We start from the raw sequence: 57,671 nt of genomic DNA, 5'->3' as shown, positions 1-57,671 counted from the left end.
AGCACTTCATGGCAGGTTTCACGCATCACGGTGGCGCGCGGGTCATAGTTTTTGTAAACACGGTGACCAAAGCCCATCAGGCGGAAAGAATCATTCTTGTCTTTCGCGCGGCGAACAAATTCCGGAATGTGTTTAACTGAGCTGATTTCTTCCAGCATTTTCAGCGCAGCTTCGTTGGCGCCGCCGTGTGCCGGTCCCCACAGGGAAGCAATACCAGCCGCGATGCAGGCAAACGGGTTCGCGCCAGAAGAACCTGCGGTACGTACGGTAGAGGTCGAGGCGTTCTGTTCGTGGTCAGCGTGCAGGATCAGGATACGGTCCATGGCGCGTTCCAGGATTGGATTAACTTCGTATTTTTCGCACGGCGTGGAGAACATCATGTTCAGGAAGTTACCGGCGTAGGAGAGATCATTGCGCGGGTAAACGAACGGCTGGCCGATGGAGTATTTGTAACACATCGCTGCCATGGTTGGCATTTTGGACAGCAGGCGGAAGGCGGCGATTTCACGGTGACGCGCATTATTTACGTCCAGAGAATCGTGATAGAACGCAGCCAGCGCCCCGGTGACACCGCACATAACGGCCATCGGGTGAGAGTCGCGGCGGAAACCGTGGAACAGACGCGTGATCTGCTCGTGAATCATGGTATGGCGAGTGACCGTGGTTTTGAACTCGTCGTACTCCTCCTGCGTCGGTTTTTCGCCGTACAGCAGGATATAACACACTTCCAGATAGTTGGACTCGGTCGCCAACTGGTCAATCGGGAAGCCGCGATGCAGCAAAATGCCTTCATCACCATCGATGAACGTAATTTTGGATTCGCAGGATGCGGTAGAGGTGAAACCTGGGTCAAAAGTAAACATCCCCTTTGAGCCAAGGCTACGAATATCAATAACATCTTGACCGAGCGTACCTTTCAGCACATCCAGTTCAATAGCAGCGTCACCATTTAGAGTGATTTTTGCTTTAGTATCAGCCATTTACGGTCTCCTTAGCGCCTTATTACTTAAGACTGCGGAAGTCAGACTTGTTTTCGATACATCAATCAACCGTTACCAGTTTTTTATTCGGCTCGCCGCTCTGCGATAGAGGCGAAAACCAGGGTACAGAGCAATGGGCGCTTGCAGGTAAATCAGTTAACTCATGGTGAAATAGTAACAAATCAACAACTTAGCAATCCGAATTATTTAACCTGTCTATCACTAATAACTGTCCTGAAGGTATTGGTCAATACTTCCACACTGTTACATAACTAAATCTCCGGTGAAAGAGTGACCCCATAACTTTTACGCATTATATGCTTTTTCTGGTGTCGTTTGTAACAACTTTGTTTAATGATTGTCAAATCAGATGATTAAAAATTAAAATAATGTTGTTATCGTGACCTATGTCACTGTTCGGGATAAAACCCGACAAACTATATGTAGGTTAATTGTAATGATTTTGTGAACGTCCTATACTGCCGCCAGGTCTCCGGAATACCCTGCAATCCCGAGCCAACCAGCGTTGTAACGTGTCGTTTTAGCAACTGGAAGCAGTGTTTTATATGACGCGTAGTTATAGTAAGGACGCTGTCTGACCCGCAAGCAGACCGGAGGAAGGAAATCCCGGCGTCTTTCATACTACAGAAGTCTTATCTTCTGTGCCCGAAGTCCAAAGGGAATAATAAGAACAGCATGTGGGCGTTATTCATGATAAGAAATGTGAAAAAACAAAGACCTGTCAATCTGGATCTGCAAACGATCCGGTTCCCAATCACGGCGATAGCGTCCATTCTCCATCGCGTTTCCGGAGTGATCACCTTCGTGGCGGTCGGGATTCTGTTGTGGTTATTGGGTACCAGCCTTTCCTCCCCTGAAGGTTTCCTCACGGCGTCATCCATTATGAATAACTTCTTTGTGGAGTTAATCATGTGGGGGATCCTGATTGCGCTGGCCTATCACGCCGTAATGGGCATTCGCCATCTGTTGATGGATTTTGGCTATATCGAAGAAACCCTCGAAGCAGGGACACGCTCCGCCAAAATTTGTTTCGTTATCATTGTCGTGCTTTCACTTCTCGCAGGAGTCCTCGTATGGTAAGCAACGCCTCCGCATTAGGACGCAACGGCGTACATGACTTCATTCTGGTCCGTGCTACCGCTATCGTTCTGACGTTATACATCATCTATATGGTCGGCTTCTTCGCCACCAGCGGCGAGTTGACCTTTGAAGTCTGGACCGGTTTCTTCTCATCGGCATTCACCAAAGTTTTCACCCTGCTGGCGCTTTTTTCCATCTTGATTCATGCCTGGATTGGCATGTGGCAGGTGTTGACCGACTACGTTAAACCGCTGGCTGTACGCCTGATTCTGCAACTGGTTATCGTCGTTGCGCTGGTGGTTTACGTCATTTATGGATTTGTTGTGGTGTGGGGTGTGTAATGAAACTGCCAGTCAGAGAATTTGATGCTGTTGTGATTGGTGCCGGTGGCGCAGGTATGCGCGCGGCGCTGCAAATTTCCCAGAGCGGACAGACCTGTGCGCTGCTCTCCAAAGTATTTCCAACCCGTTCCCATACCGTATCCGCGCAGGGTGGCATCACCGTGGCGCTCGGTAATACCCATGAAGATAACTGGGAATGGCACATGTACGACACCGTCAAAGGGTCGGACTACATTGGCGATCAGGACGCAATTGAATATATGTGTAAAACCGGCCCGGAAGCGATTCTGGAGCTGGACCATATGGGCCTGCCGTTCTCTCGTCTCGATAATGGCACCATTTATCAACGTCCGTTTGGCGGTCAGTCGAAAAACTTCGGCGGCGAGCAGGCGGCTCGTACCGCCGCAGCGGCAGACCGTACCGGCCACGCGCTGCTGCATACCCTGTATCAGCAGAACCTGAAAAACCACACCACCATCTTTTCTGAGTGGTATGCGTTGGACCTGGTAAAGAACGCTGACGGCGCGATTGTCGGTTGTACCGCACTGTGTATCGAAACCGGTGAAGTGGTTTACTTTAAAGCCCGCGCAACCGTACTGGCCACCGGCGGCGCAGGCCGTATTTATCAATCCACTACTAACGCCCACATCAATACCGGTGACGGCGTCGGTATGGCTATCCGCGCTGGCGTGCCGGTGCAGGATATGGAGATGTGGCAGTTCCACCCCACCGGTATCGCCGGCGCGGGCGTGCTGGTCACAGAAGGCTGCCGCGGTGAAGGCGGCTATCTGCTGAACAAACACGGCGAGCGCTTCATGGAGCGTTATGCCCCGAATGCGAAAGATCTGGCGGGTCGTGACGTGGTGGCGCGTTCCATCATGATCGAAATCCGTGAAGGCCGCGGCTGCGACGGCCCATGGGGGCCGCACGCCAAGCTGAAACTCGATCATCTGGGTAAAGAAGTGCTGGAATCTCGTCTGCCGGGTATCCTCGAACTGTCTCGTACCTTTGCCCATGTTGACCCGGTGAAAGAGCCGATTCCGGTAATTCCTACCTGCCACTACATGATGGGCGGTATCCCGACCAAAGTAACCGGCCAGGCGCTGACCGTAAACGAGCAGGGCGAAGATGTGGTGATTCCGGGGCTGTTTGCGGTAGGCGAAATCGCCTGCGTATCGGTTCACGGCGCCAATCGTCTGGGCGGCAACTCGCTGCTGGATCTGGTGGTCTTTGGTCGTGCGGTGGGTCTGCATCTGCAGGAATCTATCGCGGAACAGGGCGACCTGCTGGATGCGACGGAAGACGAGATCGATGCTTCTCTGGCCCGTCTGAATCGCTGGAACGGCAACCGTAACGGCGAAGATCCGGTGGCCATTCGCAAAGCGCTGCAGGAATGTATGCAGCATAACTTCTCGGTATTCCGCGAAGGCGATGCGATGGCGAAAGGACTGGAAGAGCTGAAAGCGATTCGCGAGCGTCTGAAAAACGCCCGTCTGGATGATACCTCCAGTGAATTTAACACCCAGCGCGTTGAGTGTCTGGAGCTGGATAACCTGATGGAAACCGCTTACGCCACCGCAGTCTCTGCAAACTTCCGTACCGAAAGCCGTGGCGCGCATAGCCGCTTCGACTTCCCGGAACGTGATGATGAAAACTGGCTGTGCCATTCCCTGTATCTGCCAGAGTCGGAAACCATGACGCGACGTCAAGTCAATATGGAACCGAAGCTGCGCCCGGCATTCCCGCCGAAGATTCGTACTTATTAATGCGGAGACAGGACAATGAAACTCGAGTTTTCAGTTTATCGCTATAACCCGGACGTTGACGATGCTCCGCGCATGCAGGATTACACCCTGGAAGCGGAAGAAGGGCGCGACATGATGCTGCTGGATGCATTGATGCAGCTGAAAGAAAAAGATCCGTCGCTATCGTTTCGTCGCTCCTGCCGTGAAGGGGTCTGCGGCTCCGACGGTCTGAACATGAACGGCAAAAATGGACTGGCCTGTATCACACCTGTTTCTGCGCTGAATCAGCCGGGCAAGAAAATTGTCATTCGCCCGCTGCCGGGTTTACCGGTTGTGCGCGATTTGGTGGTAGACATGGGACAATTCTACGCACAGTATGAGAAGATTAAGCCTTACTTGTTGAATAATGGGAAAAATCCACCGGCTCGTGAGCATTTACAAATGCCAGAGCAGCGTGAGAAGCTCGATGGGCTGTATGAATGTATTTTGTGTGCATGCTGCTCAACGTCCTGCCCATCATTCTGGTGGAATCCGGACAAATTCATCGGTCCGGCAGGTCTGCTGGCCGCGTATCGCTTCCTGATTGACAGCCGCGATACCGAGACCGACAGCCGCCTGGAAGGTTTAAGTGATGCTTTCAGCGTATTCCGCTGTCACAGCATCATGAACTGCGTCAGCGTATGTCCTAAGGGGCTGAACCCGACGCGTGCTATCGGCCATATTAAGTCGATGCTGCTCAAGCGTAGTGCGTAAGTTGTTGTAGTGGTTGCCGGATGGCGACGTACCGTCTTATCCGGCCTACGGGTTACGTACCTTGTAGGCCTGAAAGCTACGCGCCATCGGGCAATAGAAGTGCAGGAAACCTCTAAAAACTGCCATATTATTAGACAGTTTTTAAAGGTTCCTTAGCGGACGCAGATGACACGACAGTCCGCAACAAGTGAACCCCGGCACGCACATCGGTGTGCGTGGTAGTATCCACGGCGAAATACTCGTCATAGTTCACGTTGCATGTGCGTTGGCTGCACTTGCTCACCCCGGTCACTTACTGGATGTAAGCGCCCAGGGATTCGCAAGCTTGCCGCCTTCCTGAAACGTGACCTATTTAGAGTATTAAATAAGCAGAAAAGATGCTTAAGGGATCACGATGCAGAACAGCGCTTTGAAAGCCTGGTTGGACTCTTCTTACCTCTCTGGCTCGAACCAGAGCTGGATAGAACAGCTCTATGAAGACTTCTTAACCGACCCTGACTCGGTAGATGCTAACTGGCGTTCGACGTTCCAGCAGTTACCTGGCACCGGAGTCAAACCGGATCAACTCCACTCAAAAACACGTGATTATTTCCGTCGGCAGGCGTTGATTACCCCACGTTACTCTTCTTCTATTTCCGACCCTGATGCCAATGTGAAGCAGGTTAAAGTCCTGCAGCTCATTAACGCCTACCGTTTCCGCGGTCATCAACATGCGAATCTCGATCCGCTGGGACTGTGGCAACAAGAGAAAGTGGCCGATCTGGATCCGTCTTTCCACGATCTGACCGATGCGGATTTCCAGGAAAGCTTTAACGTAGGTTCTTTTGCCGGCGGCAAAGACACCATGAAGCTGAGCGACCTGGTTGTTGCGCTGAAACAAACCTACTGCGGTCCGATTGGCGCCGAGTATATGCACATCACCAGTACCGAAGAAAAACGCTGGCTTCAGCAGCGCATCGAGTCTGGCCGTGCCGCGTTCAGTAGCGAAGAGAAAAAACGCTTCCTCAGCGAACTGACCGCTGCGGAAGGCCTGGAACGCTACCTGGGCGCGAAGTTCCCGGGCGCGAAACGCTTCTCGCTGGAAGGCGGTGATGCCTTAATCCCGATGCTCAAAGAGATGATCCGCCACGCGGGCAACAGCGGTACGCGTGAAGTGGTGCTGGGCATGGCGCACCGTGGTCGTCTGAACGTACTGGTCAACGTGCTGGGTAAAAAGCCGCAGGACCTGTTCGACGAATTCGCGGGCAAACATAAAGAACACCTCGGCACTGGCGACGTGAAGTACCACATGGGCTTCTCATCGGATATCGAAACCGAAGGCGGTCTGGTACACCTGGCGCTGGCGTTTAACCCGTCGCACCTGGAAATTGTTAGCCCGGTGGTAATCGGTTCCGTCCGTGCGCGTCTGGATCGTCTGGATGAGCCGAGCAGCAATAAAGTCCTGCCTATCACCATTCACGGCGATGCGGCAGTCACCGGGCAGGGCGTGGTTCAGGAAACCCTGAACATGTCGAAAGCGCGTGGTTACGAAGTGGGCGGTACCGTTCGCATCGTTATCAACAACCAGGTGGGCTTCACCACCTCTAACCCGTTGGATGCGCGTTCTACCCCATACTGCACCGACATCGGTAAGATGGTTCAGGCGCCGATTTTCCACGTCAACGCGGATGACCCGGAAGCGGTCGCTTTCGTCACGCGTCTGGCGCTGGACTTCCGTAATACCTTCAAACGCGATGTCTTCATCGATCTGGTGTGCTACCGCCGTCACGGCCACAACGAAGCCGACGAGCCGAGCGCAACCCAGCCGCTGATGTATCAGAAAATCAAAAAGCATCCGACGCCGCGCAAAATCTACGCCGACAAGCTGGAAGCGGACAAAGTCGCCACGCTGGAAGATGCGACCGAAATGGTCAACCTGTATCGCGATGCGCTGGATGCTGGCGAGTGTGTAGTGAAAGAGTGGCGTCCAATGAACATGCACTCCTTCACCTGGTCGCCATATCTCAACCACGAATGGGACGAAAGCTACCCGAACAAAGTTGAGATGAAGCGTCTGCAGGAGCTGGCTAAACGCATCAGCACTGTCCCTGAAGCGGTTGAAATGCAGTCGCGCGTTGCCAAAATTTACGGCGATCGTCAGGCCATGGCCGCAGGCGAGAAGCTGTTCGACTGGGGTGGCGCAGAGAATCTGGCTTACGCCACGCTGGTTGACGAAGGCATTCCGGTTCGTCTGTCGGGTGAAGACTCCGGTCGCGGAACCTTCTTCCACCGTCACGCGGTAATTCATAACCAGGCGAACGGTTCAACCTACACGCCGCTGCAGCATGTGCATAACGGCCAGGGCACGTTCCGCGTATGGGACTCCGTACTGTCTGAAGAAGCAGTGCTGGCGTTTGAATACGGCTATGCCACGGCGGAACCGCGCACGCTGACCATCTGGGAAGCGCAGTTCGGTGACTTCGCCAACGGTGCTCAGGTCGTTATCGACCAGTTCATCTCTTCCGGCGAACAGAAATGGGGTCGTATGTGCGGTCTGGTTATGCTGCTGCCACACGGCTACGAAGGTCAGGGTCCGGAGCACTCCTCCGCGCGTCTGGAACGTTATCTGCAACTTTGCGCTGAGCAAAACATGCAGGTTTGCGTCCCGTCTACCCCGGCACAGGTGTACCACATGCTGCGTCGTCAGGCGCTGCGCGGTATGCGCCGTCCACTGGTGGTGATGTCGCCGAAGTCGCTGCTGCGCCATCCGCTGGCGGTCTCAACGCTGGATGAACTGGCAAATGGCACCTTCCTGCCGGCCATTGGCGAAGTCGATGAGCTTGATCCGAAAGGCGTGAAGCGTGTCGTGATGTGTTCTGGTAAGGTTTATTACGACCTGCTGGAGCAACGCCGCAAGAATGATCAAAAAGATGTTGCCATTGTGCGCATCGAACAGCTCTATCCGTTCCCGCATAAAGCGGTACAGGAAGCGCTGAAACCGTTCGCTCACGTACATGATTTTGTCTGGTGCCAGGAAGAGCCGCTCAACCAGGGCGCATGGTATTGCAGTCAGCATCATTTCCGTGAAGTGATTCCATTTGGGTCCGCTCTGCGTTATGCAGGTCGCCCGGCCTCTGCCTCTCCGGCAGTAGGGTATATGTCCGTTCACCAGAAACAGCAACAAGATCTGGTTAATGACGCGCTGAACGTCGATTAAATAAAGGATAAATAATGAGTAGCGTAGATATTCTTGTTCCCGACCTGCCTGAATCCGTAGCGGATGCAACGGTTGCAACCTGGCACAAAAAACCGGGCGATGCAGTACGTCGTGATGAAGTACTGGTAGAAATCGAAACTGACAAAGTGGTACTGGAAGTACCGGCATCAGCGGACGGTATCCTTGATGCGGTTCTGGAAGATGAAGGGACAACCGTCACCTCTCGCCAGATCCTCGGTCGCCTGCGTGAAGGCAACAGCGCGGGTAAAGAGACCAGCGCCAAGTCTGAAGAGAAAGATTCGACTCCGGCACAGCGCCAGCAGGCGTCGCTTACTGAGCAGAACAACGATGCCCTGAGCCCGGCGATCCGTCGCCTGCTCGGTGAACATAACCTCGAAGCCAGCGCCATCAAAGGCACTGGCGTCGGTGGCCGCATCACCCGCGAAGATGTGGAAAAGCATCTGGCCAAAGCGCCGGCAGCAACAGCCGAAGCCAAAGCACCAGCCGCCGCGCCTGCGCCTCAGCCTCAACTGGGTGCGCGTGGCGAAAAACGTGTTCCGATGACTCGTCTGCGCAAACGCGTCGCCGAACGTCTGCTGGAAGCGAAAAACTCCACCGCCATGCTGACGACGTTCAACGAAGTCAACATGAAGCCGATTATGGACCTGCGTAAGCAGTACGGCGACGCGTTCGAGAAACGCCACGGTATCCGTCTGGGCTTTATGTCTTTCTACGTGAAAGCGGTGGTTGAAGCGCTGAAACGCTATCCGGAAGTCAACGCCTCTATCGATGGCGATGACGTGGTGTACCACAACTACTTTGATGTCAGCATGGCGGTCTCCACGCCGCGCGGCCTGGTAACGCCGGTCCTGCGTGATGTGGATCTGCTGGGTATGGCTGACATTGAGAAGAACATTAAAGAGCTGGCAGTAAAAGGTCGCGACGGCAAGTTGACGGTTGAAGATCTGACGGGCGGTAACTTCACCATCACTAATGGCGGTGTGTTCGGTTCCCTGATGTCTACGCCGATTATCAACCCACCGCAGAGCGCCATCCTGGGTATGCATGCCATCAAAGATCGTCCGATGGCGGTAGACGGCAAGGTTGAAATCCTGCCGATGATGTATCTGGCGCTGTCTTACGATCACCGTCTGATCGATGGTCGTGAGTCAGTAGGCTTCCTGGTAACCATTAAAGAGTTGCTGGAAGATCCAACGCGTCTGCTGCTGGACGTGTAACGAAAAAGAGTATCACCTGCCCCGTAGGTCTGGACGCCTTATCAGGCCTACGGGTAAAAGATAACGATTACCTGAAGGATGGACAGAACACATGAACTTACATGAATATCAGGCAAAACAACTTTTTGCCCGCTATGGCTTACCGGCACCGGTGGGTTATGCCTGTAATACTCCGCGTGAAGCTGAAGAAGCCGCATCTAAAATCGGCGCAGGCCCGTGGGTAGTGAAATGTCAGGTTCACGCTGGTGGCCGTGGTAAAGCGGGCGGTGTGAAGGTTGTTAACAGCAAAGAAGACATTCGCGCTTTTGCTGAGCACTGGCTGGGGAAACGTCTGGTGACTTACCAGACAGACGCGAATGGCCAACCGGTAAATCAGATCCTGGTTGAAGCGGCGACCGATATCGGTAAAGAACTTTACCTCGGCGCAGTGGTTGACCGTAGCTCCCGTCGCGTGGTCTTTATGGCCTCTACCGAAGGCGGCGTGGAAATTGAAAAAGTGGCGGAAGAAACCCCACACCTGATCCACAAAGTGGCGCTGGATCCACTGGCAGGCCCGATGCCTTACCAGGGACGCGAGCTGGCGTTCAAACTGGGTCTGGAAGGTAAACAGGTTCAGCAGTTCACCAAGATCTTCATGGGCCTGGCGACTATCTTCCTGGAGCGTGACCTGGCGCTGATCGAAATCAACCCGCTGGTAGTGACCAAACAGGGCGACCTGATCTGCCTCGACGGCAAACTGGGCGCTGACGGCAACGCGCTGTTCCGCCAGGCTGACCTGCGTGAAATGCGCGACCAGTCTCAGGAAGATCCGCGTGAAGCGCAGGCGGCACAGTGGGAACTGAACTACGTTGCGCTGGACGGCAACATCGGCTGTATGGTTAACGGCGCGGGCCTGGCAATGGGCACCATGGATATCGTTAAACTGCACGGCGGCGAACCGGCTAACTTCCTCGACGTGGGCGGCGGCGCGACCAAAGAGCGCGTGACCGAAGCGTTCAAAATCATCCTCTCCGATGACAATGTAAAAGCCGTACTGGTTAATATCTTCGGCGGTATCGTACGTTGCGACCTGATCGCTGACGGTATCATCGGCGCGGTAGCGGAAGTGGGCGTTAACGTTCCGGTTGTCGTTCGTCTGGAAGGCAACAACGCCGAACTCGGCGCGAAAAAACTGGCTGATAGCGGCCTGAATATTATTGCAGCGAAAAGTCTGACGGATGCAGCTCAGCAGGTTGTTGCCGCAGTGGAGGGGAAATAATGTCAGTTTTAATTAATAAAGATACCAAGGTTATCTGCCAAGGCTTCACCGGTAGCCAGGGGACATTCCACTCCGAACAGGCGATTGCTTACGGTACGCAGATGGTTGGCGGCGTAACGCCAGGCAAAGGCGGCACCACTCACCTGGGTCTGCCGGTGTTTAACACCGTGCGTGAAGCGGTAGAAGCGACCGGCGCAACGGCCACTGTGATCTACGTTCCGGCGCCGTTCTGCAAAGACTCCATCCTGGAAGCAATTGATGCAGGCATCAAACTGATTATCACCATCACCGAAGGTATCCCGACGCTGGATATGCTGACCGTGAAGGTGAAGCTGGACGAAGCGGGCGTGCGCATGATCGGCCCGAACTGCCCAGGCGTGATCACCCCGGGCGAATGCAAAATCGGCATCATGCCGGGGCACATTCACAAGCCGGGTAAAGTGGGTATCGTTTCCCGTTCCGGTACGCTGACCTATGAAGCTGTTAAGCAGACCACCGATTACGGTTTCGGCCAGTCCACCTGTGTCGGTATCGGCGGTGACCCGATTCCGGGCTCTAACTTCATCGACATTCTGAAGCTGTTCCAGGAAGATCCGCAGACTGAAGCGATCGTGATGATCGGCGAGATCGGCGGTAGCGCGGAAGAAGAAGCGGCGGCGTACATTAAAGATCACGTCACCAAGCCGGTTGTCGGCTACATCGCGGGCGTCACCGCGCCGAAAGGAAAACGTATGGGCCACGCCGGTGCGATCATCGCCGGTGGTAAAGGTACCGCTGACGAGAAATTCGCGGCTCTGGAAGCTGCTGGCGTGAAAACCGTTCGCAGCCTGGCCGATATCGGCGAAGCGCTGAAAACCGTTATTAAGTAAGAAGTAAAAAAACAGCCCTGACTATCTGCATGGTCAAGGGCTGGTCCCGTTTCGACATGGTTGGCCATCTGATGATGGCCTTTTTTGTTTTCTGCCGTCTATTCTCTTGCGATTCGATCATAATCATATTCATAAATGAGATTATTTTTTGCGGTCAGCATCATTCTTTCTCTTGATTAAATTCTGCATATTACCGGCTTTAATATCATGAGTGCCGGAGGAGAGCGTGCCGCTGAAAATCCAGAATGACTATTTACACGTTTTTTTCTCAATAGCCGAAGTATTCTCTCGCGCGACCGGGTTAGCCGCGGTCGTGATTGATATTCACGGCAAGGCACTGTCGGATTGTCATAATTTTAATTCGTTCTGCACATTAATGCGGGCGGATGAGCGGTATCGTGTAGGTTGCGAAAAATGCGATAAGCAGTGCGCTTTTGAGGGGCTAAAACAGCTTAAACCCAGAATACTCACCTGTCATGCAGGGTTAAGTTTGTTCTCGATGCCAATAATTAATGAAGGGCATCTTTATGGTTTTATTGTTTGCGGGCAGGTCCGGTCAAAGTATCAGGAATATAAAACTATCGTAATTAATAATAAATTTTCATGGATGGATGACCCCAAAATAAAAGCTGAATGGGGTCAGGTTGCGGTAGTGGATAATAATACGCTGGTGGCATCGGCTAATTTGTTAAGTTTTATTGTTGATAACTATGAGCAAGAGCGACAATCCGATCAGATATTCGCCCCACCGATCCGTTACGTTCGTCATTATTTCACTGAACCTTCTCGTCATGAGAAAAAACTTCTGGCGGCGCTGCGTTATATTGATGAAAATTTGTATGGTGAATTATCCCTGGAATCCGTAGCGGCGCATGTGTGCTTAAGCGCGAACTATTTCAGCCGATTTTTTAAGAAGCGGCAGGGCGTTAATTTTAAAACCTGGGTGAATCAGAAAAAAATGCAAAAAGCGGGGGAGTTGTTGCACGATCCCGTGCACTCAATAGACAGTATTGCCCGGAAACTTCAATACGCGCAAACCAGCTACTTTTGCCGCGTTTTCAGGGCGGCGCATCAAACGTCGCCCCAGTCTTTTCGTCATGCCAGACTTTCGCAGTAAAGATCTTCTGCCATGGTGATGGCTTCCGGTATAAAAGAGAGTCGATCGCTCAGGGTCACCACCTCGCCAATAACAATCAGCACAGGCGGAGCAATGTTAGCCTCCTGCGCTTTGCTCAGTAATGAACCGAGCGTACAGGTTAGTCGGCGTTGATTCTCTCGGGTGGCGGACATAATTAGCGCTGCGGGTGTATCTGCTGATTTACCGCCCATCAACAGTTCTTCGCAAATAAACGCCAGATTGGCGATTCCCATGACGATAACCAGCGTACCATTTAGCTTCGCCAGTTGACGCCAGTCCTGCTGCTGGTTGCCTTCCCGCGTATGGCCTGTCACCACGTGAAAACCGGAGGCGAAATCGCGATGCGTCACCGGGATCCCGGCATAGGCCAGGCCGCCGATGGTAGAACTGATACCCGGCACAATTTCAAATGGGATACCCGCTTCAACAAGATCTTCAACTTCTTCGGCCCCACGACCAAACACATAAGGATCGCCCCCTTTCAGGCGTACGATGTTGTTATGTGTTTGGGCATACTGGACCAGTAATGCGTTAATTTCATCCTGGGGAACACAATGAAAGCCGGGATTTTTGCCGACATTGATAAGCAGGCAATCAGGTAATGCCCATTCCAAAATTTTGGGGTTGACCAGCCGATCGTAAATAATGACATCAGCCTGTTTAATGCACATCATCGCTTTGAGGGTGAGCAATGAAATATCACCGGGACCTGCTCCAACGAGCCAGACCTTTCCGAAAGTTTTCACATTGTGTCCTTTATCACGTCTAACAAAAAAAGGCAGAAACTACATCAAGGAATGATTAAAAGCAGTCGTTTGCCCGTAAGTTATAACGTGAAATTATCTAAAATTATCGCATGGATAATATTGATTAATCTCGCAAAGTTTTTTCTGCAATAAACAAGTTAACTTGAAAAATTATTAAGAACTTATTGGCACTATTTGCATAGGTTTAACCTTATTTAAATTGTGTTTATTGTTGTGCTTGAGTATTATTGGTTAATATTTATCCGCCATCTGTATGAGTAAATCATGGATTGGATCAATGACATCAATGGATGAAATAAAATATAACTCTCGATGCTTATCTGGGTGTCTTGAATTATTTTTTATAAATTAAACTATTTTTGTACGCTGCATATGGAAGAGGTTATGAGAGGAAAAATACCGAAGACGGAGTTGCTGGTAACTTTTGAAGTTGTTGCGCGTCACGAAAGTTATACCCGAGCTGCTGAAGAGCTGGCTTTAACACAAAGTGCTGTTTTCCGTCAGGTGAATGCACTGGAGGATTTTCTGAATACCTCGCTATTTAATCATGCCAAGAAACGCATTTTTTTAAATGCGGCGGGCAAACATTATTTAAGTATCGTTAAAGAAACGTTAAATAAACTTGAGCGAGATACGACGACGATAATGACCTGGCAGCCGACGGTGCAGGTTATTGAGCTGGCAGTGAATCCGACCTTCAGCACGCATTGGCTGATCCCGAATCTGCGCGAGTTCAACAAACTCAATCCTGATATTATCGTGAATATCCATTCGCTGGCGAATATTGGTGATTTTCTCAATCGGGAGTATGACGCGGCAATCATGCGTGAAGATTTCTACTCGCCATGGTCGGGCGTTGAGTACCTGTTTGAAGAGGAAATCCTGCCGGTCTGCAGCCGCTGCTTGCTGGCTGAGCCGGAGCGGAAACTGGCGGTCGAGGAGTTGCTGAACGAATTTCCGCTTTTACACCAAAGCACGCGTATCAAAGGCTGGCAGGAATGGTTTGCGCTGTCAGACGTCAGCAGCCCGTTGGTCAATAAAGGTCCAAGATTTGATCTGCTGTCGATGCTGATTGCGGCGGTTCGCTCTAATCTGGGCGTGGCATTGCTTCCTCGTTTTGCCATTCAGCACGATCTGGACAGTGGTGATATGGTCATTCCTTGCGATGTCCCGATGCGAACCGGGAACCGTTTCATCATGACGTGGCGTGAAGAGAAAGCGGAATCTGTGCATTTACAGATCTTCCGGGACTGGCTGTTGAATAAATCTGTGGTATCGCCTGCCTGATGGTACCGTGTGCCTTGTCAGGCCTGCAAAGAACGGTAGGCCGGATAAGACGCCAGGGCGTCGTTATCCGGCAAAAGAATGGCTACCAGTCGATTCCCACCTGCGCCTGAATACCGCTGTCAAACGCGTGCTTGACCGGGCGAATTTCGCTGACCGTATCGGCCAGTTCCAGCAACAGTGCGTGGCATCCGCGCCCGGTGACGATAACACTCTGACCGACAGGGCGATTTTCGATGGCGCTGAGAACCTCCTGGGTATCCAGGTAGTGGTAAGCCAGCATGTAAGTCAGTTCATCCAGCACCACCAGATCGTAATGCGCATCAGCCAGCATGCGCTTACTTTCTTGCCAGACTACCGTTGCCGCGTCGATATCCGCTTGCCGGTTTTGGGTTTCCCAGGTAAATCCGGTGCCCATAATATGGAATTCAACGCCGAGCGGCTGCAGGGTGTTGTACTCGCCATTATCCCACTGACCTTTGATAAACTGCGCGATGCCAACGGTTTTTCCGTGACCAACCGCGCGCGTTGCCGTGCCAAAGGCTGCGGTGGATTTCCCTTTACCGTTACCGGTGAAGACAATCAGGATCCCTTTCTTCTCCGTTGCCGCCGCCACGCGGGTATCAACCTGTTCTTTCAGTTTCTGCTGACGTTGGCGGTGTCTGTCATTATTGGCTCGCGCTTCCATTACGTCTCCTTAATGTCCTGCCGGACAGGTTGCGCAGCGATGTTGCTGCTCAAACTGACTAAAGAAGTTATTACCTTTGTCGTCGACTAACACGAAGGCCGGCATATTTTTAACTTCCATCATCCAGACCGCTTCCATTCCCAGTTCGGGATATTCCAGGCAGTGCAGGCTTTTCACGTACTGTTGGGCAAGCAGGGCCGCGGCGCCACCGATGCTACCGAGGCTAAATCCACCGTGTTTATGGCAGGCATCAGTGACCTGTTGGCTGCGGTTACCTTTGGTGAGCATAATGAGACTACCGCCTTGTGCCTGGAAAGCATCGACATACCCATCCATGCGCCCGCCAGTGGTTGGACCCATTGAACCACAGGCCTGATTCTCCGGCGTTTTGGCGGGACCTGCGTAATAGACGATATGCTTTTTCATGTATTCCGGCATCGGTTCGCCGTTATCCAGGCGTGCTTTGATGTTAGCGTGGGCAATATCACGGGCGACAACAATTGGACCACTTAACGACAAACGAGTACCGATAGGCAGAGCGGACAGGTCGTGCAGAATCTCGCGTAGCGGGCGGTTGAGATCCAACTGTACGGTTTGGGCGCCATTTTCTATCCGTTGGGAATCAGGAATGAATTTGCCCGGGTTATGCTCCAGTTTCTCCAGCCAGATACCGTGTTTGTTAATTTTAGCCTTAATGTTGCGGTCGGCTGAGCAGGAGAGGGCCATGGCGATAGGGCAGGAACCACCGTGACGCGGCAGGCGAATCACGCGGATATCGTGGGCAAAGTACTTGCCGCCAAACTGCGCGCCGATACCAAACTCACGGCTGGCATTGAGCAACTCGGCTTCCAGGGCCGTATCGCGGAACGCCTGACCCAGTTCGTTCCCGCTGGTGGGCAGGTTGTCGTAATACTTGGTTGAAGCCAGCTTGGCGACTTTCAGCGCCTGGTCGGCCGACAAGCCTCCAACGACGAAAGCGATGTGATACGGCGGGCAGGCGGCTGTGCCCAGTGATTTCATTTTTTCGATCAGAAAGGCGGTGAGCTTTTCCGGTTGCAGAATGGATTTTGTTTCCTGGAACAGCGCCGCTTTATTGGCCGAGCCGCCGCCTTTGTTGACGAACAGGAAGCGGTATTCATTGCCAGGCGTGGCGCTGATATCGATTTGTGCCGGCAGGTTAGTCTGAGTATTGACCTCGGTGTACATATCCAGCGGGGCATTTTGCGAATAACGCAGGTTGTTTTCGGTGAAGGTGGTATACACGCCTTTGCTTAACGCTTCTGCGTCATCGCCGCCGGTCCAGACATGCTGACCTTTGCAGGCCACAATCGTTGCCGTTCCGGTATCCTGACAGTTAGGCAGCACGCCTTTGGCCGAAACTTCAGCGTTGCGCAGCAGTTGCAATGCAACATACTTATCGTTACCGCTGGCCTGTGGATCGTGCAGAATGCTGGCGATCTGTTTCAAATGTCCGGCGCGCAGGAAGAATGAAGCCTCATAAAATGCCTGCTGTGCTAATAAGGTTAACGCTTCCGGCGCAACCTTAATCACTTCCTCTCCGTCTAACTCCGAAACTGTAACGTGCTGATTACTCAGTAATTCATATTCGGTACTATCTTTACCCTGAACAAAGAGTTCCTGCCAGACAAATGGTTTAGACATGTTTACTTCTCACCTCTTCGTGTTGTTTGCCGGATAAGCGAAGCGCTATCCGGCATAGAGTTTTATTTTGCTAAAAAGACATTCGCTTCGGTCGCTTCGGCGACATATTCGATCGTTTTCTGGGCACGAACGCTGTTACCGGCTTCATCCAGCGGCGGGGAATAGACGGCTATCGCATATTCGCCTGGCACAACGGCAACCATCCCACCGCCGACGCCGCTTTTCGCCGGGATGCCTACGGTGTACAGCCACTTACCACTACCGTCGTACAAGCCGGCAATGGCCATTTCAGCCAGTACCTGCGGGACATATTTTTCATTCAGCAATTGCTTACCGTTGAACGGTGATTTGCCTTTGTTCGCGAGTACCGCGCCCATTTTGGCCAGTTGCTCAACGGTGATATCGACTGAGCACTGACGGGTATAAATTTCGACAGCGTCGTCTGTGTTGCCATAGAAGCTGTTATAGGATTCCATTAGCTTCGCCAGCGCCTGGTTGTGCTGGTTGGTTTCCATCTCGGATTTGAAAACCGGCTCGTTCACGGTGAGTGTGGCATCAGCCCAGACGTTCAGGTTGTCGAGGATTTTGTTCCAGCGATCGGTTTTATCTTTGGCTTCGATCAGGCTAACGGTGCTCATCGCCCCGGCGTTTACCAGCGGGTTTTCCGGTGCGCCTTTAGTCAGTTCTACGGCCAAACCAGAATTGAATGGCATGCCGGTGGCATTGGCCCCAAGTTTCTCCAGGACGACCTGTGGACCATGTTGTTCCATGGCGAGCGCCAGGGTGAAGACTTTACTCAGGGATTCCATTGGGAAGGGTTTGTTAACATCGCCCACCTGATAGATCTTGCCGTCCACCGTGGCAATGGTGATGGCAAAATTTTTCGGGCTGTAGGTCGCCAGGGCAGGGATGTAGTCGGCGACTTTGCCATCATTGTTACTTTTATATTTCTGATGTGCCTGGTCGATAATCTTTGCGTAATCCGGCGCGGTTTGCGCGAATGAGGTGGCGCAAAACAAGAGGCTGAAAGAAAAGAGACTCACGCCGATAAGGGTTTTATTCATGGTGTAATCCTGTTGGTGTGTTCATCATCTTGCCGGATAAGCGCGAGCGCCATCCGGCAATCGCGTGCTATCAGGACATCGCAACTTCTGACGGTTCGGTCGCCGGACGTTCTTGTTCCGGTGTCTTCACTGGCGCAGTTCCGCGACAGCCCTGGCCGAAGTGTTCACCTTCCCAACGACCTACAATGGCAGCACCCATGGCGTTACTCATGACGTTGGTAGCGGAACGACCCATATCGAGGAATGGATCCACACCCATTAGCAGGATCAGACCAGCTTCCGGAATGTTGAACTGGTTCAGGGTAGCGGCGATAACAACCATTGATGCACGCGGTACGCCCGCCATCCCTTTCGAGGTCAGCATCAGGATCAACAGCATGGTGATTTGCTCGCCCATGCTTAGTTCGATATTGCACGCCTGAGCAATAAATACGGTGGCAAAGGAGCAGTACGCCATCGAGCCGACCAGGTTAAAGGAGTAACCGATAGGCAGAACGAAACTGGCGATTTTTGAGGAAACGCCGAATTTTTCCAGTTTGTCCAGCGTGCCTGGGAAGGCGGCTTCAGAGCTGGAGGTGGTGAAGGCCAACAGTGCTGGTTCGAGGATTGATTTCGTTAAGCGCGCGATGCAAGGCCCGACGATCATGGTGGACAGACCGATCAGGATCGCCCACAGCATACCCAGCGTCAGGTAGAACTCACCCATAAAGATCCCGGCGCTGACCATTACTCCCAGACCACGTTCGGCAATCAGACCCGAGATAGCGGCAAACACGGTCAGTGGCGCAAACAGCATGACGTAGCCCGTCAGCTTCAGCATTACGTGCACCAGTGAGTCCAGAACCTTCACGATCGGCTCGGCTTTTTCACCAATCGCAGCCAGGCTGCAACCGAGGAAAATTGAGAAGACGACGATCTGCAGAATTTCGTTACGTGCCATCGCATCAACAATACTGGTTGGTACCGCGTGCGAGATAAATACTTTCAGCGTGAACGGTTCAGATTTAACGGCGGCAACGGCCCCGGCGTCATGCGGAACAAAGTTGATGCCAGCGCCTGGCTGGAAAATATTAACGATAACCAGGCCCAGCGCGATTGACAGCAGTGAGGCGCAAATAAACAGGAAGAAGGTTTTCGAAAATATACGTCCCAGCGTTTTGGCATCGCCCATTTTGGCAATACCCACAACCAGAGTTGAAATAACCAATGGCGCGATAATCATTTTCACCATGCGTAAGAATATGGTGGTAAAAATGGAAATATCTGCTGCATAAGATTTTGCCGTTTCAGCCGCGACCATATTATTTATGGCCACCCCGGCAATCATGCCGAGTATCAGACCTAATATGATCATCTTCGTTAAACTTATTTTCTTCATGTGTACTCCATCGGATAAAGGTTGGTAATTGGAATTGTGTAGGGCGGCGCGCGCCTGAACCTGGACAGCAGTTCAGACGCACGCCTGTTGTGACCAACCGCATGAATAATTCGAAGCACTGTGATACAGCTGAATTCTGTGCTCCAATGGCTGTTATTGTGTTTTTTACTACAGGTCGAACTCAATACTTAATAATGGCGCGTGTTGCTGCGCACCATAAACATCATTGTCACCAATGTTGCCGGAGATAATATCGCGCGGCATGACAATTTTTACGGCATTTGCTGGGTCAAACCAGACAATATTATGAATAAAGTCAGGTTTGACATTATACAAACCAGCAATAAGTTGTGGCGTTAATTGTTCTGAACGCTTCACTCGCTGATAATCTTCACGGGTTTTAAATAAAATATCTAAAACCAGTTCGTACGGCCCGGCATTTTTGGAACGAATGACTTGCGCCAGCGAACAAATTGAGTGTTTCATGCCTGAACTCCTTCTGGCGTCACCTGTTCAATGTGGAAATCAAAACGCAGCGCATCGCTCGCTTCAATCAGGTGATAGATCGAGAACTCATACACCGGTCCACTCTGAATATCGGATGGTGAGAACGGGAAGGCGAGGTTGCCCGCGGTCGCAATGCGATTTTCATAACCGTAGTGCAGCAGGGTAGAGCGCACCAGCGAGCAAACGCTGTTGGCGATATCCTGCGTCGGCGCGACGACGTCCAGCAAAATCCCCAGTTCATGACCGGCGGTTTTCATCGGCTCATGGTTGCCCATCACACCGTTCTTACCGTACAGGTGGAACGTCATACGGATACTGTCGTCATTCAGCGAGAGGTTACGCTTAACGCTGGCCTGTACCTCTTCGAGAATAGTGTCAATTCCGGCAATCATGATCGGGTCGCGCGTTCCGGCGATGGTCAGGCAGCGGAAGCCAACCTGACGTGCGCCTTCCAGTTTCAACGCATACGGCGTTTCTTCATGACGTGAACCGCTGACATACACTTCGCCCTCGTTAACCTGGGTGAAAGTGCACGCTTTCAGGTTCAGCACGCCGCCTGGCCCCGGCAGGAAGTACGGATCGGACTTCTCATACAGGGTGTGCGCCGCCGCGGAAGTTTCAGTGAACTTACGCTTGGGATTGAACGCTTTCAGCGTAAAGCCGTTGTCGTCAATGATCCCCATCGCACAATCTGAGCCAGAGCCAGGGGTGGCGGCAATGGCGGCACACTCAAGGATCTTACCGCAATGAAGCGCCAGACCTTCATCAAAGCCCTGCATAATCGGCAGCGCGGCGAAGCAGGCCGGATCGTAGGCTCGTCCGCCCAGTACCACCTGCGCACCGGCTTGCAGCGCGCGCTGGAATGGCTCGACGCCCATCTGCGCGACAATGTAGGTGCTGTCTTCAATTGCCTCGTGAGTCAGTTCAGGCACAAAATCGAGCGCGGTGATTTTGCCGTTATCCAGCGCCTGATGAACGATTTCTTTGTCAACATCAGACGGGATGAGCGCCATGGAGAAGGACAGTTTTTCTTCCTGGGCAATCTCATGGATTATCTGGCGACACCACTCCAGATGCGGAGCGGCGCCTGAACCACCGGCCGTGCCAATCACTACCGGGATGTTGTTCTTAACGCCTGCTACGATCATATAGCGCAGATCGCGTTTCACTCCGGCCCTGTCGGTAAAAGGTTTACCCGCCCCCAGGTAGTGAGGGCCAGGATCGGAGGAACCTGCGTCAACAGCAATAAGATCCGGTGACTCTTCCATGGCTTTACGAAAACTCTCTTCCGGGAAGCCATAACCCAGGATAGCCGTAGGCGATAAGATCTTAAATGTGCGTGCCATCTCTTAATCCTTAGTTTGCAACAGCGCGATGGTGCGGTTCATTTCGTTAAACACGATGTTGAGACCTTCATCGAAACCCATACCTGGTTTGACCAGCATGCGCATAGGACGCGCAGCCAGCGCGACGTGTACGCAGGTGCGAGCACTGATTTCCGTTTCGTTACAGGTACCGCCCTGATAGGCTTCCATCGCGTGTTTGTTGCAATACAGCACTGCGTCAACGATGTTGTGAATACCGCCCAGATCCGGGGTTTTGATCTGCACCATGTGGCAGCTGCCCGCATCGGTGAAGTCCACAATGTCCTGATAGGTGTTACACCACTCATCCGCAACGATTTTCACGCCGGAACCCAGACGGGTCAGCTCTTTGGTAATGGCGGTTAACATGCGGATCTGATCCGGCTTGTTACCGGCATCCACCGGACCTTCAATGTAGAGCGGCAGGCCCTGAGCTTCCGCTTCCAGGCTGGCGATGTATTCAGCGCAGCGCACCGGATCCATATCGAAGATCAGACCGATAGTGCCATAGACATCAATGTGCAGCGTCGGGTGATAACGCTCGCTGGTGCGCAGGGTTAAGATGCGATTAGACAACCAGCGCACATACTCACGCAGCTTTTCACCTTTAAAGCCCAGCTTCTCTTCCACGTTGTTGATCAACGCGTGCGGCAGAACGTCCACGCCTTTAAGGATCATCTTGTCGACGGCGATATAACGGTCATCACCACTCTGACCAAATAATGGAATGGCTTCCGGGACGCATGGCAGTTGCCACTCGTCGCACACCACTTCAGTTTTCAGACGGCCGGTCGCCAGCGCCGCCGCGTCGAGCAGTGCCTGAGAAAGACCGTAACGGACGGCGGTATGCAGCAGATGGCCATCGATACGCAACTGATCAAAGAAGCGGGCGTTTGGCAGGAAAGCATCCACGTCACGGCCTTCCAGCAGCGGCTTGATATGATCGTTGAGGAAAGGAATAAAGTTTTCAGCCAGGAACAGCGGGTCGCGACCGCCTGCGCCTGAATATTGCACCGCAGCACAATCGCCTACCGCCACTGCGCCGTTTTCCAGAACCAACTGCACAGAAACGCATTCACCCGCCTGGCGGACAGAGGTAAAGCCAGGCGTTACCGGGGAGCCGGTATAGATAAACCCGTCATGACCGGCACCGTTTTTGATGGCCTGCTGATCGTCAAAATAAAATGAGGAGTAGCCAGCGGTGAAAAGGGCCTGTTTAATTTTCATTATGGTCTTCCTATTAATTTACTGTGGGATACGGCGTTGATGTCATCAATGACCATCTGGAAAGAAGGTTTACGGCCTTCGAAATGCGCGCGCTCTGCGACGTAGTCGTGGTGCAGGGCGAGAATGTCTTTCGGTAGCGGAACAGCGCCGGCTTCGAGAATACGGATGGCGCCTGTGTTGTCGCGTACCGGCAGAATCTTCCCGGCGTTACAGGCGGCAGGGGCGAAAGGCACATCCAGCACGCCTGCTTCAAAGGCCAGCACCGTACCGCGTGCAATATCGCCATTGCCGAGTTCAAAGACTTTTTTCAGCACCGCGCGGACTTCGCTCTTGATCAGCTCGACTTCCTGTTCCACGGCTGCGCACTGCGGGAATTTCTGGTCGCTGACCATGTTGAGCATCTGGCGTGATGCTTTAAGACCCTGAGCGTTAGCGGCCGCTGTTGGGATACCGAACGCTTCGTGCGGGCTTTTGGTGATCACTTTTGTTGCGCCCGACATACCGGCAACCGCTGCGCCCCAGGCGATAACGGAGAAGGCTTTCGCTTCATCTTCCGGGAACCCGCCCATCCACTGGTGGAAAACGGTGCTCAGCTCGTAATCGTCGAAGCCGTGGTTATGGAAGTATTCGTGGGACAGCTCACGCAGCGCCTGAATAGCGGCAATATCCTGCGTCAGGCTACCGACCTGACCGTAGCCGACGGTGATTGACTTCACGCCCTGTTCCAGCGCCAGCAGACCTTCAATAATCGCAACTGAGTGGGACATAAATGGTGGGATCAGGGTGCCGGTCAGCGGACCAAACGGTTCGCGGTTGATGCGAATACCGTTCTCTTCATACAGACCCATCAGACGATCGCAGTACTGCCAGTCGCGGATGGATTTTTCCAGGGTGACGCGTTTGGCATAAGGGATGTTGTAAGAGATACCGCCGCCTTCGTAGCTGGTAAAGCCACTGGCCATGGCGATTTCTGCCAGCAGGCGCGCGTCCGGCGTACCGTGGCGAACCTGGATCGGTTTTTCCAGCGACTCAGTCATACGGCGGCAGGCAGCAACCCCGTGATTGACGACCGGTAAACCATTCAGCTTGGAAGTCCCTGCTTCGATGGATTTCTGGATCCCGACAGCGGCTTCTTCATAGCGGTTCAGACGGGTGTAGGCATCAATAGTACTTGGCAGGAGGTCGCACTCTTCCTGCAACGTTTTGAGCAGCGCAATATGCTCGTCCATTAACGCCACGCCTGCGCGCGGTTGGCTCAGGGTTCTACCTTCCTGATCGGCCTTCAGCAGGGCAAGGGAGAAGCGCTTTTTATCCGGAATTGATTGCTGGTACTTCACGCCATCTTCGAAGTTCTCAACGTCTTTACCGGTTTCCCAGGTTTGCAACACCTGATGCCTTTCGGTCATGAATTCGTCATGGGTCAATTTTTTATTTCGAAGTTCCATTCGTAGCTGCCTTTAGTTTTGTAGGGTTAAACACTGAATGCTGGTGCGAGCAGCGGCTTGCGGGTACAGCCTGGCGACATTTGCCAGTAGAGGGAGCAGGCCATTTGAATCGCGGTAATACTCAAACTGGTTCGGTAACAGAATTCTTTTACCCTGGTCGTCCAGCTCCCGGTATTTGAGCCAGTTATGGATATCGAACTGGCTGGCGCGAGAGAGCCATCCACCTGAACCGACGACTTTGCGTACGGTGGTGAGATCGCGACCCATCTGTAAATCCACGTTACCCACGCAGGTGCAAACCTGCTTTTTAGTGCCCGCGTGGCGCTCAGCGGCATAGCCCACGCATAAACCTGCCAGCAGAGTGTCGAAATATTTCTCCTCCTCGCTGAGTGGCAGGTAATCCGGCTGCCCAACCAAATGACGCAGGTAGCGGTAAAACGCTTCCTCGCGCTGCGGCTGTTGGGCGAAGATGACTTTCACCATTTCCTGTGTGCTTTCTCCCACCACGACGGCGGAAACGCGCATTCCCAGGTCGCCTTCAACGGTACGTTTGACGAAAGGTTCTGGAACGCCATGCAGGACGGTATCGGGGGAGAGGGTATTCGCGCTGGCCGAATAGACATCCGTGGTGGCTCCGCCCATATCAATCAGCATGAATTCCTTCCATGCGCTGTCGTAATCGCTAATGGCTTTGACTAACTCATATACCGTCCATGGCGTCGGCATTGGCTCTTCGCCTGTTTCACCGACAATGACATCCAGACCTTTGCCTTTCACAATGCGCGACAAAAACACATCACAAATCGCCTGGCGTGCGGCAAACGGATTCGGGTGATCGAGATCGGGCAGAATGTTGTCTACCGTGGTCAGATCCTTGTGTCCGAGAATCGTTTGTATTTCATCCTGAATGTCTCGGTTTCCTGCGTAGATAATGGCGCAGTCCAGCTTCGAGTCTGCCAATGCACGCGCATTCGCCAGACCATAGCTTTCTTCTCCACCGTCTGTACCGCCGGTAAATAACAGGATGTCCGGTGGTGATGATTCCAGCTCCTGTATGTCATGACGGTTCAGCTTGTACGAATAATATTGCGCGATTTTCGCTCCTGCCGAATGGGCGGTAACTTTTGCCGATTCCAGCGTAATGGAAGGCACCAGCCCCATCGCTGCAACGGCGAGCCCACCTTTAGCCGAGGAGGAGTATTTCAACTGCACTTCACCACTTTTCAGTAACGGGCGAGCATCGGCAACATTCAGCACCTGATTCAGGCTGGCAAAAAAACCGTCTGCCAGATGATGTGTGGTGGTTGGGGTCAGGACATGGTTTACCAGGGTTAACTCCTCGCCTTCATGGGCGAAGAGGGCTGCCTTGGTCCAGGTCGAGCCGATATCGACAGAAACTGTTTGCATCAGATAGCCTCTTCCAGGCAACGCTGTTCGAGGCCATTGTGTTGGTGAATATCATTGGCGATAAGCGCGCAGACATCTTCCAGATCGTGGCTGGGGGCGAAGACGCGGTTAAATCCCATCTCTTTAAACTTCACTTCCACATCGGCGAAGTCATGTTTGCCTACAACCAGGTTGCCGCCGACGTAGAGCAGAATGTCACCGAGTCCGCGTTCGATGCAGCGTTCACGTAACCCGAGGCAGTCGATGTCACCATGTCCGTAAATAGAGGACACCACGATGGCATCGGCGCCTGTTTCGATCGCGGCATCGATATATTCATCCTGACTCACCATCACCCCGAGGTTGATTACGTGAAAATCATGCGCAGTAAAAACGCGATCCAGAACTTTATTGCCTACTGCATGGCAGTCAGCACCGATAACGCCAATAACAAGTGTAGATTTTTTCATGGGTAATCCTCTGTAGGGCTGATGGTCAATAAGTGAAAATACTTTTCTAATATTCAGAGCTTGGATTGTGACAACCTTTTAATAGGGTTGGAGTTTCTGTGGAAGAGAAAAAGGAAGCAATTGATCTATTTTCAAAATATCCTGACAAAAATGATTGTTATATTTATTACCATAAAAATGTGTTTTTAATCATGTGGTTACTATGTGTTTTTTGTTCTGGTTTTAATTTTTTAGAAAATCGAGTAATAAATAACTTGCCATGTTTGTGATCAAAATCTTATTTTGTTGGGCGCGTCATTCAGGTAACAATTTTAATAATTTCAAAAATTCCCTTCACTAAATAACTTGTGAACAACCTAACGGTTTTTTATTTATTAATCTTATATGTCACAATTATTCCTTTGTTAAATTTAGGATAAAAATGATAATGAATTGTTTGTGGCATATTTAATCTTTGCCATAGAAGCAAAGACGCGACGTGAACGATAACTTATGGTGATGACAAAAGTGACAGGCGGACTTTCTGCGCCAGAACGCTCAATGCAATGCGTTGGCCAATGGGGAGCGTTTCCGCTTCCAGTTGAGATAGTTACATCACGGTGTTAATTATAAGTAAAAATAAAATGAATAATTTGTATTAAATAACTATTCCACGCCTTGCTAAACAAAAAACTGTGAGCTACCCAGCAATAGTGACTCTTTATCTGCTGGCAATTTTATTTGCCTGGTCGGTTAAAAGACCGTGTAGATTTAAATAAATATCCTATCATTTATAGTAACGACAAATACTCATTGAAAAACATGTTGTTAACATGGTGTTCACTAGTCATCGTAGTGTTAAACACCATTAACAACAAATTTGAAAATTGATTTAAATCAAAGTTTAAAACTTGGAAAACATCGTCAAAAGAGGTTAAATTGCTGCAGATCAAATTGGTCTGAAAGTGGTAAATTAGCTATAAATTGATCACTATCGAAAAATGCAAATTTGTCTCGATAAAAACCTGTTTATTGTAAGGATTTTACGGCGTAATATAATTGCGGGATCAATTTGAGTGTTTTATTAACATGTTTGTAACCTTTCATCATTGTCTTTTCTTCAAATGAGAAGAATGAACGGCGGCGGAAGGAAGCAGATAAATTTGTATTGGGGCATGCGTGTGACCCTTTCTAACGGGGTTCACTCTCGGAGTCTTCATGCGATGAGCAAGGAGTCATGATGTTAGATATAGTCGAACTGTCGCGCTTACAGTTTGCCTTGACCGCGATGTACCACTTCCTGTTTGTGCCACTGACGCTCGGTATGGCGTTCTTGCTGGCCATTATGGAAACGGTCTACGTCCTTTCCGGCAAACAGATTTATAAAGATATGACCAAGTTCTGGGGCAAGTTGTTTGGTATCAACTTCGCTCTGGGTGTGGCTACCGGTCTGACCATGGAGTTCCAGTTCGGGACTAACTGGTCTTACTATTCCCACTATGTAGGGGATATTTTCGGTGCGCCGCTGGCTATCGAAGGTTTGATGGCCTTCTTCCTCGAATCCACCTTTGTAGGTCTGTTCTTCTTCGGTTGGGACCGTTTGGGTAAAGTCCAGCATATGTGCGTCACCTGGCTGGTGGCACTGGGTTCTAACCTGTCCGCATTGTGGATTCTGGTAGCGAACGGCTGGATGCAAAACCCAATCGCCGCGGATTTCAACTTCGAAACCATGCGTATGGAGATGCTGAGCTTCTCCGAACTGGTGCTCAACCCGGTTGCCCAGGTGAAATTTGTTCACACGGTGGCATCAGGGTATGTCACTGGCGCGATGTTCATTCTTGGCATCAGTGCTTATTACATGCTGAAAGGCCGTGACTTTGCGTTCGCAAAACGCTCCTTCGCGATTGCTGCCAGCTTTGGTATGGCGGCTGTGCTGTCTGTTATCGTGCTGGGTGATGAATCCGGTTACGAAATGGGCGACGTACAGAAAACTAAACTCGCCGCTATTGAAGCTGAGTGGGAAACTCAACCTGCTCCTGCTGCGTTTACCTTGTTCGGTATTCCCGACCAAGATAAACAAGAAAACAAATTTGCGATTCAAATTCCTTATGCGCTGGGCATCATTGCCACCCGTTCTGTTGATACACCGGTCATTGGTCTGAAAGACCTGATGGCGCAGCATGAAGAGCGTATCCGTAACGGGATGAAGGCGTATCAGCTGCTGGAAGAATTGCGTGCGGGGTCGACCGATCAGGCTGTTCGTGACCAGTTCAACAGCATGAAGAAAGATTTGGGTTATGGTCTGCTGCTGAAACGCTATACGGACAACGTCACCGACGCAACCGAAGCGCAAATTCAACAGGCAACGAAAGATTCTATCCCTCGCGTTGCGCCGCTGTATTTCGCTTTCCGTATCATGGTGGCGTGTGGCTTCTTGCTGCTGGCCATTATTGCGCTTTCCTTCTGGAGCGTCATTCGTAACCGTATCGGTGAGAAAAAATGGCTGCTGCGTGCCGCGCTGTACGGTATTCCACTGCCGTGGATTGCTGTAGAAGCAGGTTGGTTCGTCGCCGAATATGGCCGACAACCATGGGCAATCGGCGAAGTATTACCAACGGCGGTGGCAAACTCATCGTTGACAGTAGGCGATCTGCTGTTCTCCATGATCCTGATTTGTGGCCTGTATACCCTGTTCCTGGTGGCAGAATTGTTCTTAATGTTCAAGTTTGCACGCCTCGGCCCGAGCAGCCTGAAAACCGGTCGCTATCACTTTGAGCAGTCCAATGTGACTTCTCAGCCGGCACGCTAAGACAGGAGTCGTCAAATGATCGATTATGAAGTATTGCGTTTTGTCTGGTGGCTGTTGGTCGGCATTCTGCTGATTGGTTTTGCGGTCACTGATGGCTTCGACATGGGGGTGGGCATGCTCACCCGTTTCCTCGGTCGTAATGATACCGAGCGTCGAATTATGATTAACTCCATCGCCCCGCACTGGGACGGTAACCAGGTTTGGCTCATCACCGCGGGTGGCGCTCTGTTCGCTGCCTGGCCGATGGTGTATGCCGCTGCGTTCTCTGGTTTCTATGTGGCGATGGTTCTGGTACTGGCGTCTTTATTCTTCCGTCCGGTCGGTTTTGATTACCGTTCCAAGATTGAAGACACTCGTTGGCGTAACATGTGGGACTGGGGCATTTTCATTGGTAGCTTTGTTCCGCCGTTGGTCATTGGCGTGGCGTTCGGTAACCTGTTGCAGGGCGTACCGTTCCATATCGATGAGTACCTGCGTCTGTACTACACCGGTAACTTCTTCCAGTTGCTGAATCCGTTTGGTCTGCTGGCAGGTATCGTGAGCGTTGGAATGATCATCACCCAGGGCGCGACCTACCTGCAGATGCGTACGGTTGGTGAACTGCACCTGCGTACGCGTACCACCGCGCAGGTAGCGGCGCTGGTGACTCTGGTCTGCTTCGCGCTGGCCGGCGTGTGGGTGATTTACGGTATTGACGGTTATGTTGTGACCTCTGCAGTGGATCATCATGCCGCCTCTAACCCGCTGACCAAAGAAGTGGCGCGTGTTGCTGGCGCATGGATGGTGAACTTTAATAATGCACCTATTCTGTGGCTGGTTCCTGCACTGGGCGTGGTTCTGCCGCTGTTGACCATCCTGACTTCTCGTATGGAGAAAGGGGCATGGGCGTTCGTCTTCTCCTCACTGACGTTAGCCTGCATCATCCTGACTGCCGGTATCGCAATGTTCCCGTTTGTGATGCCATCCAGCACCATGATGAACGCGAGTCTGACCATGTGGGATGCGACTTCCAGTCAGCTGACGCTGAACGTGATGACTTATGTGGCACTGGTGTTTGTACCGATCATTCTCATCTACACCACCTGGTGTTACTGGAAAATGTTTGGTCGCATCACCAAAGAAGATATTGAACGTAACACCCATTCTCTGTACTAAGTAAGGAGCTAAATATGTGGTATTTCGCATGGATTCTGGGAACGCTTCTTGCCTGTGCATTTGGGATAATCACAGCCCTGGCGCTTGAGCACGTTGAATCAGGCAAAGCCGGACAAGAAGAAAGCTGATGATCAACCTTATCGCGATGGTTTATGCGGTAATGGACAAGCGCCCCTTGCGGGCGCTTTCCTTTGTGCTGGCAATCGTGTTGGCTGGCTGCATATTCTGGGACCCGTCACGTTTCGCGGCCAAAACCAGTGAGCTTGAAATCTGGCATGGTTTTCTGCTGATGTGGGCTGTCTGCGCTGGCATCATTCACGGCGTTGGCTTTCGTCCTCGCGCGGTGCACTGGCAGGGCATCTTCTGCCCGCTGATCGCGGATATCGTCCTCGTTGTTGGTCTGATTTTCTTCTTCTTTTGAATAAGAAACATCCTTAAATATTTATGGGCTTGCATAAGCCCATAATTTTTTACTCTCCGTTTACTTTCCCCCATTCCAAAGCACCATTCCCGCGCGTATAGTAGCGAAGTTTGAAAGCACTAACCTTTTGTTGCATTACCGGGATGTACAGTGAAGACAGCGCGATATACAACGACATTCTTGATGCATCGCGGCGGCAAAAACGCGAGTCACCAGGCGCTTACCAGGGTAAGCAACGGGTGTGAGTGGACGAAGCCAACAAAGAGGCAGTAAGAATGAATAAGTATATGTTTCGATGGCCGGTTCGTGTCTACTATGAAGACACTGATGCCGGTGGGGTGGTTTACCACGCCAGCTACGTCGCTTTTTATGAAAGAGCACGCACAGAGATGCTGCGTCATCATCACTTCAGTCAGCAGGTGCTGCTGGCAGAGCGCGTAGCCTTTGTGGTGCGCAAGATGACTCTTGAGTATTTTGCGCCTGCGCGGCTCGACGATATGCTCGAAGTCCAAACCGAAATTACGTCAATGCGTGGCACCTCATTGGTTTTCACGCAACGCATTGTCAACGCAGAGAACACCGTGCTGAATGAAGCCGAAGTTCTGATTGTTTGCGTTGATCCACTCAAAATGAAGCCTCGTGCGCTTCCCAAGTCTATTGTCGCGGAGTTTAAGCAGTGACTGACATGAATATCCTTGATTTGTTCCTGAAGGCAAGCCTTCTGGTTAAACTTATCATGTTGATTTTGATTGGTTTCTCAATCGCATCCTGGGCCATTATTATCCAGCGGACCCGTATTCTGAATGCCGCTTCACGTGAAGCAGAAGCATTTGAAGACAAGTTCTGGTCTGGTATTGAGTTGTCACGCCTGTATCAGGAAAGTCAGGGGCGTCGTGATAATTTGGCGGGATCGGAACAAATTTTTTATAGCGGATTCAAAGAATTTGCGCGTTTGCACAGGGCAAATAGCCATGCGCCGGAAGCGGTCGTTGAGGGGGCATCCCGTGCGATGCGAATCTCTATGAACCGTGAACTGGAAACGCTGGAAACGCATATTCCATTCCTCGGCACCGTCGGCTCCATCAGTCCGTATATCGGTCTGTTCGGTACCGTTTGGGGGATCATGCACGCGTTTATCGCGCTGGGCGCGGTAAAACAGGCAACGCTGCAAATGGTCGCACCGGGTATCGCGGAAGCGTTGATTGCGACGGCTATCGGTCTGTTTGCGGCAATCCCGGCGGTTATGGCTTACAACCGACTGAATCAGCGCGTGAACAAGCTGGAACTGAATTACGACAACTTTATGGAAGAGTTTACCGCGATTCTGCACCGCCAGGCGTTTACCGTTAGCGAGAGCAACAAGGGGTAAGCCATGGCCAGAACGCGTGGACGAGGTCGTCGCGAACTTAAGTCCGAAATCAATATTGTACCGCTGCTCGACGTACTGCTGGTGCTGCTGCTGATCTTTATGGCAACCGCGCCGATCATTACCCAGAGTGTGGAAGTCGATCTGCCGGATGCGACCGAATCGCAAGCCGTCAGCAGTAACGACGAACCTCCGGTCATTATTGAAGTTTCCGGTATTGGGCAATACAGCGTGGTGGTTGAAAAAGATCGTATGGATCAACTGCCGCCGGAGCAGGTTATTGCGGAAGCGAAAAGCCGCCTGCAGACCAATCCGAAAACGGTCTTTTTAATCGGTGGTGCGAAAGACGTGCCTTATGATGAAATAATTAAAGCGCTGAACTTGTTACACAGTGCAGGCGTGAAATCGGTTGGCTTGATGACGCAGCCAATCTGATGTCTGCGTATTGCTGGCTTGAAAGATAGCGCGTAACAGGCGAACAGTTTTTTGGGAACCGAGAGTGTCAAAGGCAACCGAACAAAACGACAAGCTCAAAAGGGCGATAATTATTTCAGCGGTGCTGCATGTCATTTTATTTGCAGCGCTTATCTGGAGTTCGTTCGATGAGCACATTGATGCTTCAGCCGGCGGCGGTGGCGGTTCGTCCATCGACGCCGTTATGGTTGATCCTGGCGCCGTTGTGCAACAGTACGACAGGCAGCAGCAACAGCAGGCAAGTGCGAAACGTGCAGAAGAGCAGCGTGAAAAACAGGCGCAGCAACAGGCTGAAGAACTTCGCGAGAAACAGGCCGCTGAGCAAGAGCGCCTGAAGCAGCTGGAAAAAGAACGTTTAGCCGCGCAGGAAAAAGTGCGCGAACAAGCGGAACAGCAGAAACAGGCTGAAGCTGCCGCCGCGAAAGCGCAAGAGCAGCAGAAACAGGCTGAAGAAGCTGCGGCGAAGGCTGCTGCAGACGCGAAGGCCAAGGCGGATGCACAGGCGAAACAAGCGGCAGATGCCGCGAAGAAAGCCGCTGCGGACGCACAGAAAAAAGCTGAGGCTGAAGCCGCTAAAGCCGCCGCTGATGCGAAGAAAGTTGCCGAAGCACAAGCCGCTAAGGCTGCCGCAGACGCCGCGAAGAAAGCCCAGGCTGAAGCCGCTAAGCAAGCTGCAGCAGAAAAAGCTGCCGCCGAAAAAGCAGAAAAAGCCGCTGCCGCAAAAGCAGCTGCTGCTGAAAAAGCGGCGGCTGAAAAGAAAGCCGCTGCGGAAAAAGCCGCTGCAGACAAGAAAGCTGCCGCTGACAAAGCTGCTGCTGACAAGAAAGCTGCGGCAGATAAAGCCGCTGCAGCGAAAAAAGCGGCTGCTGAGAAGGCCGCTGCGGCCTCGGGCGTTGACGACCTGTTGGGTGACTTAAGCTCTGGTAAGAATGCGCCGAAATCAGGTGGTGGAGCGAAAGGAAACGGTCAGCCGGCGAAAGATAGTGGTACAAGTGGTGCAAATGGCGGCGCATCTGGCGCTGATATCAGTGCTTACGCCTCTCAAATTCGTAATGCGATCCAGAGCCGTCTGTATGGTGCTGATTTGTATGCGGGCAAATCTTGCGTACTACATATCAAGTTAGCACCTGATGGTCTGTTACTGGATGTGACCGAAGAGGGCGGCGATCCGGCATTGTGCCAGGCTGCGCTGACGGCTGCGAAAACAGCCAGAATTCCTAAACCGCCTAGCCAGGCTGTTTATGAAAAAGTAAAAGATGCCAAACTGGACTTTAAACTGTAATAACAACCCCTGAGAAATCGGGGGAAACAGTCTAAGGTTGAGACAGAGTTCTGGTAGTTTTGTGTATTTGAGTTTGTTAACATTCTGCTAAATTATCGTGGGCGTTCCGTCCAGATAAGGGAGATATGATGAAGCAGGCATTACGAGTAGCATTTGGTTTTCTGATGCTGTGGGCAGCAGTGCTGCATGCAGAAGTACGTATCGAGATCACCCAGGGGGTGGACTCGGCACGCCCGATTGGCGTTGTCCCATTCCAGTGGGCAGGGCCGGGTGCTGCACCTGAAGATATCGGTGGTATCGTAGGCGCTGACCTGCGTAACAGCGGTAAATTTAACCCATTAGACCGTTCTCGTCTGCCGCAGCAGCCGGGCACCGCGGCGGAAGTTCAACCTGCTGCATGGTCTGCGCTGGGTATTGATGCCGTCGTGGTCGGGCAGGTAACGCCGAATCCGGATGGCTCCTACAGCGTGGCTTATCAACTGGTAGATACCGGCGGCGCGCCGGGTACCGTACTGGCGCAGAACACCTATAAAGTGAACAAGCAATGGCTGCGTTACGCGGGCCATACTGCCAGTGACGAAGTATTTGAAAAACTGACCGGTATTAAGGGCGCATTCCGTACCCGTATCGCGTATGTTGTCCAGACCAACGGCGGTCAGTTCCCGTACGAATTACGCGTGTCCGACTACGATGGTTACAATCAGTTCGTGGTTCACCGTTCTCCGCAGCCGCTGATGTCTCCGGCGTGGTCTCCGGACGGTTCAAAACTGGCTTACGTAACCTTCGAGAGCGGTCGTTCTGCGCTGGTTATTCAGACGTTGTCTAACGGCGCTGTTCGTCAGGTCGCTTCTTTCCCGCGTCACAACGGCGCACCTGCGTTTTCTCCGGATGGCAGCAAACTGGCGTTTGCCCTGTCTAAAACCGGTAGCCTGAACCTGTATGTCATGGACATTGGTTCTGGTCAAATCCGTCAGGTGACGGATGGTCGCAGCAACAACACTGAACCTACCTGGTTCCCGGACAGCCAGAATCTGGCCTTTACTTCTGACCAGGCCGGTCGTCCGCAGGTATACAAAGTTAACGTCAACGGCGGTGCTCCGCAGCGTATTACCTGGGAAGGTTCGCAAAACCAGGATGCGGATGTGAGCAGCGACGGTAAATTTATGGTAATGGTAAGCTCGGCTAACGGTCAGCAACACATTGCCAAACAAGATCTGGTAGCGGGTGGCGTACAAGTTCTGTCGTCAACGTTCCTGGATGAAACGCCAAGTCTGGCACCTAACGGCACTATGGTAATCTACAGCTCTTCTCAGGGGATGGGATCCGTGCTGAATTTGGTTTCTACAGATGGGCGTTTCAAAGCGCGTCTTCCGGCAACTGATGGTCAGGTTAAATTCCCTGCCTGGTCGCCGTATCTGTGATAATAAATAATTGATTAATAAAGGAATCATTGAAATGCAACTGAACAAAGTGCTGAAAGGGCTGATGATTGCTCTGCCTGTTATGGCTATTGCGGCATGTTCTTCTAACAAGAACGCCAGCAATGACGGCAGCGAAGGCATGCTGGGTGCCGGCACTGGTATGGATGCAAACGGCAGCGGCAACATGTCTTCTGAAGAGCAAGCGCGTCTTCAGATGCAGCAGCTGCAGCAGAACAACATCGTTTACTTCGATCTGGACAAGTACGATATCCGTTCTGACTTCGCTGCAATGCTGGATGCGCACGCTAACTTCCTGCGTAGCAACCCGTCTTACAAAGTCACCGTAGAAGGTCATGCAGACGAACGTGGTACTCCTGAGTACAACATTTCCCTGGGTGAGCGTCGTGCAAACGCCGTTAAGATGTACCTGCAGGGTAAAGGCGTTTCTGCTGACCAGATCTCCATCGTTTCTTACGGTAAAGAAAAACCTGCAGTACTGGGTCATGACGAAGCGGCTTACTCCAAAAACCGTCGTGCCGTACTGGTTTACTAAGAGAATTGCATGAGCAGTAACTTCAGACATCATCTGTTGAGTCTGTCGTTACTGGTTGGCATAGCGGCCCCCTGGGCCGCTTTTGCACAGGCGCCAATCAGTAGTGTCGGCTCAGGCTCGGTCGAAGACCGTGTCACTCAACTCGAGCGTATTTCTAACGCTCACAGTCAGCTTTTAACCCAACTCCAGCAACAACTCTCCGATAATCAGTCCGATATTGACTCTCTGCGTGGTCAAATTCAGGAAAATCAGTATCAACTGAATCAGGTTGTTGAACGTCAGAAACAGATATTGCTGCAGATGAATAATCTTGGCAGCGGTAGCGCGCCTGCGGCGCAGTCTGCGGGTGGGGATCAGAGCGGGGCGGCGACCCCTGCGCCTGATGCGGGGGCTGCGGCAACGTCAGGGGCTCCGGCACAAACTGGCGATGCGAATACCGATTACAATGCAGCAATCGCCCTGGTACAGGATAAATCCCGTCAGGATGACGCGATTGAAGCATTTCAGAACTTCATCAAAAAGTACCCGGACTCTACTTACCTGCCAAATGCCAATTATTGGCTGGGTCAGTTGAATTACAACAAGGGTAAAAAAGATGATGCCGCGTTCTATTTCGCTTCGGTAGTTAAAAACTTCCCAAAATCACCTAAGGCTGCAGACGCGATGTATAAAGTCGGCGTCATCATGCAGGACAAAGGCGACACAGCAAAAGCTAAAGCGGTTTATCAGCAGGTTATCACCAAATATCCTGGCACTGATGGCGCGAAACAAGCGCAAAAACGCCTTAACGCGATGTAATGACCACCATGCGACCAGAAATCGTGTTATTTCTGGTCGCGTCGTGTGATTCCTAAGCAGTTGAGTTATTTACCTCGAAATTTTTGTTGCGCTAAAATCTGAAATCAGTAATATATGCCGCCGTTGCCAAGGGATATCAAACAGCCTGAAAGCGGCGAAAAAAGTGGGTCGTTAGCTCAGTTGGTAGAGCAGTTGACTTTTAATCAATTGGTCGCAGGTTCGAATCCTGCACGACCCACCAATCGTTCTGGTGGAACGCGATAGTAAAACGTGAAGGATAACGTTGCGTAAGCAACGGCCCGTAGGGCGAGACGAAGTCGAGTCATCCTGCACGACCCACCACTAGCTCAGTTAGTAAGTAGTATCCAGCGTAGTATCGGGTGATTAGCTCAGCTGGGAGAGCACCTCCCTTACAAGGAGGGGGTCGGCGGTTCGATCCCGTCATCACCCACCACTCGGGGCGTTAGCTCAGTTGGTAGAGCAGTTGACTTTTAATCAATTGGTCGCAGGTTCGAATCCTGCACGCCCCACCAACTTTAACATCGTACTCAGATGTTAAACGTGAAGGATAACGTTGCTTTAGCAACGGCCCGCCAGGGCGAGACGAAGTCGAGTCATCCTGCACGCCCCACCAATTCCTGGTGGTTCCGAGTAAAATTTTTTCAGGTGACATCCGAGCGGGTCGTTAGCTCAGTTGGTAGAGCAGTTGACTTTTAATCAATTGGTCGCAGGTTCGAATCCTGCACGACCCACCAATGTTTCTGGTGAAAGCGATAGTAAGCCGTGAAGGATAACGTTGCGTAAGCGACGGCCCGTAGGGCGAGGCGAAGCCGAGTCATCCTGCACGACCCACCATCCTGAAAGTATAAAGAAGTAAACCCCATAAGGGGGCGTTAGCTCAGTTGGTAGAGCAGTTGACTTTTAATCAATTGGTCGCAGGTTCGAATCCTGCACGCCCCACCAGTGTAAAAAGGCGCCCTAAAGGCGCCTTTTTGCTATCTGCAATATGAAAGATTCGAACCTGCTTGCCTGATGCGCTTCGCTTATCAGGCTTACGGGTACCAAATGTAGGCCGGATAAGACGCCAGTCACCATCCGGTACTCATCACACGCAATTATTGTGACTTTTCTGCACTAATCCGCTATCTTGTTTAGCATATAAAACAAACTAAACCGAATATGGCGTGTGTCACGCTTTTAATCGGTTATTTCGTTAAGCCAGTAAAACGAGAAAGCAAGATGAGCGTGATGTTTGATCCTGAAGCTGCAATTTATCCATTTCCGCCGAAGCCAGCACCGCTGAGTGCGGACGAAAAACAATTTTACCGTGAAAAAATCAAGCGCCTGCTGAAAGAGCGTGATGCCGTTATGGTCGCGCACTATTACACCGATCCTGAAATCCAACAGTTGGCCGAAGAGACCGGCGGCTGTATTTCTGATTCTCTGGAGATGGCGCGGTTCGGCTCAAAACATCCCGCTTCTACGCTCTTGGTTGCGGGCGTGAGATTTATGGGAGAAACCGCCAAAATTCTCAGCCCGGAAAAGACCATCCTGATGCCAACCCTGCAGGCAGAATGTTCATTAGATCTGGGTTGTCCGATTGATGCGTTCAGCGCGTTTTGCGACGCGCATCCGGATCGCACCGTAGTGGTTTACGCCAATACCTCAGCAGCAGTTAAAGCACGTGCCGACTGGGTCGTGACCTCCAGTATTGCGGTTGAACTTATTGAGCACCTTGATAGTTTGGGTGAAAAAATCATCTGGGCCCCGGACAGACATCTGGGCAACTACGTGCAAAAACAGACCGGTGCAGACGTTCTTTGTTGGCAGGGGGCGTGTATCGTCCACGACGAGTTTAAAACTCAGGCTTTAACACGCATGAAAGCGCTTTACCCCAATGCCGCCGTGCTGGTGCATCCGGAGTCCCCTCAGTCCATCGTTGATATGGCCGATGCGGTCGGGTCAACCAGCCAGTTAATCAACGCAGCAAAATCGTTACCGCACCAGCAACTGATACTGGCGACAGACCGGGGTATTTTTTACAAAATGCAGCAAGCTGTTCCCGATAAAGAGTTGCTTGAAGCGCCAACGGCTGGCGAAGGGGCAACCTGTCGCAGTTGCGCGCATTGTCCGTGGATGGCGATGAACGGCCTCAAGGCGATTGCTGAGGGTCTGGAGCAAGGGGGGACTGCTCACGAGATACGTGTAGATGCAGCGCTGCGAGAAGGTGCATTGCTGCCGTTAAACCGCATGTTGGAATTTGCGGCTACACTTCGGGCTTAAGTAATTTATTTGCTCTGGGGGAAAAGATGGACTTTTTTAGCACGCAGAACATTCTGGTACATATTCCGATCGGTGCGGGCGGTTACGATCTGTCGTGGATCGAAGCCGTGGGGACGATCGCCGGGTTATTGTGTATTGGCCTGGCGAGCCTTGAGAAAATCAGTAATTACGTCTTCGGACTGATAAACGTCACGCTGTTTGCGATTATCTTCTTTCAGATCCAGCTCTATGCCAGCCTGTTGCTGCAGGTTTTCTTTTTTGCCGCGAATATCTACGGCTGGTATGCCTGGTCCCGGCAAACCAACCAGCATGAGGCAGAGTTGAAAATACGCTGGTTGCCGTTACCGAAAGCGATCGGTTGGCTGGCTGCTTGCGTGGTGGCGATTGGCCTGATGTCGGTCTATATCGATCCGGTGTTTGCCTTTTTGACGCGTATTGCCGTGAACATTATGCAGGGGCTGGGATTACAGGTAGCGGCTCCAGAGTTGCAACCCGATGCATTCCCGTTCTGGGATTCCTGCATGATGGTGTTGTCGATTGTGGCGATGATCCTGATGACGCGCAAATACGTTGAAAACTGGCTGTTGTGGGTGATCATTAACGTCATTAGCGTAGTGATCTTTGCCCTGCAAGGCGTATATGCCATGTCACTGGAATATATGATCCTGACGGTTATCGCCCTGAACGGAAGCAGGTTGTGGATTAACAGCGCGCGTGAGCGGGGTTCCCACGCGCTGTCCCATTAATGGTGATGATGTGCATGGCCGGACACGCCCTGATACAGGTGGCAGTCCGGCCCATTACACGGCTGATATTCCATCTGGATCGTGGCGTGTTCAATCTGGTAGTGATGAATCAGGAAATGTTGAATACGCTCCAGCAGCGCGTCGTGATCGTGCGGCGGGACCACCTGCACATGCAGCGTCATGACCGGTTTTTCACCTACCATCCAGACGTGTACATGATGCACATTGCGAACTTCGGGGATATCCCGGCTGAGATGGCGCTGCAAGGCGGCAATATCCAATGTAAGCGGAGCGCCTTCCAGTAATTCATTGACGCTATCTTTCAATAACCGCCAGGCGCTACGCAGTACCAGCACGGAAACCAGAATCGAGAGAATTGGGTCCGCTGGCGTCCAGCCCGTCCAGATAATAATCAGCGCAGCGATGATTGCTCCAACCGAGCCGAGTAAATCGCCCATTACATGTAGCGCTGCGGCGCGGACGTTAAGGTTTTTCTCTTCACTGCCGCGATGTAAAACCCAAAAAGCGAGCACGTTCGCCAGTAAACCCGCGACAGCAATGATCATCATCATGCCGCCCGCTACGGGACGTGGCGTATGGAAGCGATCAATGGCCTCCCAGACGATTAAAATGGTGATCACAACCAATGCGATGGCGTTAACAAACGCGGCTAATGTTGTGAGTCTCAACCAGCCGAAAGTGTGCCGTATAGTGGGCGGGCGTCTGGAGAACTGGACCGCCAGCAGGGCAAATAGAAGCGCGGCGGCATCTGTGAGCATATGTCCGGCATCAGCCAGTAACGCCAGCGAGCCTGAAATAATTCCACCCACCACTTCAACCAGCATAAATCCGGCTGTAATGCAGAATGCGAAAAGCAATCTGCGGGCATTATTGTCCTTAGGTTGCTCAGGGGAAGTATGAGTATGTGAGTGCACCATTATGCCATCCCTTTGTTATTCTCACCTTTACTGTATGTCATGATACCGTTTTTGGGATGATAAAATTAAAAAGGAGAGCTATTGCTCTCCCGTTATTAGCTTTATTTTCAGCGTTACTGGGTAGTACCGTCAGTTTTGGTGTCGGCATCATTATTGATGCCGTTTCCGGTCTCAACTTTTTTATTCACATCCGGGCAGCGTCCGTCCTTACACATGGTGTTTTTATGCACCTCGTCTTTGGTCATTCCTTCATGGTTCATTGATGAACCGTCCGGATGCAGCATTGTGCCACCCGAATTCACGTTGTTGTTATCGACATTATTTGGCGCAACGTTTTCGCGCGCGTCTGGCGCGACTTGACCGGCATCTGCCGCGGAATTTGCCTGGCCGTTATTCGACTGCGTGTTGGTGTCAGCTGCGAGCGCCGCGCCGCTGGCGAGGCTGAGTGTGGCCGTCAAAAAGAGTGAAGTCAGCTTTGTCATATGCATATTATGCTCCTGTTATGATTGAGATGTCGGATAACGTCTTCCAACAGTGCATGTGCCAGTACATCAGCAGGACATGGTTAATAGTTTTGCTATGCAAATTAAAACCAGCATAGAATCTTGAAATTTATGAGAATTTAAGCTGTTACAGTTATAAATTGTAGTCTGGATCTCTTTTTTCGCTACTTTATTGCGTTTTTTGGGCCTATTCCAGGATTAATCCGTCCAAAGTGTAAAACCCCGTTTACACTTTATGACTGAAGATATAGATTGGAGGGATTGCATTCATTTATATAAGTATGGCAACGCTGGAATAATCATGAATTATCAGAACGACGATTTACGCATTAAAGAGATCAACGAATTATTACCCCCGGTCGCACTGCTGGAAAAATTCCCCGCTACTGAAAATGCCGCCAATACGGTGGCGCATGCCCGTAAGGCGATTCATAAAATTCTCAAAGGCAGTGACGATCGTCTGCTGGTGGTGATTGGGCCGTGTTCTATTCATGATCCGGCAGCGGCTAAAGAGTATGCCGCTCGCTTGCTGGCGCTACGTGAAGAGTTAAAAGGCGAACTTGAAATCGTCATGCGCGTCTATTTTGAAAAACCGCGTACTACCGTAGGCTGGAAAGGACTTATCAACGATCCGCACATGGATAACAGCTTCCAGATCAACGACGGTCTGCGCATTGCCCGTAAACTGCTGCTGGATATCAACGACAGTGGTTTGCCGGCCGCAGGCGAGTTCCTGGATATGATTACCCCACAATATCTTGCCGATCTTATGAGCTGGGGCGCAATTGGCGCACGTACCACAGAATCTCAGGTACACCGTGAATTGGCGTCAGGTTTGTCCTGCCCGGTTGGTTTTAAAAATGGTACTGATGGCACCATCAAAGTCGCCATTGATGCAATCAATGCTGCCGGGGCGCCGCATTGCTTCCTGTCTGTAACCAAATGGGGCCATTCGGCGATTGTGAATACCAGCGGTAATGGCGATTGCCATATCATTCTGCGCGGCGGCAAAGAGCCGAACTACAGCGCTCAGCACGTTGCCGACGTGAAAGAAGGTTTGGTCAAAGCGGGGCTTTCTCCGCAGGTGATGATCGACTTTAGCCATGCCAACTCCAGCAAGCAGTTCAAAAAACAGATGGATGTTGCGAAAGACGTTTGCGGGCAGGTTGCCGGTGGCGAGAAAGCAATTATTGGCGTGATGATTGAAAGCCATCTGGTTGAAGGTAATCAGAACCCGGATAGCGGTGAACCCCTGACCTACGGCAAGAGCATCACCGATGCCTGCATTGGCTGGGAAGATACCGATGCGGTGTTACGCCAGTTGGCGGAAGCGGTAAAAGCGCGCCGCGGGTAAAAAACTCATCCGGGTTAGCCTCGGTAGGCCGGATAAGGCAACGCCGCCATCCGGCAATAAAAAAAGCGTGGAGCATCCCACGCTTTTTTTATTGGGAGCGAAAAAATTACTTCGCTTTACCCTGGTTAGCAACGGCTGCGGCTTTTGCCGCGATCTCGTCAGCGTTACCCAGATAGTAGTGTTTAATCGGCTTAAAGTTTTCGTCAAACTCATACACCAGCGGTACGCCGGTCGGGATGTTCAGTTCGAGGATTTCATCTTCGCTCATGTTATCCAGGTACTTCACCAGCGCGCGCAGGGAGTTACCGTGAGCAGCGATAATTACGCGCTCACCGCTTTTCATACGCGGCAGAATGGTTTCGTTCCAGTAAGGAATCACGCGATCGATGGTCAGCGCCAGGCTTTCGGTGAGCGGCAGTTCTTTGTCAGTCAGTTTGGCATAACGCGGGTCGTGACCCGGATAACGCTCGTCATCTTTGGTCAGTTCCGGCGGGGTGACCGCAAAGCCGCGACGCCATTGCTTAACCTGCTCGTCACCGTATTTTTCAGCGGTTTCTGCTTTGTTCAGACCCTGTAGCGCGCCGTAATGACGCTCGTTCAGTTTCCAGGATTTCTCAACTGGCAGCCAGGCCTGATCCAGTTCGTCCAGGACGTTCCATAGGGTATGGATGGCACGTTTCAGCACAGAGGTATAGGCAAAATCAAAGCTATAGCCTTCCTCTTTCAGCAGCTTACCGGCCGCTTTTGCTTCACCTACGCCTTTCTCTGACAGATCAACGTCATACCAACCGGTAAAACGGTTTTCGTTGTTCCACTGACTTTCACCGTGTCGTACCAGAACCAGCTTAGTTACAGCCATACACTCACTCCTATCAATCATATTTAATGATAATAATTCTCATTATATTGCCGTAATGAGTCAGCGGCAATGCTTACGCATAACCATAGCGAAAATAGCGCCACAGTGTAAGGTTCTTGTGAACTCAAGGTTGCGATTTTGTCTTTGGATGATGGGGGGGTGAGCGGGTTTACTGCGGAAAACAAACAACAGGCCCGATAAATTTATGCTATCGGGCCTGTCAGGATGAACTGTCAGGCAGGAATAAACTGATATTCCGTCACGCTGGCATACTCTTCACCCGGATGCAGGAAGCAGTCCGGCTGTGGCCATTCTGGATGGTTCGGGCTGTCTGGCAGAAACTCACTTTCCAGCGCCAGACCTTGCCAGTCTTCATAGGCCTCCGGCCCACGTGAAGGCGTACCGCCAAGGAAGTTTCCTGAGTAAAACTGCAATGCCGGGGCTGAGGTGTAAACCACCATCTGCAGTTTTTCATCCTGAGACCAAACCTGAGCCGCCGGAGTACGCGCATTGCCTTGTGCCTGGAGCAGGAAGGCGTGATCGTAACCTTTTACCTTGCGCTGATCGTCATCGGCCAGAAATTCGCTGGCGATGATTTTCGGGGAACGGAAATCAAAAGTGCTTCCGGCGACGGATTTCAGCCCGTCATGCGGGATGCCCATTTCGTCTACGGGTAAATACTCGTCCGCCAGAATTTGCAGCTTGTGCTGGCGCACATCCGTTTTGTCACCGTCGAGATTAAAATAGACATGATTCGTCAGATTTACCGGGCAGGGCTTATCAACCGTGGCACGGTAGGTTATCGAAATCCGATTATCGTCAGTCAGGCGATACTGCGCGGTGGCGCAAAGATTACCAGGGAAACCCTGGTCGCCATCGTCAGACGTTAAGGCAAACAGCACCTGACGGTCATTCTGATTCACTATCTGCCAGCGACGTTTGTCAAAACCGTTCGGTCCGCCGTGCAGTTGGTTATCACCCTGACTTGGCAGCAATTCAAAGGTTTCGCCGTCAAAGGTATAGCGGCTGTTGGCGATACGGTTAGCGTAGCGGCCAATGGAAGCCCCCAGAAACGCAGCCTGTTCCGGGTACTGCTCCGGGCTGGCGCAACCGAGCAGGGCTTCGCGCACACTACCATCGCTAAGTGGAATACGCGCAGAGAGCAGCGTTGCGCCCCAGTCCATGAGCGTGACCACCATCCCCGCGTCGTTACGCAGGGTAAGCAGGCGGAACGGCTGACCGTCGGGCGCCATTACGGGAATTTCGTTTAACATTGTCCGGCTCCTTGTGAAGGTTTACAGACGTAAAATGTTTCTTTAATACCGGTTTTAGCTTCGTACTGTTCGGCGACAGCCTGCTGCACGGCAGGCACCAGATCTTGCGGGATCAGCGCCACAATACAGCCCCCGAAGCCGCCGCCTGTCATACGAACACCACCTTTATCGCCGATGGTTGCTTTGACAATCTCAACCAGCGTATCAATTTGCGGCACGGTAATTTCAAAGTCATCGCGCATTGAAGCGTGAGATTCCGCCATCAGCTGACCCATGCGTAACAGGTCGCCTTTTTCCAGCGCATTCGCAGCTTCCACGGTACGCGCGTTTTCCGTGATCACGTGACGAACGCGTTTGGCGACAATCGGATCCAGTTCGTGAGCAACTGCGCTAAAGGTTTCAAAGCTGACATCACGCAGGGCAGGTTGCTGGAAGAAACGCGCCCCGGTTTCACACTGTTCGCGACGGGTGTTGTACTCGCTACCCACCAACGTACGTTTAAAATTGCTGTTGATGATTACCACCGCCACGCCTTCAGGCATGGAAACGGCTTTGGTGCCCAGCGTACGGCAGTCGATCAGCAGCGCATGATCTTTCTTGCCAAGCGCGGAGATCAACTGATCCATAATGCCGCAGTTGCAGCCGACAAACTGGTTTTCAGCTTCCTGGCCGTTCAGAGCAATCTGCGCCCCGTCGAGCGGCAGATGATAAAGCTGCTGGAACACGGTGCCTACCGCCACTTCCAGCGAAGCCGAAGAGCTTAAGCCTGCGCCCTGAGGCACATTACCGCTGATCACCAGATCCGCGCCGCCAAAGGCGTTATTACGCTTTTGCAGATGCTTCACCACGCCACGCACGTAGTTTGACCACTGCTGGCTGTCATGAGCGATAATTGGCGCGTCCAGAGAGAACTCGTCCATTTGATTATCGTAGTCAGCCGCGATAACGCGAACTTTTCTGTCATCGCGTGTCGCACAGCTAATCACGGTTTGATAGTCGATAGCGCAGGGCAGAACGAATCCGTCGTTATAATCGGTATGTTCGCCAATCAGGTTTACACGGCCCGGTGCCTGAATAGTATGGGTGGCAGGGTAGCCAAATGTTTCAGCAAACAGAGATTGTGTTTTTTCTTTCAGACTCATTATTTAAACTCCGGATTCGCGAAAATGGATGTCGCTGACCGCACGCAGTCGTTCAGCCGCTTGTTCTGCTGTCAGGTCGCGCTGGGTTTCCGCCAGCATTTCGTAACCGACCATAAATTTGCGCACGGTTGCCGAACGCAGCAGCGGCGGATAAAAGTGTGCGTGCAACTGCCAGTGTTGGTTTTCTTCACCGTTAAACGGTGCGCCGTGCCAGCCCATGGAGTAGGGGAATGAGCACTGGAACAGGTTGTCGTAACGACTGGTCAGTTTTTTCAACGCCAGCGCCAGATCAGCGCGCTGTTCGTCGGTCAAATCGGTGATACGCAGGACATGCGCTTTTGGCAGCAGCAGCGTTTCGAACGGCCATGCCGCCCAGTAGGGCACGACTGCCAGCCAGTGTTCTGTTTCAACGACCGTCCGGCTACCATCCGCCAGTTCACGCTGGACGTAATCAAGGAGCATTGGCGCGCCCTGTTCGGCGAAGTACGCTTTTTGCAGGCGATCTTCACGTTCGGCTTCGTTGGGCAGAAAGCTATTGGCCCATATCTGCCCGTGCGGATGGGGGTTCGAACACCCCATTGCCGCGCCTTTATTCTCAAAGACCTGCACCCAGGGATAGGTTTTGCCTAAATCTGCCGTCTGTTCCTGCCACGTTTTCACGATTTCTGTTAGCGCAGGCACGCTGAGTTCCGGCAGCGTTTTGCTGTGATCGGGCGAAAAGCAAATCACGCGGCTGGTACCGCGCGCGCTCTGACAGCGCATTAACGGATCGTGGCTGTCCGGCGCGTCCGGGGTATCGGACATCAGCGCGGCAAAGTCGTTAGTAAAAACATAGGTCCCGGTGTAATCCGGGTTTTTATCGCCGGTAACACGTGTATTGCCTGCACACAGGAAGCAGTCCGGGTCATGTGCGGGTAGAACCTGCTTAGATGGTGTTTCCTGCGCCCCTTGCCAGGGGCGTTTTGCACGATGTGGTGAGACGAGGATCCACTGCCCGGTGAGCGGGTTAAAACGGCGGTGTGGATGATCGACAGGATTGAATTGCGTCATGATTGATCCTTAATCCGTATATCCCTGCGGATGGCGTGATTGCCAGTGCCAGGTGTCTTGCGCCATTTCATCCAGGGTGCGAGTTACGCGCCAGTTGAGCTCGCGATCGGCTTTACTGGCATCTGCCCAGTAGGCCGGAAGATCGCCATCACGACGTGGGGCAAAATGGTAATTCACCGGTTTACCGCAGGCTTTACTGAAGGCGTTGACCACATCCAGCACGCTGCTGCCGATGCCCGCCCCGAGGTTGTAAATATGCACGCCCTGTTTGCCCGCCAGTTTTTCCATCGCGGCGACGTGGCCATCTGCGAGATCCATGACGTGGATATAGTCGCGAACGCCGGTGCCATCTTCGGTAGGGTAGTCGTTGCCAAATATGGCAAGGGACTCGCGGCGGCCAACGGCAACCTGTGCGATGTAAGGCATCAGGTTGTTTGGAATACCTTGCGGGTCTTCACCCATATCGCCTGACGGATGCGCGCCAACCGGGTTGAAGTAGCGCAGTAAGGCGATACTCCAGTCGGGCTGTGCTTTTTGCAGATCGGTCAGGATCTGTTCAACCATCAGCTTACTTTTGCCATACGGGCTTTGTGGTGTGCCGGTGGGGAAACTTTCAACGTAAGGAATTTGCGGTTGATCGCCATAGACGGTCGCGGAGGAGCTGAAAATGAAGTTTTTCACGTTGGCGGCGCGCATGGCATTTACCAGACGCAGCGTCCCGTTGACGTTGTTGTCATAGTATTCCAGCGGCTTGGCAACGGACTCGCCAACGGCTTTTAAACCGGCAAAATGGATGACCGTGTCAATGGCATGATCGTGCAGAATTTCGGTTATCAGCGCTTCGTTACGAATATCCCCTTCCACGAAAGTCGGGTGCTTGCCGCCTAAGCGCTCGATGACGGGCAGAACGCTGCGCTTGCTGTTGCAGAGGTTATCCAGGATCACCACCTCGTGACCGTTTTTCAGCAACTGCACGCAAGTGTGGCTTCCTATGTAACCGCTACCACCTGTAACCAATACTCTCATAATTCGCTCCGTTAAGCCTATGGTATGCAATAACCATAGCATAACAAAGATGCGAAAAGTGTGACATGGAATAAATTAGTGGAATCGTTTACACAGTAATGTTTTCACTCGTTTGCATTGGTTATTTTATTTTAAATCATAAGGTTAAGTTGTTATCTCGGCGTTTATCTGAAAAAAATGCAGAAAAAAGGGCGTGTTAAACGCCCTCAAATGAAAATTAACGCAGAGAGGTTTGTTGATAGGCGTAGACATCGCCCTCGGGCACAAACTCCAGTCGATGGGTAATGCAGGCCGGGGCGTCTTCAGCATGGTGGGAGACAAACAGCAGCTGGGTTTCGCCTTCACCGATCAGTACATCCACAAACCGACGAATCAGTTGGCGATTGAGCGGGTCCAGGCCTTGCAAAGGCTCGTCGAGGATTAACAAAGTCGGGTGTTTAACCAGCGCACGCACAATCAACGCCAGCCGTTGCTGCCCCCAGGAAAGACTGTGGAACGGCGCATCCGCGGTACGTTTATCCATGCCCAGAATATCCAGCCACTGCTGGACCAGTTTGTGCTGTCTGTCAGAGACGGCCTGATAGATGCCGATTGAGTCAAAGTAGCCGGAGAGAATCACATTGCGTACCGTCGTACTGACCCGGTAATCGAGATGCAGGCTACTGCTGACGTAGCCGATGTGTTTTTTAATATCCCAGATAGTTTCACCACTACCCCGGCGGCGGCCAAACAGCGTTAAATCGTTGCTGTAACCCTGGGGGTGATCGCCGGTGATTAAACTCAGTAGGGTTGATTTTCCCGCCCCGTTGGGGCCGACGATTTGCCAGTGTTCCCCCGGATTTACCTGCCAGCTCAGATGATGCAGGATAGGGCGATCGTTATACGAGACGGTGCCATCGTTAAGCACAATACGTGGCTCGTTATCGGACAGCGTGCGACGGACCGAAGGCTCGTCCGGCTCGGGTAATTGGATGCCTTCCAGGCGTTCACTATGGGCAAGTTGAGCGATTAATGCCTGTTGCAGAAGGTCTGCTTTTGCGCCGGTTTCAGTCAACGTGCAATCGGCAAGTACGCCGGCAAATTGCACGAACTCGGGAATCTCATCAAAGCGGTTAAGCACCAGTACCAGCATAAAACCGGTCTGGTGCAGTTCAGCGAGCAGTTCTGCTAACTGGCGACGGGACGCCACGTCCAGCCCGTCAAAAGGCTCATCAAGGATCAGTAAATCCGGTGCGGACATTAACGCCTGACAGAGCAGGGTTTTGCGTGTTTCACCGGTGGAAAGGTATTTGAAACGCCTGTTGAGCAGGGAAGAAATACCAAACTGCTGCGCCAGCGCAGCGCAGCGAGTGGGGTCGTTGACCTCATCCTGAATGATTTCTGCGGTGGTACGCCCGGTGTCATCTTCACCGGGGCTGAGAAGATCGGTGTTGTTTCGCTGCCACTCGTCGCTGACCAGCTTTTGTAGCTGCTCGAAGGAGAGACGGGTAATACGTGTAAACTGACAGTGCCGCTCACCTTTCAGTAGCGGCAATTCTCCTGCCAGCGCACGGGCCAGCGCGGATTTCCCGCTGCCGTTAGAGCCCACAAACGCCCAGCTATCACCCGCGTGTAATGTCAACGCATCTAACTGGAGCGTTTTTGTGTCGCTAAGACGAAACGTGCCTTGCGAAATTTGCAATGATGACATTTTGTATCCCATTATTTGCAGCAATTAATGACAGGGATACGTGTTCTTCAGGCTAATGTCAATTAACTCAGCACAGCGTCGCAATAATCACTTTGTCAGCATTAAAATATGCTGTTGCGTTAGCACCTTCCGCTAAAGCGTGAGTCTGCTCCACTGGCAGCGTCGCACACAGCGTCTGGCCGTCTGGCAACGTCATTAACACCTCACATTGTTCTGCGCCACGTTCGATATGACTGATCATTCCATGCAACTGATTATCAGCGGCCTGAGCGATAGCCTCGTCCTGGGTAATGCCTACCCACGGTGCTTTCAACAGAATTAATACTTCTTTACCTTCCTCAAGACCCAAACGCTCACCGCTTTGCGCAGTAATCGCGACTTTCAGACGCGTTTCGCCATCGGCCAACAGGACGTCGACATGCTGCTGAACCTGATCGTGGTCGCGAGCGGTAATCGTGCCAAACCATTGGTTACGGGCGCTGGTTTGCAGTGAAAAGCGGGAAATGGCTGCCAGCAGGCTATTGAGCGGCAGCGCATCGTCATCGCTCAATACATCAAACGCTTTTTGTTGAATTTGAGCGAGCAAATCATACAGTTGGATCAGACGCTGGCCGTAACGCGTCAACACCGCGCCGCCGCCGCCTTTACCGCCGGTGGCGCGCTCAACCAGCGTCTGCTCACTGAGCTGGTTCATTTCGTTAATCGCGTCCCAGGCGCTTTTATAACTGATACCCGCATCCTTCGCGCCCTGACTGATGGAGCCGGAAAGCGCAATGTGCTTGAGCAGAGAAATGCGACGGGGATCGGCAAACAGTTTTTGCTGAAGTTTCAGCGTAAGAAGGATTTCGGCCTGCATCACAAGCTCCTGGCAAAAAAGGGTATTGTGACGGAAAACCGTGTGTGCGCAAAGCCAACCGCACAAAAGGGGAGTGCTTTTCTGCGTGATGTGGTTAGAATACAACTAAGGACTATATCTGGAGTTGACCATGTTAGAGTTATTGAAAAGTCTGGTATTCGCCGTAATCATGGTACCTGTGGTGATGGCCATCATTCTGGGTCTGATTTACGGATTGGGTGAAGTGTTCAACATTTTTTCCGGTATCGGTCAGAAAGACCAGTCCAGACAGAATCATTGATTCCCCAAACGCCCGCTCAGTCGGGCGTTTATATTTTTGCCTTTCAGCTCGTTTTCACAGACAACAGTTTATCAAGATCCTGCTTCTCGTGCCGATATTTTCATGGCGTAACCTCTAATTGGTATCAATAACCGCTGGGAAAATTCTGGCTTAACCGTTATATTTGCGCGTACATAACGAAACTCAAAGGAGCTACAGATGGCACGCACATGGTTACGCTTGTTTGCAGGGGCGACGCTTTCTCTTTCTGTCGCAGGACATGCATTGGCGGATGAAGGGAAAATCACGGTATTCGCAGCGGCTTCGCTCACCAACGCGATGCAGGATATTGCGACGCAATACAAAAAAGAGAAGAACGTTGGCGTCGTCTCCTCTTTTGCCTCTTCTTCTACGCTGGCGCGTCAGATTGAAGCAGGCGCGCCTGCTGACCTGTTTATTTCTGCCGATCAGAAATGGATGGATTATGCGGTCGATAAAAAATCGATGGATACCGCCACGCGTGCAACGCTGTTAGGCAACAGTCTGGTGGTGGTGGCGCCGAAAGCCAGCGCCCAGCAAGACTTTACTATCGACAGTAAAACCAACTGGACCCGTTTGCTGAATGGTGGACGCCTGGCTGTCGGCGATCCGGAACATGTTCCGGCGGGCATTTATGCCAAGGAAGCACTGCAAAAATTGGGCGCATGGGATACTCTGGCGCCGAAACTGGCACCTGCGGAAGACGTTCGCGGTGCGCTGGCGCTGGTAGAACGTAACGAAGCGCCGCTGGGGATCGTCTATGGTTCCGATGCTGTCGCCAGCAAAGGCGTCAAGGTTGTCGCGACCTTCCCGGAAGATTCACACAAAAAAGTGGAATACCCTATCGCGATTGTTGATGGGCACAAAAACGCAACGGTCAGCGCGTTCTATGATTACCTGAAAGGACCGCAGGCTGCTGAAATTTTTAAACGTTATGGATTTACGACCAAGTAATGATACTGACCGATCCTGAATGGCAGGCCGTCATACTGAGCCTGAAAGTTTCTTCCCTGGCCGTGCTGTTTAGTTTGCCGTTTGGGATCTTCTTTGCCTGGCTGCTTGTGCGATGCACCTTCCCGGGCAAAGCGCTGCTCGACAGTGTTTTGCATTTGCCATTGGTGCTGCCGCCGGTGGTGGTGGGGTATCTGTTGTTAGTCGCCATGGGGCGGCGCGGGTTTATCGGTGAGCGGCTGTATGACTGGTTTGGCATCACCTTTGCCTTTAGCTGGCGCGGTGCGGTGCTGGCTGCGGCGGTGATGTCTTTCCCTCTTATGGTGCGGGCAATTCGTCTGGCACTTGAAGGCGTCGACGTCAAGCTGGAGCAGGCGGCGCGTACGCTCGGGGCCGGACGCTGGCGCGTATTCATGACCATTACCTTACCGCTGATGTTGCCCGGCATTATTGTCGGGACGGTGCTGGCGTTCGCGCGTTCCCTCGGGGAATTCGGCGCAACGATTACCTTTGTCTCCAATATTCCTGGCGAAACCCGCACTATCCCCTCGGCGATGTATACCCTGATCCAAACGCCTGGCGGCGAAAGCGCAGCGGCAAGGTTATGCATTATTTCTATTGTATTGGCGCTGATTTCACTGCTGATTTCTGAATGGCTGGCGCGTATTAGCCGTGAGCGGACGGGGCGATAATCATGCTGGAACTTAACTTCTCCCAGACGTTGGGAACCCATTGCCTGACGCTCAACGAAACGCTGCCTGCCAGTGGGATTACCGCTATTTTTGGTGTTTCCGGCGCAGGGAAAACGTCGCTGATTAACGCTATCAGCGGCCTGACGCAGCCGCAGTCCGGACGTATTGTGCTTAACGGTCGGGTGTTAAACGATGTTGAAAACGGAATCTGCTTAACGCCTGAAAAGCGTCGGGTGGGCTATGTATTCCAGGATGCGCGTCTGTTTCCCCATTATAAGGTGCGCGGTAACCTGCGTTACGGTATGGCGAAAAGCATGGCCGGGCAGTTTGATAAGCTGGTGGCGCTGCTGGGCATTGAACCGCTGCTCGATCGCCTACCGGGAAGTCTTTCCGGCGGCGAAAAACAGCGCGTTGCCATTGGTCGGGCGCTGCTTACCGCGCCAGAGTTATTGCTGCTTGATGAACCGTTAGCCTCACTGGATATTCCGCGCAAACGCGAACTGCTACCTTATCTGCAACGTCTGGCGCGTGAAATTAATATTCCGATGCTGTATGTCAGCCACTCGCTTGATGAAATTTTGCACCTGGCAGACAAAGTGATGGTGCTGGAAAACGGGCAGGTTAAAGCATTTGGTTCGCTGGAGGACGTCTGGGGGAGTAGCGTAATGCATCCCTGGCTGCCGAAAGAACAGCAGAGCAGCATTCTGAAAGTCAGCGTGCTGGAGCATCATCCTCACTATGCGATGACCGCGCTGGCGCTGGGCGATCAGCATCTGTGGGTCAACAAGCTTGAGCAGCCGCTGCAATCCGTGCTGCGCATTCGCATTCAGGCGTCTGATGTTTCGCTGGTACTCCAGCCGCCGCAGCAGACCAGTATTCGTAACATACTGCGTGCGAAGGTCGCCCAGTGCTATGACGATAACGGTCAGGTGGAAGTGCAGCTTGAGGTGGGCGGGAAAACGCTGTGGGCGAGGATCAGCCCGTGGGCCAGGGATGAGCTTGGCATCAAACCTGGCCTGTGGCTGTACGCGCAAATTAAGAGTGTGTCGATCACCGCCTGATTACAGCAGGTGGGTGTAGATAAACTTCGCGATGCTGTCGGTGGTGTTGTCACCAATCACGATGTTGGCGCGGGCTTTGACCGCGTCATCAGCGTTACCCATCGCCACGCCGGTGCCTGCGGCTTCCAGCATGCTGATATCGTTAAAGTTGTCGCCAAAGGCGATCACATTTTCCATTGACCCACCCTGCGCTTCGATCCACTGAGTAAGACGTCGCCCTTTGCTGTTACCTTTACGGGCAATGTCGACTTGATCATGCCAGGACCATTCACACTCCAGCCCCAGTTGTTGTTCAACGTTTTTACCAAACTGCTGCAGTTTTGGAATATCTTCGTCGGTCAGGGCAAATTTCCACACGGCGTTGACATCATGCGCGGCCTGCGCCAGCGAAGGAACCTGGGTGAAGGTTGGGCGCTGTTCCGGCGGTAGCGTTTGCGCCCAGTTAGCGGTACGCACCACATGCCCGGTCGGACGCTCATACAGCATGGCCTCGTCAACATACATCAGTCCATGAATTTGATGTTCATCCAGCATTTCGATCAGCTGCAATGCCTGGTCAACCGGGAGAGGATCGGATTCCAGTACCTTTTTTGCATGATAATCATACAAGTAAGTGCCGTTGCAGCAAATTGCAGGTGTATCCAGCGCCAGTGCCTGATAAAAAGGATGAATAGCAACGTGATGGCGACCTGTGACAATGATAAGTTGGTAGCCTGCTTCTCTGGCGCGTGAGAGCGCTTCAAGAGAGGATGGCAACAAGGTCTTTTTCGGGGTCAGTAAGGTACCGTCTAAATCCAGGGCAATCACGCGTGCGGTCATAGGTTTTTCCAGATTAAGGTTGAGAATTGTGTCTGCTGGAATGGTACACCGAGACGGGAGCCGGACAAAATTCTGAGTCTTGATTAAGCATTCACCGTTAAAAGCGTCTACCTTAGGCGTGTGTCAGGCAATTGCAGCCACCTGCCAACAAGCAAAGGAGTATTCATGAAACAAACCGTTTATACCGCCAGTCCTGAGAGTCAGCAAATTCATGTCTGGAGCCTGAATCACGATGGGTCTTTGACGCTGACCCAGGTGGTTGATGTACCGGGTCAGGTACAGCCGATGGTCGTCAGCCCGGATAAGCGCTATCTCTATGTCGGTGTGCGTCCGGAGTTTCGTGTTCTGGCATATCGTATTGCGCCTGATGACGGTGCGCTGACCTTCGTTGCGGAGTCTGCGCTGCCGGGTAGTCCGACGCATATTTCTACCGATCATCAGGGGCGCTTCGTGTTTGTCGGTTCCTATAATGCGGGCAGCGTCAGCGTCACGCGTCTGGAAAATGGTCTGCCGGTGGAGCTCCTGGATGTGGTTGACGGTCTGGATGGTTGCCACTCGGCCAACATCTCTCCGGATAACCGTACTCTGTGGGTTCCGGCATTGAAACAGGATCGTATCTGTCTGTTTGACGTCAGTGATGATGGTCATCTGGTCGCGCAGGAGCCGGCAGAAGTGACCACCGTGGAAGGCGCGGGTCCGCGTCATATGGTGTTCCATCCGAATAAGCAATACGCCTATTGCGTGAATGAGCTGAACAGCTCTGTTGACGTCTGGGAACTGAAAGATCCGCACGGCAAAATTGAATGCGTACAGACGCTGGATATGATGCCTGCTGATTTCTCCGATACCCGATGGGCGGCAGATATTCATATTACGCCGGATGGTCGTCATTTGTATGCCTGCGATCGTACCGCCAGTCTGATTACGGTGTTTAGCGTCTCAGAAGACGGAAGCGTGCTGACTAAAGAAGGCTTCCAGCCGACCGAAACGCAACCACGCGGTTTTAATATCGACCACAGCGGTAAATACCTGATTGCCGCCGGGCAAAAATCTCATCACATCGCGGTGTACGAGATTGCTGGCGAACAAGGATTGCTGACGGAGAAAGGTCGTTACGCGGTAGGACAAGGCCCGATGTGGGTGGTGGTTAACGCGTACTAATATTGCGTCTAATGCCGGATGAGTATCCGGCACATTGCCCGGCAGAGCATGAGTCTGCCGGGTTTACATTAGAGAATGGCAATTACTGCTTAGGCTCTGCAACCACTTTGCTACCAATACCGCGGTTGTTGTATTCCCACATGCGGTTGAAGTTAGTGTCGTTCAGGTTACGCTGGATTTCGCCTTTATCATCTTCCGTGCCGGTATTACCGGTAAAGGGATGTTTTGAGATAACGCTGTCAGCCCACGGTTTCGCCATGTTAAAGCCTTCGTTAATCACGCTGTCGCGAATAACCACCTGTCCATTGGTGTTAGAATCAACATCCAGCGAGCGGCCCAGTTGCGCCACGCCATCACCACTTGCCGTGAAGCGGCTATTGATAGCCAGGAAACCGTAGTAGATGTTTGACAGGGTAGCCGGTGCAAACACGTACGCTTCCTGCTGGGTACGGGAGTTCACAACGCGGAAATCGGTGTTATCGAATACCACCGCGCCACGACCAGACACGATATCCACATCGCCTTCAATGTAGCTGTTCGTCACCAGCGTACGCGGCTGACGATCGTTTTCCAGACGGTTTTGTACGCCGCTATTGGTCACGAAGAAGGTGTTCTGGCGACCCAGGATGTTGACGTTGTTGATCTGTACTTTATCGCCATCGGTACGCAGTGCGACTGCCGGATGGTTCCCTGCATCAACGCTATCACCGAGGTTGTTTTCAATGGTCAGGTTCTGCAATTGCAGACCGTTATTTTGCGACCAAACGACCGCAGAACACATCACGCCAATATTGGTGCCGCGCTTGCTCTGGCAATTATCAAACATATACCACGCTGGTTTGCCCGGCATATATTTACCGCCCGGGTTCACCGTACGACGCCAGTCAGCGGTGCTCATATCACCGTCAATGGCCTGGCCAATTTTCACATCCAGCGGTTTTTCGCCAGTACCGTAAAGCGTCAGGCTACCTGTCGCTGCCGGGATATAGACAGTGCCCTGATATTCGCCCGGCATGATCGCGATGTACTGACGTTTGTTGGTACGTTTGATGATTGCCGCATCAACCGCGGCCTGAATGCTGGTATGCGTCACGCCCTGGGTACCTGCCGGGCCAACGACAAAGTCAGGCTGCGCGGGCAAAGTAATAGCAGAAGGGCTCCACGGCGCGGTGTTTGGCGTCAGCGCGGAAAAATAGTGCGCGGCGACGAAGTTTTTCGCTTCATTGGCCGACAGAATCGGGCGCGAAGCGGTGCCAGGCGCGGTCTGATCGGAAGGAATTTGATCGGGCGGTGTAGAGCTACAGGCGGTCAGCGTCACGCCAAAAGCCATTGCCAGCGCCAGACGGGAAACTGATGATATGTTCACAGGTTGCTCCGGGCTTTGAAAGTTATCCATTGAAGCCTGCTTTTTTATACTAAGTTGAGCGAAACGGGAAGGTTAAAAGGTAAAAAGTTCTTTTTTATCGCCGTAATGCCCGGCGCGGAGAGACCTTATATCACAAATAGATAACAATTATGCTCATCCAGGTTGACAACATCCGCTGAATCAAAAATAAATGTCTATACAACCTATGACAAGTGGTGAGTCAAATGCAGCAATTCTTCCCTGATGATGTTATCTGGCGCAATGTTCGCCTGGCGACCATGGATCCTGAACGTGATAACCCGTATGGGCTGGTGGATGGACATGCGTTGATCGTCCGCCAGGGTAAGATTCGCGCTATTGTGCCGGAGTCTTCGTTATACCTCACACATGACAATACTTTTGATATGCAGGGCCGGCTGGTGACGCCTGGCCTGATCGACTGCCATACGCACCTGGTCTTTGGCGGGAATCGCGCAGGTGAATGGGAGCAGCGGCTTAACGGTGTTTCTTATCAGCAGATAAGTGCCCAGGGGGGCGGTATTAATGCCACCGTGTCGGCGACCCGTAGCGCCACTGATGAACAACTTCTTCATATAGCGCATCAGAGAATGGAGCGGTTAATCAAAGAAGGCGTTACGCTACTGGAAATAAAGTCTGGTTATGGTCTGGATTTGCAGACAGAAGAGAAAATTTTACGTGTGGTGGCAGCGCTGGCGGCGGAGGATGTGATTGAAATAAGCCCGACGCTGTTGGCCGCCCATGCTACCCCTGCGGAATACCGGGGCGATCCTGACGGCTATATTACGCTGGTATGCGAGACTATTTTGCCGCAGTTGTGGGAGCAAGGGCTGTTCGAGACCGTCGATCTGTTCTGCGAAAGCGTCGGTTTTACGCTGGCGCAAAGTGAGCGGGTGTTTCAGGCCGCTCAGGCGCTGGGCATCCCGATCAAAGCGCATGTTGAACAACTGTCATTGCTCGGCGGCGCTCAACTGGTGAGCCGCTACCACGGTTTATCCGCCGATCATATTGAATATCTCGATGAAGCGGGCGTGGCGGCGATGAGCCAAAGCGGTACGGTTGGGGTGTTGTTGCCCGGCGCTTTCTATTTCCTCAATGAGCAACAGCGTCCGCCGGTAGAGCTGTTACGGCAATATCAGGTGCCGATGGCGGTGGCGACCGACTTCAACCCTGGCACCAGTCCGTTTATCAGTCTGCACTGGGCGATGAATATGGCTTGCGTCCAGTTTGGCTTAACGCCGGAAGAAGCGTGGGCTGGCGTCACCCGTCATGCGGCCCGGGCGCTGGGACGTCATGCCTCTCACGGTCAATTGAAGGCCGGGTTTGTGGCTGATTTTGTGGTGTGGGATGCCGAACTCCCGGTCGAGATCCTCTATGAGCCCGGGCGTAACCCGCTCTACCAACGTGTATTCAAAGGACAACCTGCATGACTAACTGGCAACCTGCGTCTCCTGCGCTATGGCAG

54 protein-coding genes, 5 tRNA genes and 1 pseudogene (2 of these 60 only partly in view) are annotated in these 57,671 nt (G+C 52.2%); 36 read left to right on the top strand and 24 right to left on the bottom strand.

What is annotated here, in order from left to right; translation table 11 throughout:
• A protein-coding gene (locus tag ICA20_RS16920) for a citrate synthase (RefSeq protein ID WP_006685463.1) crosses the window boundary here: on the bottom strand, positions 1-980 show its 5' portion. 304 nt of this gene lie to the left of the window's left edge; only the first 980 of its 1,284 coding nucleotides appear in the window; the start codon lies at positions 978-980; the stop codon falls past the left edge of the window.
• Between the two features lie 203 nt (positions 981-1,183).
• A pseudogene (locus ICA20_RS16915) lies at positions 1,184-1,294 on the bottom strand (hypothetical protein).
• Positions 1,295-1,676: 382 nt separating this feature from the next.
• On the opposite strand from ICA20_RS16915, the gene sdhC reads away from it, so the two are divergent.
• The 9 genes from sdhC to ICA20_RS16870 all read left to right on the top strand — a co-directional run bounded on the left by sdhC (position 1,677) and on the right by ICA20_RS16870 (position 12,598).
• Positions 1,677-2,081: a succinate dehydrogenase cytochrome b556 subunit gene (gene sdhC, locus ICA20_RS16910; RefSeq protein WP_042309715.1), complete on the top strand. Its 405-nt coding sequence runs from the start codon at positions 1,677-1,679 to the stop codon at positions 2,079-2,081.
• On the top strand, positions 2,075-2,422 hold the full coding sequence (sdhD, locus tag ICA20_RS16905) for a succinate dehydrogenase membrane anchor subunit (protein WP_079789067.1): 348 nt from the start codon (positions 2,075-2,077) through the stop codon (positions 2,420-2,422). The genes sdhC and sdhD overlap by 7 nt, the downstream gene beginning before the upstream one ends.
• Complete coding sequence (sdhA, locus tag ICA20_RS16900) at positions 2,422-4,188, top strand: succinate dehydrogenase flavoprotein subunit (RefSeq protein WP_038638885.1); 1,767 nt, start codon at positions 2,422-2,424, stop codon at positions 4,186-4,188. The genes sdhD and sdhA overlap by 1 nt, the downstream gene beginning before the upstream one ends.
• A gap of 15 nt (positions 4,189-4,203) precedes the next feature.
• On the top strand, positions 4,204-4,920 hold the full coding sequence (gene sdhB, locus ICA20_RS16895; protein WP_038638888.1) for a succinate dehydrogenase iron-sulfur subunit SdhB: 717 nt from the start codon (positions 4,204-4,206) through the stop codon (positions 4,918-4,920).
• A gap of 394 nt (positions 4,921-5,314) precedes the next feature.
• On the top strand, positions 5,315-8,116 hold the full coding sequence (gene sucA, locus ICA20_RS16890; protein WP_038638891.1) for a 2-oxoglutarate dehydrogenase E1 component: 2,802 nt from the start codon (positions 5,315-5,317) through the stop codon (positions 8,114-8,116).
• Between the two features lie 14 nt (positions 8,117-8,130).
• Positions 8,131-9,354 carry a 2-oxoglutarate dehydrogenase complex dihydrolipoyllysine-residue succinyltransferase gene (odhB, locus tag ICA20_RS16885; protein WP_038638894.1) on the top strand — a complete coding sequence of 408 codons (1,224 nt, stop codon included), beginning with the start codon at positions 8,131-8,133 and terminating at the stop codon, positions 9,352-9,354.
• A gap of 91 nt (positions 9,355-9,445) precedes the next feature.
• Positions 9,446-10,612, top strand: a complete 1,167-nt coding sequence (gene sucC / locus ICA20_RS16880) for an ADP-forming succinate--CoA ligase subunit beta (RefSeq protein ID WP_038638897.1) — start codon at positions 9,446-9,448, stop codon at positions 10,610-10,612.
• Positions 10,612-11,481, top strand: coding sequence for a succinate--CoA ligase subunit alpha (gene sucD / locus ICA20_RS16875; RefSeq protein WP_003022929.1), 870 nt, complete (start codon positions 10,612-10,614; stop codon positions 11,479-11,481). Before sucC ends, sucD begins: the two co-directional genes overlap by 1 nt.
• 226 nt (positions 11,482-11,707) lie before the next feature.
• Positions 11,708-12,598 (top strand): PocR ligand-binding domain-containing protein, encoded by an 891-nt coding sequence (locus ICA20_RS16870; protein WP_038638901.1) that lies wholly within the window; start codon positions 11,708-11,710, stop codon positions 12,596-12,598.
• Here ICA20_RS16870 and cobA read toward each other — a convergent pair.
• Complete coding sequence (gene cobA, locus ICA20_RS16865; protein WP_038638904.1) at positions 12,577-13,365, bottom strand: uroporphyrinogen-III C-methyltransferase; 789 nt, start codon at positions 13,363-13,365, stop codon at positions 12,577-12,579. The genes ICA20_RS16870 and cobA overlap by 22 nt on opposite strands.
• A 405-nt stretch (positions 13,366-13,770) precedes the next feature.
• Here cobA and ICA20_RS16860 point away from each other — a divergent pair, with 405 nt between their 5' ends.
• Positions 13,771-14,673, top strand: coding sequence for a LysR family transcriptional regulator (locus ICA20_RS16860; protein WP_038638907.1), 903 nt, complete (start codon positions 13,771-13,773; stop codon positions 14,671-14,673).
• Between the two features lie 82 nt (positions 14,674-14,755).
• Here ICA20_RS16860 and cobO read toward each other — a convergent pair whose 3' ends face one another.
• The 10 genes from cobO to glmS form a co-directional block, all read right to left on the bottom strand.
• A complete protein-coding gene (cobO, locus tag ICA20_RS16855) occupies positions 14,756-15,358 on the bottom strand; it encodes a cob(I)yrinic acid a,c-diamide adenosyltransferase (RefSeq protein ID WP_038638910.1) in 603 nt (200 codons plus the stop codon).
• A gap of 9 nt (positions 15,359-15,367) precedes the next feature.
• Entirely contained in the window at positions 15,368-17,020 is a 1,653-nt protein-coding gene (locus ICA20_RS16850; protein WP_038638913.1) for a class I fumarate hydratase, read from the bottom strand.
• Positions 17,021-17,082: 62 nt separating this feature from the next.
• Positions 17,083-18,084: a glutaminase A gene (gene glsA, locus ICA20_RS16845; RefSeq protein ID WP_038638918.1), complete on the bottom strand. Its 1,002-nt coding sequence runs from the start codon at positions 18,082-18,084 to the stop codon at positions 17,083-17,085.
• A gap of 70 nt (positions 18,085-18,154) precedes the next feature.
• Complete coding sequence (locus ICA20_RS16840) at positions 18,155-19,462, bottom strand: dicarboxylate/amino acid:cation symporter (protein ID WP_038638921.1); 1,308 nt, start codon at positions 19,460-19,462, stop codon at positions 18,155-18,157.
• A gap of 168 nt (positions 19,463-19,630) precedes the next feature.
• Entirely contained in the window at positions 19,631-19,948 is a 318-nt protein-coding gene (locus ICA20_RS16835; protein ID WP_006685446.1) for a DUF4387 domain-containing protein, read from the bottom strand.
• The gene (locus tag ICA20_RS16830; protein ID WP_038638923.1) at positions 19,945-21,315 is read right to left on the bottom strand and encodes an acyclic terpene utilization AtuA family protein; all 1,371 of its coding nucleotides are present in this window, start codon (positions 21,313-21,315) and stop codon (positions 19,945-19,947) included. The genes ICA20_RS16835 and ICA20_RS16830 overlap by 4 nt, the downstream gene beginning before the upstream one ends.
• Before the next feature lie 3 nt (positions 21,316-21,318).
• The gene (locus ICA20_RS16825; protein WP_038638925.1) at positions 21,319-22,560 is read right to left on the bottom strand and encodes a methylaspartate ammonia-lyase; all 1,242 of its coding nucleotides are present in this window, start codon (positions 22,558-22,560) and stop codon (positions 21,319-21,321) included.
• Positions 22,560-24,005, bottom strand: coding sequence for a methylaspartate mutase subunit E (locus tag ICA20_RS16820; RefSeq protein WP_038638927.1), 1,446 nt, complete (start codon positions 24,003-24,005; stop codon positions 22,560-22,562). The genes ICA20_RS16825 and ICA20_RS16820 overlap by 1 nt, the downstream gene beginning before the upstream one ends.
• Before the next feature lie 12 nt (positions 24,006-24,017).
• Positions 24,018-25,412, bottom strand: a complete 1,395-nt coding sequence (glmL, locus tag ICA20_RS16815) for a methylaspartate mutase accessory protein GlmL (RefSeq protein WP_038638930.1) — start codon at positions 25,410-25,412, stop codon at positions 24,018-24,020.
• Positions 25,412-25,861 carry a methylaspartate mutase subunit S gene (gene glmS, locus ICA20_RS16810; RefSeq protein WP_038638933.1) on the bottom strand — a complete coding sequence of 150 codons (450 nt, stop codon included), beginning with the start codon at positions 25,859-25,861 and terminating at the stop codon, positions 25,412-25,414. The genes glmL and glmS overlap by 1 nt, the downstream gene beginning before the upstream one ends.
• Positions 25,862-27,080: 1,219 nt before the next feature.
• On the opposite strand from glmS, the gene cydA reads away from it, so the two are divergent.
• The 18 genes from cydA to pnuC all read left to right on the top strand — a co-directional run bounded on the left by cydA (position 27,081) and on the right by pnuC (position 39,148).
• On the top strand, positions 27,081-28,649 hold the full coding sequence (cydA, locus tag ICA20_RS16805; RefSeq protein ID WP_038638936.1) for a cytochrome ubiquinol oxidase subunit I: 1,569 nt from the start codon (positions 27,081-27,083) through the stop codon (positions 28,647-28,649).
• Positions 28,650-28,664: 15 nt separating this feature from the next.
• The gene (gene cydB / locus ICA20_RS16800; protein ID WP_038638939.1) at positions 28,665-29,804 is read left to right on the top strand and encodes a cytochrome d ubiquinol oxidase subunit II; all 1,140 of its coding nucleotides are present in this window, start codon (positions 28,665-28,667) and stop codon (positions 29,802-29,804) included.
• Positions 29,805-29,818: 14 nt separating this feature from the next.
• Positions 29,819-29,932, top strand: a complete 114-nt coding sequence (cydX, locus tag ICA20_RS16795; protein WP_061381940.1) for a cytochrome bd-I oxidase subunit CydX — start codon at positions 29,819-29,821, stop codon at positions 29,930-29,932.
• Between the two features lie 2 nt (positions 29,933-29,934).
• Positions 29,935-30,225, top strand: coding sequence for a cyd operon protein YbgE (gene ybgE, locus ICA20_RS16790; protein ID WP_160956255.1), 291 nt, complete (start codon positions 29,935-29,937; stop codon positions 30,223-30,225).
• A gap of 275 nt (positions 30,226-30,500) precedes the next feature.
• A complete protein-coding gene (gene ybgC, locus ICA20_RS16785) occupies positions 30,501-30,905 on the top strand; it encodes a tol-pal system-associated acyl-CoA thioesterase (RefSeq protein WP_003831439.1) in 405 nt (134 codons plus the stop codon).
• Positions 30,902-31,594 (top strand): Tol-Pal system protein TolQ, encoded by a 693-nt coding sequence (gene tolQ / locus ICA20_RS16780; protein ID WP_003022976.1) that lies wholly within the window; start codon positions 30,902-30,904, stop codon positions 31,592-31,594. The genes ybgC and tolQ overlap by 4 nt, the downstream gene beginning before the upstream one ends.
• Positions 31,595-31,597: 3 nt before the next feature.
• A complete protein-coding gene (gene tolR / locus ICA20_RS16775) occupies positions 31,598-32,026 on the top strand; it encodes a colicin uptake protein TolR (protein ID WP_003022978.1) in 429 nt (142 codons plus the stop codon).
• 64 nt (positions 32,027-32,090) lie between these two features.
• On the top strand, positions 32,091-33,347 hold the full coding sequence (gene tolA / locus ICA20_RS16770) for a cell envelope integrity protein TolA (protein ID WP_038638946.1): 1,257 nt from the start codon (positions 32,091-32,093) through the stop codon (positions 33,345-33,347).
• Positions 33,348-33,475: 128 nt separating this feature from the next.
• Complete coding sequence (tolB, locus tag ICA20_RS16765) at positions 33,476-34,768, top strand: Tol-Pal system beta propeller repeat protein TolB (RefSeq protein ID WP_038638949.1); 1,293 nt, start codon at positions 33,476-33,478, stop codon at positions 34,766-34,768.
• 34 nt (positions 34,769-34,802) lie between these two features.
• Complete coding sequence (gene pal, locus ICA20_RS16760) at positions 34,803-35,321, top strand: peptidoglycan-associated lipoprotein Pal (RefSeq protein ID WP_006685431.1); 519 nt, start codon at positions 34,803-34,805, stop codon at positions 35,319-35,321.
• 9 nt (positions 35,322-35,330) lie between these two features.
• On the top strand, positions 35,331-36,119 hold the full coding sequence (gene cpoB, locus ICA20_RS16755; RefSeq protein WP_038638952.1) for a cell division protein CpoB: 789 nt from the start codon (positions 35,331-35,333) through the stop codon (positions 36,117-36,119).
• Positions 36,120-36,284: 165 nt separating this feature from the next.
• A tRNA-Lys gene (locus ICA20_RS16750) sits at positions 36,285-36,360 on the top strand.
• Between the two features lie 137 nt (positions 36,361-36,497).
• Positions 36,498-36,573 (top strand) — tRNA-Val (locus ICA20_RS16745).
• Positions 36,574-36,576: 3 nt separating this feature from the next.
• Positions 36,577-36,652: transfer RNA gene (locus ICA20_RS16740), tRNA-Lys, on the top strand.
• 146 nt (positions 36,653-36,798) lie between these two features.
• Positions 36,799-36,874, top strand: a tRNA-Lys gene (locus tag ICA20_RS16735).
• A gap of 132 nt (positions 36,875-37,006) precedes the next feature.
• Positions 37,007-37,082 (top strand) — tRNA-Lys (locus ICA20_RS16730).
• Positions 37,083-37,358: 276 nt separating this feature from the next.
• Positions 37,359-38,402 carry a quinolinate synthase NadA gene (nadA, locus tag ICA20_RS16725; RefSeq protein WP_038638955.1) on the top strand — a complete coding sequence of 348 codons (1,044 nt, stop codon included), beginning with the start codon at positions 37,359-37,361 and terminating at the stop codon, positions 38,400-38,402.
• Positions 38,403-38,428: 26 nt separating this feature from the next.
• The gene (pnuC, locus tag ICA20_RS16720; protein ID WP_038638959.1) at positions 38,429-39,148 is read left to right on the top strand and encodes a nicotinamide riboside transporter PnuC; all 720 of its coding nucleotides are present in this window, start codon (positions 38,429-38,431) and stop codon (positions 39,146-39,148) included.
• On the opposite strand, the gene zitB is transcribed toward pnuC, so the two are convergent.
• On the bottom strand, positions 39,145-40,086 hold the full coding sequence (zitB, locus tag ICA20_RS16715; RefSeq protein WP_038638962.1) for a CDF family zinc transporter ZitB: 942 nt from the start codon (positions 40,084-40,086) through the stop codon (positions 39,145-39,147). The genes pnuC and zitB overlap by 4 nt on opposite strands.
• A gap of 113 nt (positions 40,087-40,199) precedes the next feature.
• Entirely contained in the window at positions 40,200-40,574 is a 375-nt protein-coding gene (locus ICA20_RS16710) for a YbgS-like family protein (protein WP_038638965.1), read from the bottom strand.
• A 316-nt stretch (positions 40,575-40,890) separates the two neighbouring features.
• Here ICA20_RS16710 and aroG point away from each other — a divergent pair, with 316 nt between their 5' ends.
• Entirely contained in the window at positions 40,891-41,943 is a 1,053-nt protein-coding gene (aroG, locus tag ICA20_RS16705) for a 3-deoxy-7-phosphoheptulonate synthase AroG (RefSeq protein WP_038638968.1), read from the top strand.
• Positions 41,944-42,049: 106 nt separating this feature from the next.
• Here aroG and gpmA read toward each other — a convergent pair whose 3' ends face one another.
• From gpmA to modE, 7 genes are all read right to left on the bottom strand, one after another.
• Complete coding sequence (gene gpmA, locus ICA20_RS16700) at positions 42,050-42,802, bottom strand: 2,3-diphosphoglycerate-dependent phosphoglycerate mutase (protein ID WP_038638971.1); 753 nt, start codon at positions 42,800-42,802, stop codon at positions 42,050-42,052.
• Between the two features lie 233 nt (positions 42,803-43,035).
• A complete protein-coding gene (gene galM / locus ICA20_RS16695) occupies positions 43,036-44,076 on the bottom strand; it encodes a galactose-1-epimerase (RefSeq protein WP_038638973.1) in 1,041 nt (346 codons plus the stop codon).
• Positions 44,070-45,218: a galactokinase gene (gene galK, locus ICA20_RS16690; RefSeq protein ID WP_038638977.1), complete on the bottom strand. Its 1,149-nt coding sequence runs from the start codon at positions 45,216-45,218 to the stop codon at positions 44,070-44,072. Before galK ends, galM begins: the two co-directional genes overlap by 7 nt.
• Before the next feature lie 3 nt (positions 45,219-45,221).
• Entirely contained in the window at positions 45,222-46,268 is a 1,047-nt protein-coding gene (gene galT / locus ICA20_RS16685; RefSeq protein ID WP_038638980.1) for a galactose-1-phosphate uridylyltransferase, read from the bottom strand.
• A 9-nt stretch (positions 46,269-46,277) separates the two neighbouring features.
• A complete protein-coding gene (gene galE, locus ICA20_RS16680) occupies positions 46,278-47,294 on the bottom strand; it encodes a UDP-glucose 4-epimerase GalE (RefSeq protein ID WP_038638984.1) in 1,017 nt (338 codons plus the stop codon).
• 217 nt (positions 47,295-47,511) lie between these two features.
• Positions 47,512-48,984, bottom strand: coding sequence for a molybdate ABC transporter ATP-binding protein ModF (gene modF, locus ICA20_RS16675; RefSeq protein WP_038638987.1), 1,473 nt, complete (start codon positions 48,982-48,984; stop codon positions 47,512-47,514).
• A 67-nt stretch (positions 48,985-49,051) separates the two neighbouring features.
• Positions 49,052-49,840, bottom strand: coding sequence for a molybdenum-dependent transcriptional regulator (modE, locus tag ICA20_RS16670; RefSeq protein WP_038638991.1), 789 nt, complete (start codon positions 49,838-49,840; stop codon positions 49,052-49,054).
• A 130-nt stretch (positions 49,841-49,970) separates the two neighbouring features.
• On the opposite strand from modE, the gene ICA20_RS16665 reads away from it, so the two are divergent.
• The 4 genes from ICA20_RS16665 (at position 49,971) to modC (ending at position 52,842) form a co-directional block, all read left to right on the top strand.
• Positions 49,971-50,120 carry an AcrZ family multidrug efflux pump-associated protein gene (locus tag ICA20_RS16665; RefSeq protein WP_003023026.1) on the top strand — a complete coding sequence of 50 codons (150 nt, stop codon included), beginning with the start codon at positions 49,971-49,973 and terminating at the stop codon, positions 50,118-50,120.
• 198 nt (positions 50,121-50,318) lie between these two features.
• Entirely contained in the window at positions 50,319-51,092 is a 774-nt protein-coding gene (gene modA / locus ICA20_RS16660; RefSeq protein ID WP_038638993.1) for a molybdate ABC transporter substrate-binding protein, read from the top strand.
• On the top strand, positions 51,092-51,781 hold the full coding sequence (modB, locus tag ICA20_RS16655) for a molybdate ABC transporter permease subunit (protein WP_038638996.1): 690 nt from the start codon (positions 51,092-51,094) through the stop codon (positions 51,779-51,781). The genes modA and modB overlap by 1 nt, the downstream gene beginning before the upstream one ends.
• Before the next feature lie 2 nt (positions 51,782-51,783).
• On the top strand, positions 51,784-52,842 hold the full coding sequence (gene modC, locus ICA20_RS16650; protein ID WP_038638999.1) for a molybdenum ABC transporter ATP-binding protein ModC: 1,059 nt from the start codon (positions 51,784-51,786) through the stop codon (positions 52,840-52,842).
• Here the strand turns inward: modC and ICA20_RS16645 are convergent, their stop codons facing one another.
• On the bottom strand, positions 52,843-53,661 hold the full coding sequence (locus ICA20_RS16645) for a pyridoxal phosphatase (RefSeq protein ID WP_038639005.1): 819 nt from the start codon (positions 53,659-53,661) through the stop codon (positions 52,843-52,845).
• Positions 53,662-53,826: 165 nt separating this feature from the next.
• Between ICA20_RS16645 and pgl the strand changes: the two genes are divergently transcribed.
• Entirely contained in the window at positions 53,827-54,822 is a 996-nt protein-coding gene (pgl, locus tag ICA20_RS16640) for a 6-phosphogluconolactonase (protein WP_038639009.1), read from the top strand.
• A gap of 82 nt (positions 54,823-54,904) precedes the next feature.
• Here pgl and ICA20_RS16635 read toward each other — a convergent pair whose 3' ends face one another.
• On the bottom strand, positions 54,905-56,188 hold the full coding sequence (locus ICA20_RS16635) for a putative acyl-CoA thioester hydrolase (protein ID WP_038643084.1): 1,284 nt from the start codon (positions 56,186-56,188) through the stop codon (positions 54,905-54,907).
• 224 nt (positions 56,189-56,412) lie between these two features.
• Here ICA20_RS16635 and hutI point away from each other — a divergent pair, with 224 nt between their 5' ends.
• The gene (hutI, locus tag ICA20_RS16630) at positions 56,413-57,636 is read left to right on the top strand and encodes an imidazolonepropionase (RefSeq protein WP_038639011.1); all 1,224 of its coding nucleotides are present in this window, start codon (positions 56,413-56,415) and stop codon (positions 57,634-57,636) included.
• On the top strand, positions 57,633-57,671 hold the 5' end (the start) of the coding sequence (gene hutG, locus ICA20_RS16625; protein ID WP_038639014.1) for a formimidoylglutamase. It continues 903 nt past the right edge of the window; the window shows 39 of its 942 coding nt (coding positions 1-39); its start codon is at positions 57,633-57,635; the stop codon falls past the right edge of the window. The genes hutI and hutG overlap by 4 nt, the downstream gene beginning before the upstream one ends.

This window comes from Citrobacter sp. C5_2 (genome assembly GCF_014596845.2).
GTDB lineage: Bacteria > Pseudomonadota > Gammaproteobacteria > Enterobacterales > Enterobacteriaceae > Citrobacter > Citrobacter werkmanii.
Note: the sequence above shows the minus strand (reverse complement) of the source record. Positions and strands in the feature narration are given on the sequence as shown.

What these genes read in the sequence shown, in the direction of transcription:
- sucD (WP_003022929.1), top strand. Translation starts at nt 10,612, where the DNA reads ATGTCAGTTTTAATTAATAAAGATACCAAGGTTATCTGCCAAGGCTTC.
- aroG (WP_038638968.1), top strand. Translation starts at nt 40,891, where the DNA reads ATGAATTATCAGAACGACGATTTACGCATTAAAGAGATCAACGAATTA.
- modC (WP_038638999.1), top strand. Translation starts at nt 51,784, where the DNA reads ATGCTGGAACTTAACTTCTCCCAGACGTTGGGAACCCATTGCCTGACG.
- ICA20_RS16820 (WP_038638927.1), bottom strand. Translation starts at nt 24,005, where the DNA reads ATGGAACTTCGAAATAAAAAATTGACCCATGACGAATTCATGACCGAA.
- pal (WP_006685431.1), top strand. Translation starts at nt 34,803, where the DNA reads ATGCAACTGAACAAAGTGCTGAAAGGGCTGATGATTGCTCTGCCTGTT.
- sucA (WP_038638891.1), top strand. Translation starts at nt 5,315, where the DNA reads ATGCAGAACAGCGCTTTGAAAGCCTGGTTGGACTCTTCTTACCTCTCT.
- ybgC (WP_003831439.1), top strand. Translation starts at nt 30,501, where the DNA reads ATGAATAAGTATATGTTTCGATGGCCGGTTCGTGTCTACTATGAAGAC.
- ICA20_RS16835 (WP_006685446.1), bottom strand. Translation starts at nt 19,948, where the DNA reads ATGAAACACTCAATTTGTTCGCTGGCGCAAGTCATTCGTTCCAAAAAT.
- galT (WP_038638980.1), bottom strand. Translation starts at nt 46,268, where the DNA reads ATGACGCAATTCAATCCTGTCGATCATCCACACCGCCGTTTTAACCCG.
- galK (WP_038638977.1), bottom strand. Translation starts at nt 45,218, where the DNA reads ATGAGTCTGAAAGAAAAAACACAATCTCTGTTTGCTGAAACATTTGGC.
- ICA20_RS16850 (WP_038638913.1), bottom strand. Translation starts at nt 17,020, where the DNA reads ATGTCTAAACCATTTGTCTGGCAGGAACTCTTTGTTCAGGGTAAAGAT.
- modF (WP_038638987.1), bottom strand. Translation starts at nt 48,984, where the DNA reads ATGTCATCATTGCAAATTTCGCAAGGCACGTTTCGTCTTAGCGACACA.
- glmS (WP_038638933.1), bottom strand. Translation starts at nt 25,861, where the DNA reads ATGAAAAAATCTACACTTGTTATTGGCGTTATCGGTGCTGACTGCCAT.
- galM (WP_038638973.1), bottom strand. Translation starts at nt 44,076, where the DNA reads ATGTTAAACGAAATTCCCGTAATGGCGCCCGACGGTCAGCCGTTCCGC.
- cydX (WP_061381940.1), top strand. Translation starts at nt 29,819, where the DNA reads ATGTGGTATTTCGCATGGATTCTGGGAACGCTTCTTGCCTGTGCATTT.
- cydB (WP_038638939.1), top strand. Translation starts at nt 28,665, where the DNA reads ATGATCGATTATGAAGTATTGCGTTTTGTCTGGTGGCTGTTGGTCGGC.
- ICA20_RS16710 (WP_038638965.1), bottom strand. Translation starts at nt 40,574, where the DNA reads ATGCATATGACAAAGCTGACTTCACTCTTTTTGACGGCCACACTCAGC.
- ICA20_RS16840 (WP_038638921.1), bottom strand. Translation starts at nt 19,462, where the DNA reads ATGAAGAAAATAAGTTTAACGAAGATGATCATATTAGGTCTGATACTC.
- gpmA (WP_038638971.1), bottom strand. Translation starts at nt 42,802, where the DNA reads ATGGCTGTAACTAAGCTGGTTCTGGTACGACACGGTGAAAGTCAGTGG.
- tolR (WP_003022978.1), top strand. Translation starts at nt 31,598, where the DNA reads ATGGCCAGAACGCGTGGACGAGGTCGTCGCGAACTTAAGTCCGAAATC.
- sucC (WP_038638897.1), top strand. Translation starts at nt 9,446, where the DNA reads ATGAACTTACATGAATATCAGGCAAAACAACTTTTTGCCCGCTATGGC.
- odhB (WP_038638894.1), top strand. Translation starts at nt 8,131, where the DNA reads ATGAGTAGCGTAGATATTCTTGTTCCCGACCTGCCTGAATCCGTAGCG.
- ICA20_RS16825 (WP_038638925.1), bottom strand. Translation starts at nt 22,560, where the DNA reads ATGAAAATTAAACAGGCCCTTTTCACCGCTGGCTACTCCTCATTTTAT.
- glsA (WP_038638918.1), bottom strand. Translation starts at nt 18,084, where the DNA reads ATGAATAAAACCCTTATCGGCGTGAGTCTCTTTTCTTTCAGCCTCTTG.
- pgl (WP_038639009.1), top strand. Translation starts at nt 53,827, where the DNA reads ATGAAACAAACCGTTTATACCGCCAGTCCTGAGAGTCAGCAAATTCAT.
- hutI (WP_038639011.1), top strand. Translation starts at nt 56,413, where the DNA reads ATGCAGCAATTCTTCCCTGATGATGTTATCTGGCGCAATGTTCGCCTG.
- cpoB (WP_038638952.1), top strand. Translation starts at nt 35,331, where the DNA reads ATGAGCAGTAACTTCAGACATCATCTGTTGAGTCTGTCGTTACTGGTT.
- modE (WP_038638991.1), bottom strand. Translation starts at nt 49,840, where the DNA reads ATGCAGGCCGAAATCCTTCTTACGCTGAAACTTCAGCAAAAACTGTTT.
- modA (WP_038638993.1), top strand. Translation starts at nt 50,319, where the DNA reads ATGGCACGCACATGGTTACGCTTGTTTGCAGGGGCGACGCTTTCTCTT.
- sdhC (WP_042309715.1), top strand. Translation starts at nt 1,677, where the DNA reads ATGTGGGCGTTATTCATGATAAGAAATGTGAAAAAACAAAGACCTGTC.
- glmL (WP_038638930.1), bottom strand. Translation starts at nt 25,412, where the DNA reads ATGCAAACAGTTTCTGTCGATATCGGCTCGACCTGGACCAAGGCAGCC.
- pnuC (WP_038638959.1), top strand. Translation starts at nt 38,429, where the DNA reads ATGGACTTTTTTAGCACGCAGAACATTCTGGTACATATTCCGATCGGT.
- nadA (WP_038638955.1), top strand. Translation starts at nt 37,359, where the DNA reads ATGAGCGTGATGTTTGATCCTGAAGCTGCAATTTATCCATTTCCGCCG.
- sdhD (WP_079789067.1), top strand. Translation starts at nt 2,075, where the DNA reads ATGGTAAGCAACGCCTCCGCATTAGGACGCAACGGCGTACATGACTTC.
- galE (WP_038638984.1), bottom strand. Translation starts at nt 47,294, where the DNA reads ATGAGAGTATTGGTTACAGGTGGTAGCGGTTACATAGGAAGCCACACT.
- modB (WP_038638996.1), top strand. Translation starts at nt 51,092, where the DNA reads ATGATACTGACCGATCCTGAATGGCAGGCCGTCATACTGAGCCTGAAA.
- sdhA (WP_038638885.1), top strand. Translation starts at nt 2,422, where the DNA reads ATGAAACTGCCAGTCAGAGAATTTGATGCTGTTGTGATTGGTGCCGGT.
- tolB (WP_038638949.1), top strand. Translation starts at nt 33,476, where the DNA reads ATGAAGCAGGCATTACGAGTAGCATTTGGTTTTCTGATGCTGTGGGCA.
- cydA (WP_038638936.1), top strand. Translation starts at nt 27,081, where the DNA reads ATGTTAGATATAGTCGAACTGTCGCGCTTACAGTTTGCCTTGACCGCG.
- cobO (WP_038638910.1), bottom strand. Translation starts at nt 15,358, where the DNA reads ATGGAAGCGCGAGCCAATAATGACAGACACCGCCAACGTCAGCAGAAA.
- ICA20_RS16830 (WP_038638923.1), bottom strand. Translation starts at nt 21,315, where the DNA reads ATGGCACGCACATTTAAGATCTTATCGCCTACGGCTATCCTGGGTTAT.
- ICA20_RS16645 (WP_038639005.1), bottom strand. Translation starts at nt 53,661, where the DNA reads ATGACCGCACGCGTGATTGCCCTGGATTTAGACGGTACCTTACTGACC.
- sdhB (WP_038638888.1), top strand. Translation starts at nt 4,204, where the DNA reads ATGAAACTCGAGTTTTCAGTTTATCGCTATAACCCGGACGTTGACGAT.
- zitB (WP_038638962.1), bottom strand. Translation starts at nt 40,086, where the DNA reads ATGGTGCACTCACATACTCATACTTCCCCTGAGCAACCTAAGGACAAT.
- ICA20_RS16665 (WP_003023026.1), top strand. Translation starts at nt 49,971, where the DNA reads ATGTTAGAGTTATTGAAAAGTCTGGTATTCGCCGTAATCATGGTACCT.
- ICA20_RS16860 (WP_038638907.1), top strand. Translation starts at nt 13,771, where the DNA reads ATGAGAGGAAAAATACCGAAGACGGAGTTGCTGGTAACTTTTGAAGTT.